Source organism: Saccharothrix sp. 6-C (assembly GCF_016695385.1).
GTDB classification, from domain to species: Bacteria; Actinomycetota; Actinomycetes; order Mycobacteriales; family Pseudonocardiaceae; genus Actinosynnema; species Actinosynnema texasense.
Window position 1 is genome coordinate 630967 of sequence record NZ_CP064192.1, and the last position, 54946, is coordinate 685912.

At 71.9% G+C, this 54946-nt stretch carries 64 protein-coding genes and 1 tRNA gene (2 of these 65 running past the window's edge); 31 read left to right on the plus strand and 34 right to left on the minus strand.

The features are described from left to right. On the minus strand, window positions 1-1262 hold the 5' portion of the coding sequence (locus IOD16_RS02890; RefSeq protein ID WP_201438779.1) for a nicotinate phosphoribosyltransferase. 13 nt of this gene lie to the left of the window's left edge; 1262 of the gene's 1275 nt are visible here — the first part of the coding sequence; its start codon is at window positions 1260-1262; its stop codon lies beyond the left edge, outside the window. 76 nt (window positions 1263-1338) lie between these two features. Between IOD16_RS02890 and clpS the strand changes: the two genes are divergently transcribed. The 7 genes from clpS (at window position 1339) to IOD16_RS02925 (ending at window position 5289) form a co-directional block, all read left to right on the plus strand. Beyond that, the gene (clpS, locus tag IOD16_RS02895; RefSeq protein ID WP_123743809.1) at window positions 1339-1638 is read left to right on the plus strand and encodes an ATP-dependent Clp protease adapter ClpS; all 300 of its coding nucleotides are present in this window, start codon (window positions 1339-1341) and stop codon (window positions 1636-1638) included. Further along, window positions 1635-2192, plus strand: a complete 558-nt coding sequence (locus tag IOD16_RS02900) for a DUF2017 domain-containing protein (protein WP_201438780.1) — start codon at window positions 1635-1637, stop codon at window positions 2190-2192. Before clpS ends, IOD16_RS02900 begins: the two co-directional genes overlap by 4 nt. Beyond that, the gene (locus IOD16_RS02905; RefSeq protein WP_236594708.1) at window positions 2192-2755 is read left to right on the plus strand and encodes a P1 family peptidase; all 564 of its coding nucleotides are present in this window, start codon (window positions 2192-2194) and stop codon (window positions 2753-2755) included. Before IOD16_RS02900 ends, IOD16_RS02905 begins: the two co-directional genes overlap by 1 nt. 159 nt (window positions 2756-2914) lie before the next feature. Beyond that, a complete protein-coding gene (locus IOD16_RS02910; protein ID WP_201438781.1) occupies window positions 2915-3451 on the plus strand; it encodes a DUF2231 domain-containing protein in 537 nt (178 codons plus the stop codon). A gap of 51 nt (window positions 3452-3502) precedes the next feature. After that, window positions 3503-3958: a Mov34/MPN/PAD-1 family protein gene (locus IOD16_RS02915; protein WP_106615252.1), complete on the plus strand. Its 456-nt coding sequence runs from the start codon at window positions 3503-3505 to the stop codon at window positions 3956-3958. Between the two features lie 71 nt (window positions 3959-4029). Beyond that, a complete protein-coding gene (locus IOD16_RS02920) occupies window positions 4030-4302 on the plus strand; it encodes a MoaD/ThiS family protein (protein WP_123743805.1) in 273 nt (90 codons plus the stop codon). Between the two features lie 36 nt (window positions 4303-4338). Next, window positions 4339-5289, plus strand: coding sequence for a PLP-dependent cysteine synthase family protein (locus IOD16_RS02925; RefSeq protein ID WP_123743804.1), 951 nt, complete (start codon window positions 4339-4341; stop codon window positions 5287-5289). Between the two features lie 53 nt (window positions 5290-5342). Here the strand turns inward: IOD16_RS02925 and IOD16_RS02930 are convergent, their stop codons facing one another. Continuing rightward, window positions 5343-6674: an extracellular catalytic domain type 1 short-chain-length polyhydroxyalkanoate depolymerase gene (locus tag IOD16_RS02930; RefSeq protein ID WP_236594709.1), complete on the minus strand. Its 1332-nt coding sequence runs from the start codon at window positions 6672-6674 to the stop codon at window positions 5343-5345. Beyond that, window positions 6671-7348, minus strand: a complete 678-nt coding sequence (locus IOD16_RS02935; protein WP_236594710.1) for a polysaccharide deacetylase family protein — start codon at window positions 7346-7348, stop codon at window positions 6671-6673. Before IOD16_RS02935 ends, IOD16_RS02930 begins: the two co-directional genes overlap by 4 nt. A 438-nt stretch (window positions 7349-7786) precedes the next feature. On the opposite strand from IOD16_RS02935, the gene IOD16_RS02940 reads away from it, so the two are divergent. Next, on the plus strand, window positions 7787-8557 hold the full coding sequence (locus IOD16_RS02940) for an MBL fold metallo-hydrolase (protein WP_201438783.1): 771 nt from the start codon (window positions 7787-7789) through the stop codon (window positions 8555-8557). Between the two features lie 13 nt (window positions 8558-8570). Here IOD16_RS02940 and IOD16_RS02945 read toward each other — a convergent pair whose 3' ends face one another. Beyond that, window positions 8571-9416, minus strand: coding sequence for an SMP-30/gluconolactonase/LRE family protein (locus IOD16_RS02945; RefSeq protein ID WP_201438784.1), 846 nt, complete (start codon window positions 9414-9416; stop codon window positions 8571-8573). A 106-nt stretch (window positions 9417-9522) separates the two neighbouring features. Between IOD16_RS02945 and IOD16_RS02950 the strand changes: the two genes are divergently transcribed. The 5 genes from IOD16_RS02950 to IOD16_RS02970 are packed head-to-tail and all read left to right on the plus strand — an operon-like array spanning window position 9523 to window position 12743. After that, complete coding sequence (locus IOD16_RS02950; RefSeq protein WP_201438785.1) at window positions 9523-10197, plus strand: rhomboid family intramembrane serine protease; 675 nt, start codon at window positions 9523-9525, stop codon at window positions 10195-10197. Beyond that, window positions 10194-10991, plus strand: a complete 798-nt coding sequence (gene murI / locus IOD16_RS02955; protein WP_201438786.1) for a glutamate racemase — start codon at window positions 10194-10196, stop codon at window positions 10989-10991. Before IOD16_RS02950 ends, murI begins: the two co-directional genes overlap by 4 nt. A 37-nt stretch (window positions 10992-11028) precedes the next feature. Continuing rightward, window positions 11029-11841, plus strand: coding sequence for an MBL fold metallo-hydrolase (locus IOD16_RS02960; RefSeq protein ID WP_201438787.1), 813 nt, complete (start codon window positions 11029-11031; stop codon window positions 11839-11841). Continuing rightward, a complete protein-coding gene (locus IOD16_RS02965) occupies window positions 11831-12334 on the plus strand; it encodes a hemerythrin domain-containing protein (RefSeq protein WP_201438788.1) in 504 nt (167 codons plus the stop codon). Before IOD16_RS02960 ends, IOD16_RS02965 begins: the two co-directional genes overlap by 11 nt. A 10-nt stretch (window positions 12335-12344) precedes the next feature. Further along, entirely contained in the window at window positions 12345-12743 is a 399-nt protein-coding gene (locus tag IOD16_RS02970; protein ID WP_236594711.1) for an OsmC family protein, read from the plus strand. A 151-nt stretch (window positions 12744-12894) separates the two neighbouring features. Here IOD16_RS02970 and IOD16_RS02975 read toward each other — a convergent pair whose 3' ends face one another. After that, window positions 12895-13413 (minus strand): DUF2231 domain-containing protein, encoded by a 519-nt coding sequence (locus tag IOD16_RS02975; RefSeq protein ID WP_201438789.1) that lies wholly within the window; start codon window positions 13411-13413, stop codon window positions 12895-12897. 54 nt (window positions 13414-13467) lie between these two features. Between IOD16_RS02975 and rph the strand changes: the two genes are divergently transcribed. Next, window positions 13468-14232 (plus strand): ribonuclease PH, encoded by a 765-nt coding sequence (gene rph / locus IOD16_RS02980; RefSeq protein WP_201438790.1) that lies wholly within the window; start codon window positions 13468-13470, stop codon window positions 14230-14232. Further along, window positions 14229-14834 (plus strand): RdgB/HAM1 family non-canonical purine NTP pyrophosphatase, encoded by a 606-nt coding sequence (gene rdgB, locus IOD16_RS02985; RefSeq protein ID WP_201438791.1) that lies wholly within the window; start codon window positions 14229-14231, stop codon window positions 14832-14834. The genes rph and rdgB overlap by 4 nt, the downstream gene beginning before the upstream one ends. Before the next feature lie 90 nt (window positions 14835-14924). On the opposite strand, the gene bcp is transcribed toward rdgB, so the two are convergent. From bcp to IOD16_RS03000, 3 genes are all read right to left on the minus strand, one after another. Next, complete coding sequence (gene bcp / locus IOD16_RS02990) at window positions 14925-15398, minus strand: thioredoxin-dependent thiol peroxidase (protein WP_201438792.1); 474 nt, start codon at window positions 15396-15398, stop codon at window positions 14925-14927. 19 nt (window positions 15399-15417) lie between these two features. Continuing rightward, window positions 15418-15948, minus strand: coding sequence for a hypothetical protein (locus IOD16_RS02995; protein WP_123743794.1), 531 nt, complete (start codon window positions 15946-15948; stop codon window positions 15418-15420). Between the two features lie 291 nt (window positions 15949-16239). Next, the gene (locus IOD16_RS03000; RefSeq protein ID WP_201438793.1) at window positions 16240-17277 is read right to left on the minus strand and encodes an LLM class flavin-dependent oxidoreductase; all 1038 of its coding nucleotides are present in this window, start codon (window positions 17275-17277) and stop codon (window positions 16240-16242) included. Between the two features lie 94 nt (window positions 17278-17371). Here IOD16_RS03000 and IOD16_RS03005 point away from each other — a divergent pair, with 94 nt between their 5' ends. Next, a complete protein-coding gene (locus IOD16_RS03005) occupies window positions 17372-18412 on the plus strand; it encodes an FAD-dependent oxidoreductase (RefSeq protein WP_201438794.1) in 1041 nt (346 codons plus the stop codon). Here IOD16_RS03005 and IOD16_RS03010 read toward each other — a convergent pair. Further along, a complete protein-coding gene (locus IOD16_RS03010) occupies window positions 18378-19709 on the minus strand; it encodes a styrene monooxygenase/indole monooxygenase family protein (RefSeq protein ID WP_201438795.1) in 1332 nt (443 codons plus the stop codon). The genes IOD16_RS03005 and IOD16_RS03010 overlap by 35 nt on opposite strands. 124 nt (window positions 19710-19833) lie before the next feature. On the opposite strand from IOD16_RS03010, the gene IOD16_RS03015 reads away from it, so the two are divergent. Together IOD16_RS03015 and IOD16_RS03020 are read left to right on the plus strand one after the other, a co-directional pair. Beyond that, window positions 19834-20850: a sensor histidine kinase gene (locus tag IOD16_RS03015; protein ID WP_236594712.1), complete on the plus strand. Its 1017-nt coding sequence runs from the start codon at window positions 19834-19836 to the stop codon at window positions 20848-20850. Beyond that, complete coding sequence (locus IOD16_RS03020; protein ID WP_201438797.1) at window positions 20841-21479, plus strand: response regulator transcription factor; 639 nt, start codon at window positions 20841-20843, stop codon at window positions 21477-21479. The genes IOD16_RS03015 and IOD16_RS03020 overlap by 10 nt, the downstream gene beginning before the upstream one ends. On the opposite strand, the gene IOD16_RS03025 is transcribed toward IOD16_RS03020, so the two are convergent. After that, window positions 21464-22084 (minus strand): DedA family protein, encoded by a 621-nt coding sequence (locus IOD16_RS03025; RefSeq protein ID WP_201438798.1) that lies wholly within the window; start codon window positions 22082-22084, stop codon window positions 21464-21466. The two genes, IOD16_RS03020 and IOD16_RS03025, sit on opposite strands and share 16 nt — an antisense overlap. 68 nt (window positions 22085-22152) lie before the next feature. Next, a complete protein-coding gene (locus IOD16_RS03030) occupies window positions 22153-22575 on the minus strand; it encodes an SRPBCC family protein (RefSeq protein WP_236594713.1) in 423 nt (140 codons plus the stop codon). Window positions 22576-22610: 35 nt separating this feature from the next. Between IOD16_RS03030 and IOD16_RS03035 the strand changes: the two genes are divergently transcribed. Both IOD16_RS03035 and IOD16_RS03040 read left to right on the plus strand, forming a co-directional pair. Beyond that, on the plus strand, window positions 22611-23162 hold the full coding sequence (locus IOD16_RS03035; RefSeq protein WP_201438800.1) for a TetR/AcrR family transcriptional regulator: 552 nt from the start codon (window positions 22611-22613) through the stop codon (window positions 23160-23162). A gap of 230 nt (window positions 23163-23392) precedes the next feature. Continuing rightward, entirely contained in the window at window positions 23393-24343 is a 951-nt protein-coding gene (locus IOD16_RS03040) for a CobW family GTP-binding protein (RefSeq protein WP_201438801.1), read from the plus strand. A gap of 19 nt (window positions 24344-24362) precedes the next feature. Here IOD16_RS03040 and IOD16_RS03045 read toward each other — a convergent pair. Then, window positions 24363-24436: transfer RNA gene (locus IOD16_RS03045), tRNA-Leu, on the minus strand. Window positions 24437-24611: 175 nt separating this feature from the next. Here IOD16_RS03045 and IOD16_RS03050 point away from each other — a divergent pair. Further along, complete coding sequence (locus IOD16_RS03050) at window positions 24612-24833, plus strand: DUF3618 domain-containing protein (protein ID WP_033438423.1); 222 nt, start codon at window positions 24612-24614, stop codon at window positions 24831-24833. Window positions 24834-24840: 7 nt separating this feature from the next. Here the strand turns inward: IOD16_RS03050 and IOD16_RS03055 are convergent, their stop codons facing one another. Continuing rightward, window positions 24841-25455 (minus strand): TetR/AcrR family transcriptional regulator, encoded by a 615-nt coding sequence (locus tag IOD16_RS03055; protein WP_201438802.1) that lies wholly within the window; start codon window positions 25453-25455, stop codon window positions 24841-24843. 94 nt (window positions 25456-25549) lie between these two features. Continuing rightward, window positions 25550-25810: a hypothetical protein gene (locus tag IOD16_RS03060; RefSeq protein WP_123743785.1), complete on the minus strand. Its 261-nt coding sequence runs from the start codon at window positions 25808-25810 to the stop codon at window positions 25550-25552. Between the two features lie 254 nt (window positions 25811-26064). Here IOD16_RS03060 and IOD16_RS03065 point away from each other — a divergent pair, with 254 nt between their 5' ends. Beyond that, window positions 26065-26583 carry an LPXTG cell wall anchor domain-containing protein gene (locus IOD16_RS03065; RefSeq protein ID WP_236594714.1) on the plus strand — a complete coding sequence of 173 codons (519 nt, stop codon included), beginning with the start codon at window positions 26065-26067 and terminating at the stop codon, window positions 26581-26583. Between the two features lie 9 nt (window positions 26584-26592). On the opposite strand, the gene IOD16_RS03070 is transcribed toward IOD16_RS03065, so the two are convergent. Then, on the minus strand, window positions 26593-27201 hold the full coding sequence (locus IOD16_RS03070; protein WP_236594715.1) for a TetR/AcrR family transcriptional regulator: 609 nt from the start codon (window positions 27199-27201) through the stop codon (window positions 26593-26595). Window positions 27202-27278: 77 nt separating this feature from the next. On the opposite strand from IOD16_RS03070, the gene IOD16_RS03075 reads away from it, so the two are divergent. Next, entirely contained in the window at window positions 27279-28766 is a 1488-nt protein-coding gene (locus IOD16_RS03075) for a flavin-containing monooxygenase (protein ID WP_201438804.1), read from the plus strand. A gap of 121 nt (window positions 28767-28887) precedes the next feature. On the opposite strand, the gene IOD16_RS03080 is transcribed toward IOD16_RS03075, so the two are convergent. The 5 genes from IOD16_RS03080 to IOD16_RS03100 form a co-directional block, all read right to left on the minus strand. Further along, entirely contained in the window at window positions 28888-29604 is a 717-nt protein-coding gene (locus tag IOD16_RS03080; protein ID WP_201438805.1) for a type 1 glutamine amidotransferase, read from the minus strand. Continuing rightward, window positions 29601-30779: a Mur ligase family protein gene (locus tag IOD16_RS03085; protein ID WP_236594716.1), complete on the minus strand. Its 1179-nt coding sequence runs from the start codon at window positions 30777-30779 to the stop codon at window positions 29601-29603. Before IOD16_RS03085 ends, IOD16_RS03080 begins: the two co-directional genes overlap by 4 nt. A gap of 114 nt (window positions 30780-30893) precedes the next feature. Further along, the gene (locus IOD16_RS03090) at window positions 30894-31376 is read right to left on the minus strand and encodes a helix-turn-helix domain-containing protein (RefSeq protein ID WP_123743780.1); all 483 of its coding nucleotides are present in this window, start codon (window positions 31374-31376) and stop codon (window positions 30894-30896) included. Between the two features lie 131 nt (window positions 31377-31507). Next, window positions 31508-32173 carry a SanA/YdcF family protein gene (locus IOD16_RS03095; protein ID WP_201438806.1) on the minus strand — a complete coding sequence of 222 codons (666 nt, stop codon included), beginning with the start codon at window positions 32171-32173 and terminating at the stop codon, window positions 31508-31510. A gap of 22 nt (window positions 32174-32195) precedes the next feature. Beyond that, complete coding sequence (locus tag IOD16_RS03100) at window positions 32196-33932, minus strand: LCP family protein (RefSeq protein ID WP_236594717.1); 1737 nt, start codon at window positions 33930-33932, stop codon at window positions 32196-32198. Window positions 33933-34348: 416 nt separating this feature from the next. On the opposite strand from IOD16_RS03100, the gene IOD16_RS03105 reads away from it, so the two are divergent. Then, window positions 34349-37324, plus strand: coding sequence for a glycine--tRNA ligase (locus IOD16_RS03105; protein WP_236595111.1), 2976 nt, complete (start codon window positions 34349-34351; stop codon window positions 37322-37324). A gap of 63 nt (window positions 37325-37387) precedes the next feature. On the opposite strand, the gene IOD16_RS03110 is transcribed toward IOD16_RS03105, so the two are convergent. Continuing rightward, a complete protein-coding gene (locus IOD16_RS03110; protein ID WP_170185113.1) occupies window positions 37388-37549 on the minus strand; it encodes a hypothetical protein in 162 nt (53 codons plus the stop codon). A 310-nt stretch (window positions 37550-37859) separates the two neighbouring features. On the opposite strand from IOD16_RS03110, the gene IOD16_RS03115 reads away from it, so the two are divergent. Beyond that, the gene (locus IOD16_RS03115) at window positions 37860-38969 is read left to right on the plus strand and encodes a sugar ABC transporter substrate-binding protein (protein ID WP_123743778.1); all 1110 of its coding nucleotides are present in this window, start codon (window positions 37860-37862) and stop codon (window positions 38967-38969) included. Here the strand turns inward: IOD16_RS03115 and IOD16_RS03120 are convergent. Then, window positions 38966-39421, minus strand: a complete 456-nt coding sequence (locus IOD16_RS03120; RefSeq protein ID WP_201438808.1) for a winged helix-turn-helix transcriptional regulator — start codon at window positions 39419-39421, stop codon at window positions 38966-38968. The genes IOD16_RS03115 and IOD16_RS03120 overlap by 4 nt on opposite strands. Window positions 39422-39506: 85 nt before the next feature. Between IOD16_RS03120 and IOD16_RS03125 the strand changes: the two genes are divergently transcribed. After that, entirely contained in the window at window positions 39507-40163 is a 657-nt protein-coding gene (locus IOD16_RS03125) for a DUF899 domain-containing protein (RefSeq protein WP_201438809.1), read from the plus strand. Window positions 40164-40168: 5 nt separating this feature from the next. Continuing rightward, a complete protein-coding gene (locus IOD16_RS03130) occupies window positions 40169-40636 on the plus strand; it encodes a pyridoxamine 5'-phosphate oxidase family protein (protein WP_201438810.1) in 468 nt (155 codons plus the stop codon). On the opposite strand, the gene IOD16_RS03135 is transcribed toward IOD16_RS03130, so the two are convergent. Together IOD16_RS03135 and IOD16_RS03140 are read right to left on the minus strand one after the other, a co-directional pair. Next, a complete protein-coding gene (locus IOD16_RS03135; RefSeq protein ID WP_236594719.1) occupies window positions 40633-41355 on the minus strand; it encodes a hypothetical protein in 723 nt (240 codons plus the stop codon). The two genes, IOD16_RS03130 and IOD16_RS03135, sit on opposite strands and share 4 nt — an antisense overlap. Before the next feature lie 23 nt (window positions 41356-41378). Beyond that, window positions 41379-41711 carry a hypothetical protein gene (locus IOD16_RS03140; protein WP_201438811.1) on the minus strand — a complete coding sequence of 111 codons (333 nt, stop codon included), beginning with the start codon at window positions 41709-41711 and terminating at the stop codon, window positions 41379-41381. A 245-nt stretch (window positions 41712-41956) separates the two neighbouring features. On the opposite strand from IOD16_RS03140, the gene cspE reads away from it, so the two are divergent. Continuing rightward, window positions 41957-42163: a transcription antiterminator/RNA stability regulator CspE gene (gene cspE, locus IOD16_RS03145; RefSeq protein WP_015098655.1), complete on the plus strand. Its 207-nt coding sequence runs from the start codon at window positions 41957-41959 to the stop codon at window positions 42161-42163. Window positions 42164-42247: 84 nt separating this feature from the next. Here the strand turns inward: cspE and IOD16_RS03150 are convergent, their stop codons facing one another. Both IOD16_RS03150 and IOD16_RS03155 read right to left on the minus strand, forming a co-directional pair. Further along, the gene (locus tag IOD16_RS03150) at window positions 42248-42667 is read right to left on the minus strand and encodes an ester cyclase (RefSeq protein ID WP_201438812.1); all 420 of its coding nucleotides are present in this window, start codon (window positions 42665-42667) and stop codon (window positions 42248-42250) included. 259 nt (window positions 42668-42926) lie between these two features. Continuing rightward, window positions 42927-44633, minus strand: coding sequence for an acyl-CoA dehydrogenase (locus IOD16_RS03155; RefSeq protein ID WP_201438813.1), 1707 nt, complete (start codon window positions 44631-44633; stop codon window positions 42927-42929). A gap of 131 nt (window positions 44634-44764) precedes the next feature. Between IOD16_RS03155 and IOD16_RS03160 the strand changes: the two genes are divergently transcribed. Beyond that, complete coding sequence (locus IOD16_RS03160) at window positions 44765-45829, plus strand: WD40/YVTN/BNR-like repeat-containing protein (protein ID WP_201438814.1); 1065 nt, start codon at window positions 44765-44767, stop codon at window positions 45827-45829. A gap of 1 nt (window position 45830) precedes the next feature. Continuing rightward, a complete protein-coding gene (locus tag IOD16_RS03165; protein ID WP_123743771.1) occupies window positions 45831-46115 on the plus strand; it encodes a MoaD/ThiS family protein in 285 nt (94 codons plus the stop codon). Here the strand turns inward: IOD16_RS03165 and IOD16_RS03170 are convergent. The 8 genes from IOD16_RS03170 to IOD16_RS03205 form a co-directional block, all read right to left on the minus strand. Further along, window positions 46112-46924: an SWIM zinc finger family protein gene (locus tag IOD16_RS03170; protein ID WP_201438815.1), complete on the minus strand. Its 813-nt coding sequence runs from the start codon at window positions 46922-46924 to the stop codon at window positions 46112-46114. The genes IOD16_RS03165 and IOD16_RS03170 overlap by 4 nt on opposite strands. Next, complete coding sequence (locus tag IOD16_RS03175; RefSeq protein WP_236594720.1) at window positions 46917-49625, minus strand: DEAD/DEAH box helicase; 2709 nt, start codon at window positions 49623-49625, stop codon at window positions 46917-46919. The genes IOD16_RS03170 and IOD16_RS03175 overlap by 8 nt, the downstream gene beginning before the upstream one ends. Before the next feature lie 412 nt (window positions 49626-50037). Continuing rightward, the gene (locus IOD16_RS03180) at window positions 50038-50307 is read right to left on the minus strand and encodes a GlsB/YeaQ/YmgE family stress response membrane protein (RefSeq protein WP_201438816.1); all 270 of its coding nucleotides are present in this window, start codon (window positions 50305-50307) and stop codon (window positions 50038-50040) included. A 39-nt stretch (window positions 50308-50346) separates the two neighbouring features. Further along, the gene (locus IOD16_RS03185) at window positions 50347-50877 is read right to left on the minus strand and encodes a hypothetical protein (protein ID WP_201438817.1); all 531 of its coding nucleotides are present in this window, start codon (window positions 50875-50877) and stop codon (window positions 50347-50349) included. 66 nt (window positions 50878-50943) lie between these two features. Then, on the minus strand, window positions 50944-52032 hold the full coding sequence (locus IOD16_RS03190; RefSeq protein ID WP_123748072.1) for a DNA cytosine methyltransferase: 1089 nt from the start codon (window positions 52030-52032) through the stop codon (window positions 50944-50946). A 13-nt stretch (window positions 52033-52045) separates the two neighbouring features. Beyond that, entirely contained in the window at window positions 52046-52489 is a 444-nt protein-coding gene (locus IOD16_RS03195; protein ID WP_123743766.1) for a very short patch repair endonuclease, read from the minus strand. A 61-nt stretch (window positions 52490-52550) separates the two neighbouring features. Further along, the gene (locus tag IOD16_RS03200; RefSeq protein ID WP_201438818.1) at window positions 52551-53267 is read right to left on the minus strand and encodes a hypothetical protein; all 717 of its coding nucleotides are present in this window, start codon (window positions 53265-53267) and stop codon (window positions 52551-52553) included. A 48-nt stretch (window positions 53268-53315) separates the two neighbouring features. Then, a complete protein-coding gene (locus IOD16_RS03205; RefSeq protein WP_201438819.1) occupies window positions 53316-54428 on the minus strand; it encodes a DUF2786 domain-containing protein in 1113 nt (370 codons plus the stop codon). Between the two features lie 89 nt (window positions 54429-54517). Here IOD16_RS03205 and IOD16_RS03210 point away from each other — a divergent pair, with 89 nt between their 5' ends. After that, window positions 54518-54946, plus strand: the 5' portion of a protein-coding gene (locus IOD16_RS03210) for a hypothetical protein (protein ID WP_236594721.1). 243 nt of this gene lie beyond the right edge of the window; 429 of the gene's 672 nt are visible here — the first part of the coding sequence; it begins with the start codon at window positions 54518-54520; its stop codon lies beyond the right edge, outside the window.

The following is a 54946-nucleotide window of genomic DNA, read 5'->3' on the forward strand; positions in this document are numbered from 1 at the left end:
GTCGGGATCGCGGGCTCGCCGCGGGACAGCTTCAGACCTTCCCACGGCACGGTCACGAGGGCAGCGCGCAGCCGTTCCCGGCTCTCCGCCAACGTGTCCAGGCCGTCCACCCGGCGACCGCCGCGGACCAGCGGCACGGCGAGCAGCCGGTCGTGCGCTTCCGCGGCCGGCTCGGCGTCGTGCGGGAACACGACCTCCTCCAGCGCCGTCCCGGTCTCCTTGTGCCGCCGCAGCGCGCTCTTGCGCCCGCCGCGCGACTCCTTGTGCGAGCTGCGCTTGGCCACCGGCCGCCCGGCCACCTCGACCAGCTTGTAGACCATGCCCGCGGTCGGCGCGCCGGACCCCGTGACCAGGGACGTGCCCACGCCGTAGGCGTCCACCGGCTCCGCGCGCAGCATCGCGATGGCGTACTCGTCCAGGTCGCCCGACACCACGATGCGGGTGTTGCGCGCGCCCAGGGAGTCCAGCTGGTCACGCGCCTGCCGCGCCAGCACGCCCAGGTCGCCCGAGTCGATCCGCACCGCGCCCAGCTCCGGCCCCGCCACCTCGACGGCGGTCTTGATGCCGTTGGTGATGTCGTAGGTGTCCACCAGGAGCGTCGTGTCCACGCCCAACGCCTCGACCTGCGCCCGGAACGCCTCCTCCTCGCTGTCGTGCAGCAGGGTGAACGCGTGCGCGCACGTGCCGGCGGTCGGGATGCCGTGCCGGCGGGCCGCCTCCAGGTTCGACGTCGCGGTGAACCCGGCCAGGTACGCGGCGCGGGCCGCCGCCACGGCCGCCTCCTCGTGCGTGCGGCGCGACCCCATCTCGATCATCCGCCGGCCGTTGGCCGCGCCCACCATCCGCGCCGCCGCCGAGGCGATGGCGCTGTCGTGGTTGAGGATCGACAGCGCCAGGGTCTCCAGCACCACGCCGACGCCGAACGGCGCCCGCACGGACAGGATCGGCGAGCCCGGGAAGTACAGCTCGCCCTCCGGGTAGCCGTCCACGTCCCCGGTGAACGAGTAGTCCGCCAGCCACGACAGGGTGGCCGCGTCGACCACGTCCGTGCGTTCCAGCAGCTCAAGGTCACGATCGGTGAACGTGAACTCGGTGATCGCGTCCAGCAGCCTCCCGGTGCCCGCGACCACCCCGTACCGCCTGCCCTCCGGCAGCCGCCGGGCGAAGACCTCGAAGACGCACGGTCGGTCGGCGGTGCCGTCGCGCAGCGCCGCGGCGAGCATCGTCAACTCGTAGTGGTCGGTGAACAGCGACGTCGACATGCGGGGAAGCCTAAGCGGTCGGCCAGGGTGCCCCTGAGGGCTCCACCGCGAAGCGGAACATGACACCATTGGCGGTATGACCACGCCCGTCGAGCATGAGCGGACGCAGGTTGACCCGGCCGGCGAGGAGGTCCGCAGCGAGGACCGCCCTTGGCAGACCCTGGTCTGGAACGACCCGGTGAACCTGATGTCCTACGTGACGTACGTGTTCCAGAAGCTGTTCGGCTACAGCCGTGACCACGCGACCAAGCTGATGCTGGACGTGCACCACAAGGGCAGGGCGATCGTGTCGTCGGGGACCAAGGACAAGGTGGAGGCCGACGTGGCCAAGCTGCACGCGGCCGGGCTCTGGGCGACCATGCAGCGTTCGTCGTGAAGAAGTGGACACGCACCGGCGACGAGGTGCTCGGCCGGTTCGACCGGCAGGAAGCCGCCGTGGTGCGCGGCCTGGTGAGCCAGATCCAGGACATGCTGATGGCACGCGCCGAAGAGGCGCCGCAGGACGAGCTGGCGGAGCTGACCGGCATCCGCACCGGCCCGTCCACCCCGCCGGACGACCCGATCCTGGGGCGGCTGCTGCCCGACTTCCACCGGCTCGACCCGGACGCGCCCGATCCGGCCGAGGTCGACTCGGCCAACGCGCTGCGGTCGCTGCACGAGCCCGAGCTGCTGGACCTGAAGACCGGCGTGGCGGCGGTGGTGCTGCGGACGTGCCCGCCCGACGGCGGTGAGGTGCGGCTGGCGCTGGACCAGGCCGAGGCGTGGCTGTCGGCGTTGAACGACGTGCGGCTGGCGCTGGGCACGGCGCTGGACGTGCAGGAGGACATGCCGGACGAGCTGCCGCCGGACGACCCGCGGTCGCCGCACCTGGGCGTGTACCACTGGCTGACGTGGGTGCAGGAGACGCTGATCGAAGCGGTCATGGCCTGATGCTGGTCGGGCGCGCGCCGGGGGTGGCGGTGCTGCTGGCGCCCGCCGGCGCGGTGGCCGGGGTCGACGTCCGGGGCGCGCCGGTCGGCACGCGCGAGCTGGACCTGCTCGACCCGTCGACGTTGGTGCGGCGGGTGCACGCCGTGGTGCTGGGCGGGCCCGCGGCGGTCGACGGGGTGGTGCGGTGGCTGGCCGGGCGCGGTCACGGCTTCCCGGTCGGGCCGCGGCCGTTCGAGGTGGTCCCGATCGTGCCCGCCGCCGAGGCGCTGGGCCTGCCCGCGGCCGACGGTCACGCGGTCTGCGAGTCGGCCGTGCCCCTGGACGTGCCCGCGCTGGCCCTCGTCGGCGGCACGGCGGTCGGCCTCGTGGTGGTGGACGCCGACCTGGAGCCGGCGGAATGCCGAAGGGTCGCGATGTCCGCGCACGACGCCTTCGCCCGCGCCGGCGTGACCGTGCCCGCCACCGTCTTCGCGGTCGCCACCGGCGCCCCGACCGGCACCCCGCTCAACGACCTCTGCACCACCGCCACCACCGCCCTCGAACGCGCCGTCGCCACGTCCTGAACGTCCGACCCGCCTGTTCGGGACGCACGACACGCGCCACCCGAACGCAGGACTCTCGCGAGAGTCCAACGCCCGAGCCGCGAGAGTCCGACCTCCGGGCGCCCCGAATTCAACGCTCGGACGTGTGCGTGAGCGGTGGTGGGTGGGTACCCGGACGGCATGGCGGCTGTGCAGAGGGCGTTGAAGTGGGTGCGGACCAGTCCGGCGGTGGGCAAGGCGGCCGGGGCGTTGGCGGAGGCGGTGCCCGCCACGCTGCGCCGGCGCGAGGTGACCGGGGTGCTGCGCGCGCGAGCGCTGGGCCGGCCGGTGCACCCGGCGGTCGTGGCGCTGCCCATCGGGCTGTACGCGGCGTCGGCGGCGCTCGACCTGATGCCCGGCGCGAGCAAGGCGGCCCGGGCGTTCATCGGGGCCGGGCTGGCGGTCGCGCCCGCCGCGCTGGCCACGGAGCTGGCCGAGTACGGCACGCTGCCCGACAACCAGCGGCGCACGGCGTTCGTGCAGCTCACGGCCAACGCGGCCGCGACCGTGTGCTACCTCACGTCCTTCCGGCTCCGCGGTCACGGGTTCGGCCTGCTGGCCAGGGGCGCCTCGGCGCTGGGGCTGGCGGCGCTGGGCGCGGGCGGCCTGCTGGGCGTGCACCCGACCGACCCGAAGGTCCAGCGAGCGGTCTTCGAGGGCACCCGCGAACCGGCGTAGTGCGAGTTCTCACACGGCGGGACACCTTCCCCCACCACGTAGGATGGTGACGTGCTGGTGATTCGCCGTGACCTCGTGGACGCGATGGTGGCGCATGCCCGTCGCGACCACCCGGACGAGGCATGCGGGATCATCGCGGGCCCGGAGGGCTCCGACCGCCCGGAGCGGTTCGTCGCGATGGACAACGCCGAGCGCTCGCCGACGTTCTACCGCTTCGACTCGATGGAGCAGCTGCGCGTCCACCGCGAGATGAGCGCCAACGACGAGGAGACGATCGTCGTCTACCACTCGCACACCGCGACGGAGGCGTACCCGTCCCGCACGGACATCTCCTACGCGAGCGAGCCCCAGGCGCACTACGTGCTCATCTCCACCCGTGACCCGGAGCAGCACGAGCTGCGCTCCTACCGGATCGTGGACGGCGTGGTGACCGAAGAGCCGGTCGAGGTCGTGGAGTCGTACATGTTCGCCCACACCGGCGCCGACGACACGCCCGACTGTCCCTGAGCCCTCCAGGTGCGCCCGCGCACCACTCGTGGCACCACCTTCACCAAACCCGGCTCCTCGGAGGTACCAGCATGGCCGTCACCGTCTCCATCCCCACGATCCTGCGCACCCACACCGGTGGGCAGAAGTCCGTCGAGGCCGCGGGCGCGACGCTCGCGGAGGTCATCGACGACCTGGAGACCAACCACGGTGGCCTGAAGCAGCGCCTGGTCAAGGAAGGCGCGCTCCACCGGTTCGTCAACGTCTACGTCAACGACGAGGACGTGCGGTTCGCGGGCGGCCTCGGCGCCGAGGTCAAGGACGGCGACACCGTGACGATCCTCCCGGCCGTCGCGGGCGGCTGACCCACACCAGAAGGACTCACCCCGGAGGAAGCGATCGTGGCCCGGTACGAGTCACTGCTCGACGCGGTCGGCGGCACGCCCCTGGTGGGCCTGCCCCGGCTGTCGCCGTCGAACGACGTGCGGCTGTGGGCGAAGCTGGAGGACCGCAACCCGACCGGCTCGATCAAGGACCGGCCGGTCCTGATGATGATCGAGGAGGCCGAGCGGTCCGGGGTGCTCACGCCGGGCTGCACGATCCTCGAACCGACGTCGGGCAACACCGGCATCGCCCTCGCCATGGCCGCCAAGCTCAAGGGCTACGGCCTGGTGTGCGTGATGCCGGAGAACACCTCCACCGAGCGCAAGCAGCTGCTCCAGGCCTACGGCGCGCGGATCGTGTTCTCGCCGGCGGCGGGCGGCTCGAACCAGGCCGTGGCGACGGCCAAGGAACTGGCGCGGCAGAACCCCGAGTGGGTGATGCTCTACCAGTACGGCAACCCGGCGAACCCCGGCGCGCACTACCACGGCACCGGGCCGGAGATCCTCAAGGACCTGCCGACGATCACGCACTTCGTCGCGGGCCTGGGCACCACGGGCACGCTGGTCGGCGTCGGCCGGTACCTGCGCGAGCACAAGCCGGACGTGCAGGTCATCGCCGCCGAGCCGCGCTACGGCGAGCTGGTGTACGGCCTGCGCAACCTCGACGAGGGCTTCGTGCCCGAGCTGTACGACGCCGAGGTGCTGACGGGCCGCTACTCGGTCGGCTCGTACGACGCGCTGCGCCGCACCCGGCAGCTGCTCGAGGTGGAGGGCATCTTCGCGGGCATCTCGACCGGCGCGATCCTGCACGCGGCGCTGGCCGCGGCGGAGAAGGCGGCGGCGCGCGGCGAGTCGGCGGACGTGGCGTTCGTGGTCGCGGACGCGGGGTGGAAGTATCTGTCCACCGGCGCGTACGCGGGCACGTTGGACGAGGCCGCGGAACGGCTGGACGGCCACCTCTGGGCCTGAGGCCAGAGAGCCGGAGAAGGGCCCCGCGGGGCATGTGCGGGGCCCTTCTCACCTCAGCCGATCGTGCACGCGACGCCGTTGAGCGTGAACGAGGTCGGCTTGTCCGTGTTGCCGCTGTGGGTGGCCTGGAACCCGATGCCGACCGACGCGGACGGGTTGAGCGCGGCGTTGTAGGACGCGTTGCGCGCCGTGACCGCGCCGCTGGTGGGCGAGTAGGTGGCGTTCCACCCGCTGCTGATGGTCTGCCCGCCGGGCAGGGTGAACGCGAGCTGCCAGCCGTTGATCGCGCTGGTGGACGTGTTGGCGATGGTGATGCTCGCGGTCAGGCCGGTGTTCCAGCTGTTGACGGTGTAGGTGACCCGGCAGCCGCCGGTCGGCGGGTTGCTCGTGGTCGTCGTGGTGGTGGTGCTGGTAGTGGTCGTGGTGCTGGTGGTCGTGCTCGTCGACGTGGTGGTGGACGTGGACGTGGTGGTGTCGCCGGGCTTGTCCAACCCGAAGAACTGGATGGCGCGCAACGCCATGCCCGCGCCCATCAGGTTGTGGCCGGTGCCCTGCATGGAGATCGCCTCGACCTTGTCGCCGTAGCGGGTGCGCGTCCACCCGGACTGCGGGCTGTCGCTGGACGTCGGCGTGGTGGACAGGCCGTGCACGTTGGTCCACTGGTCGATCGTCTCGCCGAAGTTCGGGTACCGCAGCGTGTCGTCCGCGGTGCCGTGCCAGATCTGCACGCGCGGCCGGGCGCCGCTGTAGCCGGGGTGCATACCGCGGGCGAGGTTGCCCCACTCCTGCGGCGTGCGCAGCACCTGGCCGTTGGCGCAGGCGCTGTTCCAGCCGGAGCCGTCGGTGGTGGCGAAGCAGCCCGCCGGCACGCCCGCGAACGCCGCGCCGGCGGCGAACACGTCCGGGTAGTCGGCCAGCATGACGTTCGTGGTCATCGCGCCGGACGAGACACCGGTGACGAACACGCGGCTCGTGTCGCCGTTGTAGCGCTGGAGCACGTACCGGACCATCGACATCAGGCCGACCGGGTCGCTGCCGCCGTCACGCCGCAGCGCCTGCGCGCTCGACACGTCGAAGCACTGCCCGCTGCGGGTCGCCGACGGGTAGATCACGATGAAGCCGTACTGGTCGGCCAGCCGGGCGAAGTCCGTGCCCGAGTAGAACGCCGGGCCGGTGCCCGTGCAGTAGTGCACGGCCAGCAGCACGCCCGGCCTGGCCTGGGTGCGGTCCGGCACGTACAGGTGCATGCGCAGGTTGCTGGGGTTGGCGCCGAAGCCGGTGACCTCGGTGAGCGTGGCGGCCGACGCCTGCGGCGCGGCGACGAGGGCCAGCACGAAGGCCGCGGCGGCGGCCAGGGACGTCACGATCGCGCCGAGGACCTTCACGGGGCCACCACCCGTCCGGTGTTGTCGATGCGGCCGGGGCAGAGGTTCTTGGCCGCCAGGCCCTGCACGATGCGCGGCACGGCGTTGACCGTGTTCTGGTAGCTCGCGTGCATGAGCACGATGCCGCCGGCGTTCGCGCCGGTCGCCGCGCGCACGATGGCGTCGGTGGACGCGCCGTTCCAGTCCTGCGAGTCGACCGACCAGATCACCTGGGTCAGGCCGAGCTTGCGCGCCTCGGTCTGCACGGTCGCGTTCGTCGCGCCGTAGGGCGGGCGGAACAGCGTCGGCGCCTGGCCGGTGGCGTTGCGGATCGCGTTCTGGGTGTCGCCGAGCTCCTTGGCCACGGCGGCGGCGCTCAGGTTCGTCAGGTACGGGTGCGACCACGAGTGGTTGCCGACCCACATGCCGGCCTGCACGACCTCGCGGGTCAGCTGCGGCTGCTGCTGCACGCGTGAACCGAGGTCGAAGAACGTGGCGCGGGCGCCCGCCGAGCGCAGCGCGCTCACCAGCGGGCGGGTGAACTGCGCGTTCGGCCCGTCGTCGTAGGTCAGCGCGACGTACCCGTTGCAGGCGAGCGCCACCGGTCCGGTTTCCCGGGCGGGCGCGGCGCCCGCGGTGGTCGCGGACAGCAGTGGCGCGGCCAACAGCAGCACCACGGCCAGAAGGGTCCTCATGACCATTCCCTCCTCCTTGAGGATCACGGCGTGAGTTGTCGTCACTATGTGTCGCCGAGCGGTCGCGGACAACGAGTTTCGTCAAAGTTGCGAGTCTCAAATGGCACGGTGAGCTGCGGCAACGCCCGGTGCACCCGTTTGGGGGCGTCGGCTGTGCCCGAAAACTTTCGGTCAGTCGCGCCGCCGTCGGCCGTAATCCGCTGCGCGACCGCGCGCAATAATTTGCAAAACGAGGTCCGGTGGTCCGCACCCGTCATCCGGATGAATTGCAGTGTTACCGGATGCGCTTCGGCAACCCGCACCCCCAGGTGGTCCCGGACAGGCTCCCGACCTCGGTTGATGCATTCGAGTGAACCCTGCGCGCGAGCCGAATTGAATAGCCGTCGCGGACCGCGTTCCGGCATTTTCGCCGACGTCGGTCCTGCTATCGTTTCGGCCATGCAATTGACGGTGCTCGGGTGTTCGGGCAGTGCGCCGGGGCCCGATCTGCCGACCTCCGGGTACCTGGTGGAGGCGGGCGGCGTCCGGATCGTGATGGAGCTGGGCAGCGGGGTGTTCGCCCCGCTCACCCGGCTCTGCGACCCGTTCGACCTCGACGCCGTGCTGCTGTCGCACCTGCACCTCGACCACTGCGCCGACTTCGGCTCGCTCACCGTCTACCGGCGCGACCACCCGGCGCCGCCCTACGACGTCCGCGAACGCCGGTTGCCGGTGTTCGCGCCCTCGCACGCGCCGTCCCGCCTGGCCAACGCGCACGCCGCCGACCGGGCCGCGCTGGCGACCACGGACCTGACCGACACGTTCGACTTCGTCCCGCTCGCGCCCGGCCGGTACGCGGTCGGACCCGTGGAGGTCGAAGTGGCCGCCATGCGGCACATCTGCGAGGCCTACGGGTTCCGCATCTCCTACGGCGGCGTGTCGCTGGTGTTCTCCGGCGACACCGTGCCGTGCCCGGAGCTGGTGCGGCTGGCCGCCGGCGCCGACCTGCTGCTGGCCGACTCGGCGTGGCGCGAGCAGGCGGGCCGCGCGAACTACCTGCACATGAGCGGGCAGGAGGCGGGCGAGGTCGCCAAGGCCGCCGGCGTCGGCCGCCTGGTGCTGACCCACGTCCTGCCGTGGTCGGACCGTGACGGCGTCCTGGACGACGCCGCCGACGCCTTCCCCGGCCCGGTCTCGCTGGCCACCCCCGGCGCCACCTACACGCTCTAGCTGCGGGGTGCGCCTAACCCGCGAACGCGGTCGACGGCAGGCCCTCGCCGATGCCCGGCAGCACCAGGACCGACCCGGCCAACTCGCTCAACGCGTCCCCGCTCAACCCGACGCGCGCGGTCGTCACGTACAGGTCGGTGAAGTCCGCGCCGCCGAAGGCGCACGCCGTCGGCTGCCCCACCGGCAGCTCGACCTCCCGGTCCAGCGCGCCGTCCGGCGTGTACCGGTGCAACGCCGCGCCGCCCCACAGCGCGACCCAGATCGCGCCGGACGCGTCCACGGTGAGGCCGTCGGGCAGCCCGCGCGACACCTCGGCCAGCGGTCGGCGGTTCGTCGCCTCGCCGGTCTCGCGGTCGTAGTCGAGGACGTCGACCCGCCGCTCCGCCGAGTCGATGTAGTACATGAGCGTGCCGTCGGGGCTCCAGCCGATGCCGTTGCTGACGCCCAGCTTGTCCAGCACGACCTTCGCGTCGCCGCTGGGCTCCACGCGGGCCAGCCAGCCGCCAGGGTCCTCGTCGTACCGCATCGTGCCCGCCCACAGCCGGCCCGCCGGGTCGACCGCGGCGTCGTTGCCCCGCACGCCGTCGCGCGCCCAGTAGACGAGCCAGGTCTTGACGCCGTCCCGGTCGATCAGCGCCACGCCGTCACGCAGGTTCAGCACCAGGCCGCCGCGGGTCCGGGGCTTCGCCGCGCCGACGTGCTGCGGCACTTCGAGGACGGCGTCGTCGTCGCGCGACGGGCTGTACCGGTGCACCTCGCTGCCGAGCACGTCCACCCAGAGCAGCGTTCCGCTGGCGTGGTCCCACGTGGGGCCCTCACCCAGTTCCGCTTCGGCCCGCACCGCCACTTCGATCGACACCGGGACAGCCTACGGTCACGCCCCGACCCCACACGGGTGAAGACGGAGAAGTCACGGCCCGACCGAAGTCACCCGGGATCGGGGTCCCCGCGCGTAGCCTGGTGAGGTGGATCCCACCGGCCCGTACCCGCCGCCGACGCCCGAGCCGGTGGTCGCCGCGCCCAAGCCCGCCAAGCAGGCCAAGCCGTTGGCCAAGCGCGTCGTGCCGCCGAGGCCCGTGCTGTCGGCCGCGGTGGTGCTCGGCTTCGTCGGCCTGCTCTACGTCGTCGAGGCGATCGACACGGTGCTCGGCGGCCGGCTCGACGACGACGGCGTGATCCCGCGTGACTTCAGCCAGTGGGACAACATCCTGTGGTACCCGCTGCTGCACGGCGACTGGACCCACCTGACCGGCAACGCGGTGCCGCTGCTCGTGCTCGGCTACCTGGCGACCTCCGCCGGGATCAAGCAGTTCTTCCAGGTCACCGCGGTCATCTGGTTGACCAGCGGTCTCGGCGTGTGGCTCTTCGGCTCCTACGGCAGCCACATCGGCGCGTCCGGCCTCGTGTTCGGCTTCCTGGTGTTCCTGCTGGTGCGCGGCATCTTCGCGCGCAGCGTGCTGCAGATCGCGCTGGCCGTGGTGGTCTTCGCGATCTACGGCGCGGCGCTGTGGGGCGTGCTGCCGGGCCGGCCGGGCATCTCCTGGGAAGGCCACCTGTTCGGCGCGCTCGGCGGCGTCCTCGCGGCGTGGGGCGTCGCCCGGGATGCCAGGAAGGGCGCGCGGACTACGCTCGACGCGTGAGCGTCACCGCCGATTCGCCCATCGCGATCTTCGACTCCGGCGTCGGCGGGCTGACCGTCGCGCGGGCGGTCATGGACCAGCTGCCGGCCGAGCGCATCCGCTACGTGGGCGACACGGTCAACTGCCCGTACGGCCCGCTGCCGATCGCGCAGGCGCGCCGGTACGCCCTCGAAGTGATGGACCGCTTGGTCGCCGACGGCGCGAAGCTGCTGGTCATCGCCTGCAACACGGCGTCCGCCGCCTGCCTGCGCGACGCGCGCGAGCGTTACGACATCCCGGTGATCGAGGTCGTGCTGCCCGCCGTGCGCCGCGCCGTCGCCACCACCCGCACGGGCCGGGTCGGCGTCATCGGCACGGTGGGCACGGTCGCGTCCGGTGCCTACCAGGACGCGTTCGCCGCGGCCCGGGACATCGAGGTCACGGCCGTCGCGTGCCCCAGGTTCGTGGACTTCGTGGAACGCGGCACCACCTCCGGCCGCCAGGTGCTCGGCATGGCGCAGGCCTACCTGGAACCGTTGCAGCGGGCGGAGGTCGACACGCTCGTCCTCGGCTGCACCCACTACCCGCTGCTCACCGGTGTGTTGCAGATCGTGATGGGTGACGGCGTGACGCTCGTCTCCAGCGCCGAGGAAACGGTGAAGGACGTCGTGCGGGTGCTCACCGAGCGCGACTTGTTCCGCTCCGGCGACCCCGACCAGCGGTTCAGCTGCACCGGCCCGGTCGAGCCGTTCACCAGGCTGGCCCGCCGATTCCTGCCCGGGTTGGAAAAGGCGACCTTCCAAGCCCACGGTTGACCTTCCAAGGCCACCGTTGACCTGGCACGCTCCACGGGTGCTGTTGACCATCCTCGGCTGCTCGGGCAGCCTGCCGGGCCCCCACGGACCCGCATCCGGCTACCTCGTCGAGGCGGATGGCTGCCGACTCGCGATCGAACTGGGCAGCGGAGTCCTGGCGTCGCTGCAGTCGCGTCACGACGTGTTCTCGTTGGACGCGCTGCTCTTCTCCCACCTGCACCCGGACCACTGCGCCGACTTCACCACCCTGGCCGTCATCCGCCGCTACCACACCCACCCGCCGCACGACACGCGCGAACACCGGCTGCCCGTGCACGGGCCGGCCGAGACCGCGGACCGGTTCGCCCGCGCCTACGCGGAGACAGCCGACGAACTGCTCACCACGGACCTCGGCGACGTGTTCGAGTTCCGCACGTTCACCGACCGCGCGGTGACCCGCATCGGGCCGTTCGAGATCACCGCCGTCCGGGTGGACCACCCGACCGAGACCTACGGCCTCCGCATCGCCACCAAGACGGCGACCTTGGCCTACACCGGCGACACCGGGCCGTGCGAGGCGTTGAGCGACTTGGCGCGTGACGTGGACGTGCTGCTGTCCGAGGCGACGTGGACCCACTCCGACGACCGGCCGCCCGGCACGCACCTGTCGGGCGTGCAGGCGGGCGAGCTGGCGGCGCGGGCCGGTGCCGGGCGGCTGCTGCTCACGCACATCGCGCCGTGGACCGACCGGGACGCCGTGCTGGCCGAGGCGCGCAGCCGCTTCACCGGACCGGTCGACGTGGTCAACCAGGGCGACACCTACGCGGTTGACCGGTCGGAGGTGCGGGTAATCGGCGGCCATGGCAACTGATGTCGTCGAGCTGATCCTGGCCGACCACCGCAAGTTCGAGGAGCTGTTCCGCGCGCTGCGCGACCGGAACACCGACCGTTCGACGGTCCTGGGCGAGCTGGCCGCGCTGCTCGTGGCGCACGCCGAGGCCGAGGAGTCCGAGGTGTACCCGGCGCTCAAGCGGTACAAGGAGGTCGACAACGAAGAGGTCGACCACGGTGCCGAGGAGCACGCCGAGGGCCACCAGGCGTTGCTGGCGTTGATGGAGGTCGAGGACACGAGCTCCGACGAGTGGGAGAGCAAGCTGGAGGAGCTGGTCCAGGCGCTCAACCACCACGTGGACGAGGAGGAGCGGACGATCCTCAACGACGCGCGGGAGGAGGTGTCCGACGACCGGCGCGACGAGCTGGGCCGGTTGTTCGTGGAGATCCGGCAGAGCCGGTTGGACGACGACTGCGGTGACATCGACTACGTGCGCAAGATCGCGGCAGCCACGGAGGACCGGATCGACTAGCGTCGACGGCGTGTCGAACGTCGAGGTGCGTCGGGTGGGTCAGCACGACTTCGTGGCCACGAACGACCGTGGCGCGTCGGTCCGCGTCGGCCGCAAGGGGGCCGAGGGGGCGTTCACGCCGGTGGAGCTGCTGCTCGCGGCGGCGGCGGGCTGTGCGGCGGTGACGGCGGAGACGCTGGTGACCCGCCGCGTGGAGGGCGACCTGGTGGCCCGCGCGGACGACGTGCGCTCACCGGACGGCCACTCGCTGGCCAGCGTCCCGGTCGCGTTGGACTACGACATCTCCGGCTTGGACGACGCCCAGCGCGCCGCCCTGGAGACCGCCGTCCTGCGCGCGATCGACCAGCTGTGCACCGTCACCCGCACCTTGAAGTCCGCCCCACCAACCCCTCTCACCCTCCCCACCTAACCCCCGCGCGTGTCCTACGTTCAGAACACCCGTGTCCTACGTTCAGGACACCCGAGTTGAACGTTCAGAACACGATCGGCCTGTCCTGAGTGTTCAACTCGGGGTACCGGAACGTAGGACACGCGCGTTCGGAAGGTAGGACACGCGGGGGTCAGAGGGTTTGGACGAAGTCGTAGACGGCGGTCGAGCCGCTGTGGCCGATGCGGACGGTCTGGATCGTGGCGGCGGCGCCGGCGGCGACGACCAGGACGGAGACCACGACGGCGATCCGGCGCCACGTCTTCGGCACGGCCGAGTCCTCGACGGCGGCGGCGCGCTCGCGGTCGGCCAGCCGGCCCGAGACGAGCAGCGCCACGACCACCACCCCGAAGCCCAGCGCGAACGGCAGCAGGTCGTTGCCCAGGTCGGCGTGCCGCTGGATCAGCGGGTTGCCCAGCGCGGCCATCTTCGCGTACAGCTGCTCACCGGCCCACTGCGCCAACGGCACCGAGCCGACGGCCAGCAGCGTCACGCCCAGCAGCGGCCACGCGTACCGCTGCCGCCACCGCGGCACGACGGCCAGCGCGGCGGCGCCCGCGGCGGCCAGCGGGAGCAGCACCACCACCGCGTGGACCAGCAGCGGGTGCGCGGGGAGATCGAAGATCGTCACCAGGTCGTCTGCGCGTGCCATGTCTCTCCCTACGCCGGTGGGTCGCCCCCGGGTTCAGCGACATAGGGTAGTGCCGTGCTGAGGACCGATGGCAGGAACGACGACGTACTGCGCGACATCCGGATCACCCGCGGCTTCCAGCAGTGGCCCGCCGGGTCGGTGCTGATCGAGTTCGGCAACACGCGGGTGCTGTGCGCGGCCAGCGTGACCGAGGGCGTGCCGCGGTGGCGGTCCGGCTCGGGTCTCGGCTGGGTGACCGCCGAGTACGCGATGTTGCCCTCCGCCACGCACACCCGCAGTGACCGCGAGTCGGTGAAGGGCCGGGTCGGCGGCCGAACCCACGAGATCAGCCGCCTGATCGGGCGATCTCTGCGGGCGTGCATCGACCTGGCCGCGCTCGGCGAGAACACGATCGTGATCGACTGCGACGTGATCCAGGCCGACGGCGGCACCCGGACCGCCGCCATCACCGGCGCGTACGTGGCCCTGGCCGACGCCGTCACCTACCTGGGCGCCGCCGGTCGCCTGGCCGACCCCCAGCCGCTCTCGTGCGCCGTGTCGGCGGTGTCGGTCGGCGTGGTGGACGGACGGGTGCGCCTGGACCTGCCGTACGAGGAGGACTCGCGCGCCGAGGTCGACATGAACGTCGTCGCCACGGACGCGGGCACGTTGATCGAGGTCCAGGGCACCGGCGAGGGCGCGACGTTCGCCCGGTCGACGTTGGACAAGATGCTCGACCTGGCCCTGGCCGGCTGCGCCGAGCTCAACCGCATCCAGGCGGAGGCGCTGGCCCTGCCGTACCCCGGCGTCCTGCCCGAGCCGAAGGCGAAGAAGAAGTGAAGCTGCTCCTGGCCTCGCGGAACAAGAAGAAGCTCGGCGAGCTGCGCCGCATCCTGCTGGCCGAGGGGCTGGCGGGGATCGAGGTCGTCGGCCTGGACGACGTGCCGGAGTTCCCGGAGGCCCCGGAGACCGATCCGACCTTCGAGGGCAACGCCCTGGCCAAGGCCCGTGACGCGTTCAACGCCACCGGCCTGCCGTCCGTCGCGGACGACTCGGGCATCGCGATCGACGCGCTCAACGGGATGCCGGGTGTCCTGTCGGCACGGTGGTCCGGCCGGCACGGCGACGACCAGGCGAACCTGGACCTGGTCCTCGGTCAACTGCGCGACGTCCCGGACGAGCGCAGGGGAGCGGCTTTCGTCTGCACGGCGGCGTTCGTCGCCGGCCCTGACGCGGAGACCGTGGTGCGCGGCGAGTGGCGCGGCGCGATCACCCGCGAGCCGGCCGGCGAGAACGGCTTCGGCTACGACCCGATCTTCCGCCCGGAGGGCCACGAGGTCACCTCGGCCGAGTTGACGCCGGAGCAGAAGGACGAGATCTCCCACCGGGGTCGCGCCCTGCGCCTCCTGCTCCCGCACCTGCGCGAGCTGGCCCGGTCGTAACCGACCCCCGGGCCGACCACATCGGACCGATCACGCCGGGCCGCCACCTCGAACGGGTGGCGTCGCCCGGCGTTCCAGTCGTGCGGGTGATCAGACGGGCAGTTCGCGCAGCAGCTTGGCCACGTGGCCGGTCGCGCGGACGTTGTACAGGGCCTTCTTGATCTTCCCCTCGGGGTCGACCAGGAACGTCGAGCGGATCACGCCCATGACGGTCTTGCCGTAGTTCTGCTTCTCCCCGAACGCGGCCCACTCGGTCAGCACCTTGCGGTCGACGTCGGACAGAAGCGGGAAGTTCAGCCCCTCCGCGGCGGCGAACTTGGCCAGCTTCTCCGGCTTGTCCGGCGAGATGCCCACGACCTCGTACCCGGACGACGCGAGGTCGCCGATGCTGTCGCGGAAGTCGCACGCCTGCTTGGTGCACCCCGGCGTGCCCGCGGCCGGGTAGAAGTAGACGACCACGGAACGGCCGGCGTAGTCGGAAAGCGAGACGGGCTTGCCCTCGCTGTCGGGCAGCGTGAACGCCGGGGCCTGGTCGCCCGGGGACAGGCGCTTCTGCTCGGTCATGGCCCCAGACGCTACAAGGTCAGGCGACGCCCTCGAACGTCGCGCTCGGGTCCTGGTTGGCGCCGTTCGGCTCGACCACGAGCCGCAGCCGCACCGGGTCCGCGGGCACGGCGAACGCCACCGTCAGCACGGTCTCCGCGCCGGCCGCCACCTCGTTGACCGCCGCACCGACGCCGTTGAGCCCCTGCACGGAGTCGCGCACCTCGGCCACCGGCTGGCCGTCGACCGTCGCGCGCAGCGACAGCTGGCTGGTGCGGTAGGCGGTCTTGGTGCCGTTGACCACGGTCAACGTGAACACGGCGGTGCGCGGCGACTGCGGGAACGACGTGTCGCTCGGTCTCAGCGACGTGGGCGGGGACACGGTGACAGCCATGCCGTTGGCCCACACGCGCTGCGTGCCGAACGTCGTGGCCGAGGCGGAGGACAGCTCTTCACCGCGTTGCTCGGCCACCGCGGACGGACCGGGGGGCGTGGAAATGTCGGAGGGGTCCGCACATCCCGCCAGTGCCAGGCCCAGGCACACGCCTGCGGCCAGTTTGGCGAACTTCACGAACCTCCCCTTCCCGCCCCGGCGGTGGGCTTGACTGCGACTGCCACCACCATGACGGTGTCGGGGGGTGCTCGGTGACCGAACCGGGGCCTTGATTCGCACCTGGTGCATGCCTGTGGCCAAGCCGTGATGACGCACGGCTGCCCGCGTGGGCGGCGCCACACCTGGCGGCGACCACGCGGGTCGGCGGCGGCCGAGCTGTCGGACCCGTGGGTCCGGAAGTTGGGGAGCGCGTCGGGGGGCGTGCGCGCTCCACTACGATCATCGCGCGCGGTGGCCGAACCGCTACACCTATACTTCGGTCTTCACCCGTTCGGACGAACCCTGAACGGTCGAACGTCCCGCGAGTTCCGCCAGTAGTTCGTAAGACCTCAGGCGGGCCGACTGCTCGGCGACCATCGTCGTCACCATCAGCTCATCCGCTCGGGTGTCCTCCAGCAGGCGTTCGAGCTGCGCCTCGACCGTCTTCGGCGAGCCGATGATCTGCGACGCGATCCGGTCCTCGTAGATCAGCCGCTCGACGTCGGTGTACGGGTAGTCGGCGGCCTCCTGGTCGGTGGCCAGCGGACCGGGCCGCCCGCTGCGCAGCTTCACCCACGCGAGCGCGCCGGGACCGGCGATCCGGCGGGCCTGCTCGTCGGTGTCCGCCACCACGACCGAGGCGCAGACCAGCGCGTACGGCTCCGCGAGCCGCTCGGAGGGTCGGAACCGCTCGCGGTAGAGGGCCAGCGCGGGCAGCGTGTTCTCCGCGCTGAAGTGGTGCGCGAACGCGAACGGCAGCCCGAGCAGGCCCGCGACCTGCGCGCTGTAGCCGCTCGACCCGAGCAGGAACACGTCCGGCTTGTTGCCCTCGGCGGGCATCGCGTTGAGCTCTTCGGTGCCGTCGAAGTAGCCGGTCAGCTCGCTGAGCTGCTGCGGGAAGTCGTCCACCGACAGCGGGCCGGCGGTGCGGCGCAACGCCTGCGCGGTGCGCTGGTCGGTGCCGGGCGCGCGGCCGATGCCCAGGTCGATGCGGCCGGGGTGCAGGGCGGACAGCGTGCCGAACTGCTCGGCCACGACCAGCGGCGGGTGGTTGGGCAGCATCACGCCGCCGGAGCCGACCCGCAGCGTGGTGGTGGCGTCGGCGACGTGGCCGATCAGGATCGCGGGGGAGGAGCTGGCGATGCCGGGCATGTTGTGGTGCTCGGCCAGCCAGAACCGGGTGAAGCCGAACCGCTCGACGTGCTGGGCGAGCTCGCGCGTCTGCTGGAGTGCCACGCGCGCGTTCGTCGCCGTCGTGACGGTGGCGAGGTCGAGCGCGGACAAGGGCACGTCACGAAGTCGGCTCATGACATCGACCAACGCCAGAGCCCCCGAATGCCTTCCGCATGTGACGGTAACGACACCGGGAAGTGGCCGGCCCGCCGCCGGCGTTGACCAAGACATGGACGTGGTGGTCATCGGTGCAGGCCAGGCGGGACTGTCGGCGGCCTACTTCCTCCGGCGCGCGAACCTCGACCACGTCGTGCTGGACGCGGACGCCGGTCCGGGCGGCGCGTGGCGGCACCGCTGGCCGACGCTGCGGATGGCGACCGTGCACGGCATCCACGACCTGCCGGGCATGCCGTTCGCCGAGCCGGACCCCACCGCGCCCGCCAACGAGGTGCTGCCCGCCTACTTCGCCGACTTCGAGCGCCGCAACGGCATCGAGGTGCGGCGGCCGGTGCGCGTGCACGCCGTGCGCGACCACGGCGGCCTGCTGCGCGTCGAGACCGACCGCGGCGTCTGGGAGGCCGAGGCGCTGGTCAACGCCACCGGCACGTGGACCCGCCCGTTCTGGCCCCGCTACCCCGGCCAGGAGCTGTTCGCGGGCAGGCAGCTGCACTCCTCGCAGTACCGGGGTCCGGCGGAGTTCGCCGGGCAGCACGTGGTCGTGGTCGGCGGCGGCACGTCGGCCGTGCAGCAGCTGCTGGAGATCGACCGGCACGCCGCCCGCACCACCTGGGCGACGCGGCGTGAGCCGGAGTTCTTCGACGAGCCGTTCACGCCGGAGCTCGGCCGCGCCGTGGTCGCGAAGGTGGAGGACCGCGTCCGCCGGGGCCTGCCGCCCCGCAGCGTGGTCGGCGTGACCGGCCTGAACCTCACCCCGGCCGTCCGCGACGCCCTCGCGACCGGCGTGCTGGCCCGGCGGCCGGTGTTCGACCGGATCACCGAGGACGGCGTGGTCTGGCCGGACGGCACGCACGAGCGGGTCGACGCGATCCTGTGGGCGACCGGGTTCCGCGCCGCCCTCGACCACCTCGCCCCGCTGCGCCTGCGCGGACCCGGCGGCGGCATCCGGCTCGACGGCACGAAGGTCGTCGCGGACCCGCGCGTGCACCTCGTCGGCTACGGCCCGTCGGCCAGCACGGTCGGCGCCACCAGGGCGGGCCGTGCGGCGGCGAAGGAGATCAAGGCGTCGCTGTCCCGCCGACAGGCCGCTTGACCAGCCGCGACACCTTCTGCCCGAGCAGGTTGGCCCCGACGCCCAGCTTGTAGCGCAGCAGGTCCAACCGGCCCACGTGGCGCCGCGCCAGGAAATCCCGGGTGGCCGCCGCGTCGAAGAACCACGGGAACAGCGACGACGGGTCGTTGAACCCCTCCCACAGCTGCTCGCCGATGTCCTCCCGGCGTGACGCGGCGAGCATCACGGCCTTCTGCTCGTCGTTGAGCGGCTCGAGCAGCCCGTTGGAGAAGTCGCTGGCGTAGCACCCGCGCTCCCACCACTCGTCGAACCTCTCGGTCAGCCACGACGCGGTGAACGGGCCGCCGTGCGCGGTCAGCTCCTCGGCGAAGAACCGGGCCATCCGGGTGGCGTTGTTCGCGCCCTGGCCGGCCAGCGGGTCGTTGAGCACGACGGCGTCGCCGAGGCCGAGCACGTGCCGCCCGGACGGCAGCACGGCGACCGGTTTGCGCACCACCGGCACGACCTGGCCCTTGATCCAGGTCACCGGGCTGGTCGCGCGCGCGGGCCGCAGGAACGCCGACTCGTGCGGGAACAGGTCGTCCACCACGGTCTTGAGCACGGCCAGGCCCTCGTCGGCCGAGGTCACGTCGCCGAACAGGTCGGCGCGGCCACCCGGCGCCGCCTCGACCACGATGCTGCGCGACTCGCCGACGTCCTTGTCGTAGAACGGGATCCAGAAGATCTCCAGCGTGCCCGGCAGGAACGAGAACACGCCTTCCCGGTGCTCGGGCCGGGCGGCCAGGTCGTAGCCGTGGATGTTGACCATGAACAGGCTGCGCTGCGGCTCCGAGTGCACCGACCGGGCCGGGTCGCGCTCGAACAGGCCGGTCAGCGACTTGTGCCCGGCCGTGACGACCACCAGGTCGTGCGACGCGGCCAGCCGGTCCAGGTCGTCGACGCCGACCGTGCCGATCACCACCGCCACGCCGCGCGACTCCAGCTCCTTGAGGCCGGTGGAGAACTTCAACCGCTGGTCGACCGCCAGCGCGGGCTTGCGCAGCGGCGCGTCGACCGAGAACGCGAGCGAGCGGTCGTCCGTGAACAGGTCCAGGTGGATGCGGCGCATCCGGGACGCCTCGGGCCAGAAGTCCAGGCCCAGCTCGGCCTCGTACTCGACCTGGTCGCCGAACAGGCAGGCGGTCGGCCGGCCGCGGTCACCGAGGTGGTCCTCCGCCGTCCGATCGGAGTAGAGCGTGACCCGCCAACCGGCGCGCGCGAGCGCCGCAGATAACACCAGACCCGCTTGACCTGCGCCGATGACCGCGATTGTGCTCACGCTACAGATCCTTGGCAGGGATGCGGGAAGCGCCAATAGCACGATCGGGTCGACTAACCTCGACCAGGTGCACAGGGGGTGGCGCGCTGTTGCCGGATTGTTGCTCGGCTTCGCTTCCGCGCTGGTGGATCTGTTCGTCGTGGCGTTCGCCCGGAAGTGGGTCGTCGCCCTCGCCGGGTGGGAACGGCGGCGGCTGCGGTCGTTCCTCGGGATCGACAGCGCCGAGCCGACGCGGGAGCAGGCGGCGCGCTACCTCGCCGTGCGCGCGCCGGTCGGCCTGTTCGGCGGGTTCGTGCTGGCCTGGCTGTTCTACGGCTTGGCGATGGCCGCGATCGTGCTGTACCGGCTGGTCGCGGGCGGTCCGGAGAGCGGCCTCGACCGCTCCGACGACTGGACCGCGTTCCTGTGGACGGGGCTGATCGGCCTGGTCCTGCTCTACATCGAGGTCCAGGGCATCATCGGCGTGATCGCGCTGGAGGGGAAGGTCGCCCGCCGCTGGCTCGGCCCGAGCGAGGCCGAGCTGCTGCGCCTGCGCATCGACGAGCTGGCCGAGAGCCGGGCGGGCATCGTGGCGGCCGTCGACGCCGAGCGCAGGCGCATCGAGCGCGACCTGCACGACGGCGTGCAGCAGCGGCTGGTCGCGCTGGGCATGCTCCTCGGCCGCGCCCGCCGCAACCCCGACCACACCGCCGAGCTGCTGGCGCAGGCGCACGAGGAGTCCCGGCACGTCCTGGAGGACCTGCGGGAGGTGGCCTGGCGGGTCTACCCGGCGGCGCTGGACTCGTCGGGCCTGGTCGAGGCGCTGGAGGCGGTGGCGGACCGGTCCTCGATCCCGGTGCGCATCCGGTGCGCGCCCCTGGCCGCGCCGCCGCGGGTGGAGACCGCGGTGTACTTCGTGGTCTGCGAGGCGGTGACCAACGCGGCCAAGCACTCGGGTGCGACCATGATCGTCGTGGACATCACCGAGGAGGCGGGGGCGGTGCGCGTGCGGGTCGTGGACGACGGCGTCGGGGGAGCGGACCCGGCCGGCGGCGGGCTGGCCGGCCTGTCCCGGCGGGTGCTCGCGCTGGACGGCGCGTTCGACGTGACGAGCCCGGCCGGCGGTCCCACGGTGATCACCGCGGACGTGCCGTGCGGGTGATCCTGGCCGAGGACTCGACGTTGCTGCGCGAAGGCCTGGTGCGGCTCCTGGTCGAGGAGGGCCACGACGTGCTCGCCGCCGTGGGCGACGCGGAAGCCCTGCTCGGCGCGGTCGCGGCGCACCTGCCGGACGTGGTGGTGACCGACGTGCGGATGCCGCCCACGAACTCCGACGAGGGCCTCAAGGCGGCGTTGGAGATCCGCAGGCGGTTCCCCGGCGTCGGCGTGCTGGTGCTGTCGCAGTACGTCGAGCAGCGTTACGCCGTCGACCTGCTCACCGAGCACGCCGACGGCGTGGGCTACCTGCTCAAGGACCGCGTGGTCCAGGTGGAGGAGTTCCTGGACGCGCTGCGCCGGGTCGGCGCGGGCGACGTGGCGTTCGACCCGGAGGTGGTGCGGCGGCTGCTGGCCCGCACGACCCACCCGCTGGGCGTGCTGACCGAGCGGGAGCGCCAGGTGCTGGCGCACATGGCCGAGGGGCACACGAACAACGCCATCGCGGCCCGGCTGCACGTGTCGCGCAGCGCGGTGGAGAAGCACATCAACTCGATCTTCGACAAGCTGGGCCTGTCCGACGTGGACGGCTACAGCAGGCGCGTGCTGGCGATCCTGCGCTACTTGCGGGCCTGATCCTTCTTCCTGTTCCTGCTCACGCGCGACACCACGAACCAGCCGACGGCCAGCACGACCACGCCGATCACGATCTTCGACACGACACCCGTGTACTGGTCGACGAGGTGGTAGTTCGCGCCCAGCGCGTACCCGGCGAGGATGAGCGCGGAGTTCCAGATCAGGCTGCCGGCCGCGGTCAGCAGCAGGAAACCGGGCAGCGGCATGCGCTCCACGCCCGCCGGGATGGAGATGAGGCTGCGGAAGATCGGGACCATCCGGCCGAAGAACACCGTCGCCTTGCCGTGCCGGGCGAACCACTCCTCGGTCCGGTCCACATCGGACACGTCGACCAGCGGCAGCCGTCGCGCGATGGCCCTGATCCGGTCACGGCCCAGCGCCGCGCCGAGGTAGTACAGCGCGAGCGCGCCGGCGACCGACCCGGTGGTGGTCCACAGGATCGCGGCGAACAAGCTCATCTTGCCCTGGCTCGCGGTGAACCCCGCCAACGGCAGGAACAGCTCGCTCGGCAGGGGCGGGAAGAGGTTCTCCAGCGCGATCGCGATCCCGGCGCCGGGCGCGCCGAGCGTTTCCATCAGGTCGGTGACCCACGAGACGACATCCATGATCCCAAGTTACGAACGCGCCGCGGCCCTCGCCATGATGCCGACCGCACACCGGGGTGCGGAAAACCTCAGTTACCGGTTGCGGCGTGCGCGGCGAGCCCTCTGGCGTACCGCGCGATCACAGCTCGGAGCACCAGGCGGTAGAGCCACCCCGTCCCGCGCCTGCCCGGCTCGAACGACGAGTGCCAGTGGATCGCCGTCCCGTCGCCGTCCGGCGCGAGGTCGATGAACGCCTGGTAGTCGCGAATGGAGAGACCGGACAACAGGACGTAGCCCACCCGCCGGTTCGGCGTCAGTTCGACGACCTCCTCCCTCGTGAGCGCCTTGCGGCCTTTGTTCTCGAATACCCGCACTTCGCCCACGCCACTCGCGTTCCCGGCGCGTTCCCGTTCGTAGCGCACCGCGGGCGACCAGTCGGGCCACGTCGAGCTGTCCGCGGCCAGGCGGTAGACCCGGTCCGGCGGGGCTTCGCTGCGCACGCGGACGTCCACTCTTTGTACCATGCGGTACATGTACCATCTGGTACATGTCGGAACAAGGGCCTGCCCGCGAACGCCTGCTCACCGCCGTCGTCGACCACCTGGCCGAGCGGGGCCTGGGCGACCTGAGCCTGCGCCGGCTGGCCGAGGGGGTCGGCACGAGCCACCGGATGCTGATCTACCACTTCGGCTCGATGGAGGGCCTGCTGGTGGAGGTCGTGCGGCTGGTGGAGGCCCGTCAGCGCGCGCTGCTGGCCTCCCTGCCGCTGGACGACCCGGCCGAGGCCGCCCGCGCGTTCTGGCGCACGCTCACCGACCCGTCCCTGCGCGCCCACGAACGGCTGTTCTTCGAGCTCTACGCCCAAGCCGCCCAGGGGCGTCCCGGCACCACCCCGCTGCTGGACGGCATCGTCACCGACTGGCTGGCGCCGGTGGCCGCCATCCAGCGCTCCCTCGGCCACCCGCCCGACGTCGCCGAGGCCCGCGCCCGCCTGGGCCTCGCCGTCGCCCGCGGCCTCCTCCTGGACCTGATCGCCACCGGCGACCTGCCCGCCGTGAACGCCGCCATGGACCAGTTCATCGCCCTGACCACCACCTGACCCCGAGAGTCGTCCCCCCACCCCGCGCGAGTCCTACGTTCGGAACGCGCGTGTCCTACGTTCGCGCACCCCGAGTTGAACACTCAGCGCAAGATCAACAGTGCTGAGTGTTCAACTCGGGTGTTCTGAACGTAGGACACGCGCGACGCGAACGTAGGACACGCGCGGGGTGGAGGTTGGACTCTCGGCGGGTGGGGGTTGGACTCTCGGGGGACGTAGGATCGGTCGGCGTGAAGCGGATCCCGGTGATCGTGGTGGCGGGGTTCCTCGGCTCCGGCAAGACGACGTTGCTCAACCACCTGCTCGGCGGCAGTCGCGGCACGCGGGTCGGGGTGGTGGTCAACGACTTCGGCGCCATCGGCATCGACGCGATGAGCGTGGCCGGCCAGGTCGACTCCACCGTCTCCCTCAGCAACGGGTGCCTGTGCTGCGCGGTGGACGTCAGCGAGCTCGACGGGATGCTGGCCAAGCTCGCCCCGCTGGTCGACGTGATCGTCATCGAGGCGAGCGGCCTGGCCGAACCGCAGGCCATGGCACGGATGGTGCTCGCCGGCGAGAACCCGCGCCTGTCCTACGGCGGCCTGGTGCTGCTGGTCGACGCGGCGGAGTTCCCCGACGACCTGGCACGCCACGTGCGCGTGGCCGACCTGGTGGTGCTGAACAAGGTCGACCGCGTCACGGACCCCTCGGCGCTCGCGGCCGAGATCGACCGGCTCAAGCCCGGCGTGCCCGTGGTCCGGTCGTCGTTCGGCCGCGTCGACCCGGCCCTGCTGTTCGACCCGCGCCCGCGGGAGCGGGTCGGCCAGCTGTCGTTCGAAGACCTGCTGGACGAAGAGCACGACCACGTGCGCTACGACAGCGTGGAGTTCACCGGCGGCGCGATGAACCCGTTGCGGCTCATGGCCTTCCTCGACGCGCGACCCAAGGGCCTGTACCGGATCAAGGGCTTCGTGCGGTTCGACGTGCCCGGTCACCGGCAGCGGTTCGGCCTGCACACCGTGGGCGCGTTCCTGCGGTTCGAGCGCTCGGCGTGGCCGGGGCCGCGGCGCACCGAGCTCGTGCTGATCGGCACGGGCCTGGACGTCGCCGCGATCCGCGCCGACCTGGCCGCCTGCGAGGAACCGGACCCGGCCGCGGTGGACCCGCAGTCGATGCTGGAGGTCCTGCGCTACACGGCGTGACCCGGAGGGGACGGGTGAGTGGGCTCGGAGAGACTCGAACTCTCACTGGCACGGACCTAAACCGTGTGCCTCTGCCAATTGGGCTACGAGCCCGTCGCGGCAAGCTTATCGGCAGGCCCCGACCACCCGACCCCGAGGGACGTCACGTCCGCCGCCAACCGCGCACTTGGTCTAAAACAGTGTTATAAAAGCGCTCCCGGGGCGGTCAGGTCAACGTGGCCGCCGCGTCTCAACTACGGTTGTGACCAAGGAGCAGGTAGGAGGAGATGTGGCCCGCGATCCCGACACCATCCAGCGCGAGATCGAGCAGGCTCGTGACGCGCTGGCCGTGACCCTCGACGAACTGGGGACGAGGGCGAATCCCCAGCGCTTCGTCGAGTCCGGCAAGGAGAGCGTGCGCGCGAAGCTCGACGAACCCAAGATCCGGTACTCGCTGATCGCGGTGGCCGTGCTCGTCGGGTTCGCCTTGCTGCGCAAGCTGTTCCGCTGAAGGTGCGCTACTGCCCCTTGGCGACGAGGGGCACCAGCACCTGTTCCACCACGCGGTCGACGAAGGGCAGGTCCAGCGGGTCTCCGGTGAGCATCAACCGGTAGATCAGGGCCGCGCCCGCGATCTCGACCGCCATGCCGCGCGGCGCGTCCTGGCGGAGTTCACCGCGCTCCTCGGCGCGGTCCAGGATGCGCCGCAGCACGTCCCGCTGCGCGGTCAGGAACGTCTCGCGGAACGCCGTGGCGAGCTCGGGCTCGTGCGGCAGCTCGCCGACGAGGGCCTGCGCCGCCTTGCCGCTCGGGCCGGACAGGAACGCGGCGAACGAGCTCAGGAACTCGCGCAGGTCGCCGGCGAGCGAGCCGTTGTCCGGCTCGGCCAGGTTGCGCTGCGCCAACTGCGTGCACGTGTCGATCACCAGGTCGAGCTTCGACTCCCACCGCCGGTAGATGGTCGCCTTGCCCGCACGGGCGCGCGCCGCGACGGCGTCCATCGTCAGCGCGCGGTACCCGACTTCGGCCATCACCTCCAGCGCGGCCTGGCGCAACGCGTCGTCCCGGCTGGCGTCTCTCGGTCTGCCTCGCTGCGGGGTCCGAGTCGCCCCGCTGTACACCGGTGTGGCCATTTCGCGCTCCTGTCGCCTTTGGCCGGACATCCTAGGCCTGGTGAACCCGGAATCAGCCCCAGGCCATCTCCTCGGCCGCCGCGCCGCTTCGGGTTCACCCCGTCGGTGGTGGAACCAGACCCGCTCGGGTGTGCAGGTACGCCACCGAGAACGCGAGCGCGTCGCCCTCCAGCAAGTGCACCACGGCACGGGGGGAGCGCCCGGTCGCGATCTCCTCCACCAGTTGGTCGGCGGCCAGCCTGGCGGCGATAAGGCCTGGTGCGGTGGCATCAAGCTCCTTGCCGGCCGCGCGCACGGTGACCGCCCAGTCGTCGCCGTCGCGGCGGTAGTTGGCGGTGATGGGGAGTGTGGTCATGCCTTGCCTTCCGTGGTCGTTGTGCATATCTGACCGGCGTTCGGGAGTTGGTGCGGCGTCATTCCTTCGATCGTGTGAGTGCCCGGCGGAAAGCACCGGAACCCCGGTTTCGTCACCCGTTCGTGTATTCGAATACGGTGCACGCACCGTGCCTGATCGGTAACGCGCGGCGACCGGCCGTCGATAGGCCATTTGGAGCAACGTCCCGCGTTTGAGAGGTCATGATGAGCCGTCGAGTGCTGGTTGTGGTGTGCGTGGCTGTGGGGTTGGCGATCGCGCCGGGGGTGGCCTCGGCCGACCCGCCGCGGCAGGCGCCGGACGGGTGGGCGGACCAGGTCCGGGGTGACGTCTGCCGGCACCGCGGTGATCCGCCGTGCCACACGCCGACCACGCCGACCACGACCACGACGACGACCCCGTGCACGACGACGCCGTCGACCGGCGGGACGTCGACCAGCACGTCCACGGGGGCGACCACGACGACGACCGACGTGTCCGGCACGTCCGCGACCTCCGTGACCACCACGGACGTCGCCGGCACCACGACCGCGTCGACCACCTCGACGGCGGTCGCCCAGACCACCACCGGCGCGACGACCACGACCGGTGCGGTCGTCGCCGTGCACGTCGCCGCGCCGCCGCCTCCCCGCCGGGTCGCCGACCACGCGTTGGCGCAAACGGGCGCCGCACCGCTGTGGACGGCCGTCGGCGGCCTGACCGCGCTGCTCGGGGGCGCGGTGCTGCTGCTGGTCAGCCGCCGTCGACGCGCCTGACCGCGCCGGTCACGTCGTCAGTCGGCTCGCCACGCCCCGCCACACGACGTCCATGACGTAAGCCGTCGCGAGCGCGGGCCCCACCTCGGGCCTGCGCTCGCACCACAGCGCGAGCCGTTCGGTCGAGCCGACCACGATCTCGGCGAACGCCTCGGCCTCCACCGCGTCCACGTCGGAGTCGAAGCTGCCGATCACGGCGGCGATCAGGTCGGTCTGCTGGCGGCGGATGCCCTCGACCTCCTCGACCGCGGACGGCACGGTGATCGCCGCTTCCTGCCGCAGCAGCGACCACGACTGCTTGTGCTCGGCGATGAACTCGAAGAACGCCATCAGGCCGCGCCGCAGGACCTCCTCGGGCCCGTCCGCGCCGGTGATCGCCCGCTGCGTGCGGTCGAGCAGCTCCGTGCGCGCCCGGTGGATGCAGCCGATGAGCAGCCCCTCCTTGGAGCCGAAGTACTCGTAGAGCATCGGCTTGGACACCCCGACCCGTTCGGCGATCTCGTCCATCGACGCCGCCAGGTAACCGCGCTCGGCGAAGACGCCCTCGGCGATGTCGAGCATCTGCGCCTTGCGCTCGGCCTTGGGCATCCGCCGGCGGCGCGGCTCGGTGGTGGTCACGAAGTCGAGACTACCGGAGGTAACTTACTTCGAGTAACCTACTGGGGAGTACGTAGGTGGACTTGGAGGAGACGGGCATGCACCGAGAGGTCAAAGTCCTGATCGTCGGCACGGGCTTCTCCGGCCTGGGCATGGCGATCGAGCTGAAGCGGGCCGGGGAGCGCGACTTCGTCGTGCTGGAGAAGGCGGGCGACCTCGGCGGCACCTGGCGGGACAACTCCTACCCCGGCTGCGCGTGCGACGTCCCGTCCCACATGTACTCGTTCTCGTTCGAGCTGAACCCGCGCTGGTCGCGCATGTTCGCCCGGCAGCCGGAGATCTGGGACTACCTCAAGCGGGTGGCCGAGAAGTACCGGCTGCGCGAGCACATCCGGTTCAACAGCAAGGTCGGCGGCGCGCGGTGGGACGCCGACGACAAGGTCTGGCACGTCACCACCGAGAACGGCGACACCTACACCGCGAAGTCCGTGGTGGCGGGCGTCGGCGCGCTGCACATCCCGAACATCCCGACCCTGCCGGGCATCGAGGCGTTCCAGGGCAGGACTTTTCACTCGGCCGAGTGGGACCACGACTACGACCTGCGCGGCAAGAGGGTCGCCGTGGTCGGCACGGGCGCGTCCGCGATCCAGTTCGTGCCGCGGATCGCCGACGAGGTCGGCCGGCTGACGCTGTTCCAGCGCACCCCGCCGTGGGTCATGCCCAAGGCCGACCGGAACATCAACACGTGGGAGCAGAAGCTGTTCCGCGCGCTGCCGTTCACCCAGCGCCTGTACCGCGACTTCGTCTACTGGACGCGGGAGTCGACCGCGCTCGGCTTCGCCGTGAACCCGAAGATCATGGAGTTCGCGCAGAACATCGCCAAGCGGCACATGCGCTCCCAGGTGCCCGACGAGGCGTTGCGGGCGAAGCTGACGCCCGACTACACGATGGGCTGCAAGCGGGTGCTGATCAGCAACGACTACTACCCGGCGCTGGGCAAGCCGAACGTGGACCTGGTGACCGACGGCATCGCCGAGGTGCGGGCGAACAGCGTGGTCGACCGCGCGGGCGTCGAGCACGAGGTCGACGTGATCATCTACGGCACGGGGTTCCACGTGGTCGACTCGTTCGACTACCTCGACGTCATCGGCAAGGGCGGCGTCGACCTGGCCAAGCAGTGGCGCGAGAAGGGCATCGAGACCTACTACGGCATCACCGTGTCGGGGTTCCCGAACTTCTTCTTCCTGCTCGGCCCGAACACCGGCCTGGGGCACAACTCGGTCGTGTTCATGATCGAGTCGCAGATCCGGTACGTCCGGCAGTGCCTCGAGCTGCTGGACCGCCACCAGGCCGACGAGCTGGACGTGCGGCCGGAGGTGCAGGCGCGGTTCAACCGGCAGTTGCAGCGCAAGCTGTCCAAGGGCGTGTGGACCGAGGGCGGCTGCAAGAGCTGGTACCTCGACGCGCAGGGCGTCAACCGGACGGTCTGGCCGGGCTTCACGTGGCGCTACTGGATGCGCACCAAGACCGTGCGCGCCGAGGACTACACCCTGACCCGGGCCCGCCGCACCCGCGTCCCGGCCTGACCCGAGCGTTCAACTCGGGTGTTCCGAACGTAGGAGACACGCGTTCTGAACGTAGGACACACGCGTGCTGGGGGTAGGACTCTCGCGAGGTGGAGGTAGGACTCTCGCGAGAGCCCTGCGGTCAGGCGGTGACGCCGGCGGCCTTGGTGCGCTCGGCGCGCAGGCGGGTCACGTCGGGCAGGTCGAGCGGGCTCAGCTTGGCGCCCGTGGCCCACTCGATCAGCAGGTCGGCGATCTGCGGGTTGCGCGGCAGCACCGGACCGTGCAGGTACGTGCACAGGATCCGGCCCTGGACCGCGCCCTCCACCCGGCCGTCGTTGCCGGTGCCCACCTTGACGTGCGCCAGCGGACGGGCGGACGGCCCGAGGACGGTGCGGCCCTGGTGGTTCTCGAACCCGGTCAGCACGCCCTCGAACAGGCCGTCGGCCGGGGTCGCGATCACCTCGCCGATGGCCCGGCTGCCGCCCGCGTGCGACGTCGAGTCGATCAACCCGAGGCCACCGTGCGTCACCTGGTCGGCCCGGGTGAACGACTCGCCGAAGATCTGGATGCCCGCGCACACGCCGAGGACCACCGCGCCGCGGGACGCCGCGCGCTGCATCCCGGGGTGCTCGCGCAGGTGCCGCACGGCCAGCGTCTGCGCCGTGTCCTCACCGCCGCCGACCACGTAGATGTCGCACGACTCCGGCACGGGCTCGCCGAACCGGATGTTCACGATCTCGGCGGAGATGCCCCGCCACGTCATCCGCTTCTCCAGCACGACCGCGTTGCCGAAGTCACCGTACGTGCCGAGCAGGTCGGGCAGCACGAGTGCGATCTGGACCTTGCTGGTGCTCACTGGGCGGCCCTCGCGTTCAGGTCGCGGAATGCGGTGTAGTTGGCGATCACCTCGACCGGACCGGGCGGCATGGCGTCGATCGCCAGCAGCGGGTCCGGCACGATCGTGTGCTCGACCTCGGCGTAGGTCAGCCGCACGGCCAGGTCCGTGGCCCGCTCGCCGGAGGCGATCACCTGCCGGCCGCGCAGCCGCTCGAACGGCACGTCCCACAGCCACGACAGGTCGCGCCCGTCGGCCTCGTGGGCGTTGATCACGAGCACGGCGGGGTGGTCGGCCTCGCGCACCACGGTCAACGTCTCGCTCCACCCGGCCGGGTTCTTCGACAGCAGCAGCCGGGCGCGGTGCCCGGAGCGCTGGATGGTCCGGTACCGGCCGGCCACGTTGGACACCGCGCGCAACCGCTGCACGGCCTCCTCCACAGGCACGCCCAGCGCGGCGGCGGCGGCCGTCGCCATCACCGCGTTGGCCTGGTTGAACTTGCCGGGCAGCCGCAGCGCCAGCTCCACCTTCACGCCGTTGGGCGTGACCAGGTACCCGTCGCCGGTCACCCACTGGGGTCGCGGCCGGGCCAGGTCGCAGCCGGTGCAGTGCCAGTGCTCGCCCTCCCAGCGGATCGGGTCGCCGCAGCGCGGGCACGAGGCGGCGTCGTTGTGCCAGCCCGTCCCGGTGGCGACCCACACCACGTTCGCCGAGTCACGGGCCGCGGACGTCACCATGATGTCGTCGCAGTTGGCCACCACGACCCCGGTGACCGACGCCAGCGCCGTGCGCAGCGACTTCTCGATGGTGCGCACCTCGCCGACCCGGTCGAGCTGGTCGCGGCTGAGGTTGAGCAGCACGGCCACCTCGGGCGACGCGGCCCGCACGACCTCGGGGAAGTACCCCTCGTCGACCTCCAGCACCGCGAACGGCGCGTCGGGCTGCTTGGACAGCGCGGTCACGTGCCCGTCGGGCATGTTCGCGCCGCCGTGGTTGGTGGCGACCTCGCCCAGGAACGACACGGCGCGGCTGAGCATCATCGTGCTGGTCGTCTTGCCGTTGGTGCCGGTCACCAGCGCGACCGAGCGGCCGGAGGTCAAGTGCGCCAGCGCCTGCGGGTCGAGCTTCAGCGCGACCCGGCCGCCGATCATGCCGCCCGCGCCCAGGCCCATCTTCTGCGACAGCTTGGAACTCATGTTGCCCAGTCGCACGGCCGCCGCGGTGCGCAGCGGCAGGCGGGCTGGGTCTGCACCTGGAGTGTTCGGCAAACCGACTTCCCGGATCTGTCAGGGGAGGGAGATCCCCCGATGCTACCGGTGCCGCTGGTGGTCCAGTTCCCGCAGGGTCCGGATCAGGTCCACCGTGCTGAGCTGGCACAACTGGGCCATGTACTCCAGCGCGGGCAGGTCGAGGTGCACCTCGGGCGGCTGGCCGGGCACCAGGTGCGCGAGCCTGCCCTGCGCCCAGCGGCGCAGCGGCATCAGCTGCGGCCGCGGATCGGCGACGACGGTGGCCAGGTCGACCGAGAGGTGGCCGGCGGGCGCGTCACCGAACACGCGTTCGTGCACCCGCGCGAGCACCTGGTGCGCGGGCACGCCCAGCGCGGCGCAGATCTCCGCCAACCGGACCACCGAGCACTGGCGGGTGCCCAGTTCGTAGGTGGCCAGCGTTTGCAGCGAGATGTCGCTCTGCAGCCGGCGGTTGAGCTCCTTGCGGGTCCATCCGCGCTGCTTGCGAAGGCTGCGGAGCTCATCACCGAGCACGCGCTGGTACGCCGCTGTGTCGATCTGCACCGTCGATCCTCCAGTCCGCCGGGGCCCCGACAGACCCCACGCAGATGGAAAGCGCGACAGGACGATTGCTTACGCGGGTTGTCCGATTTATCGCCCGATCGGGCGAACGCAGTGGTACCGAAAGTAGCGTTTCAACGCTGTAACGCGCTGGTGACGCCCGTCTCACGTGGCCCCAGGAACTGTGGATCCGGCTTCGTCACGACGCCGTCCCACATCGCCTTGCCCGCCGCGAACACCTCCCGGAAGTGCCCGTAGGCGGTGGTCGCCACCCGGTCGGACGTGTCGTGGCCCACACCGAACGCCTCGAGGCCCGCCGAGCGGCACAGCGCCACCGCGCGGGGCAGGTGGAACTCCTGGGTCACGACGGTCAGCCGCTCGACGCCGAAGATCCGCTTCGCCCGCGTGCACGAGTCCCACGTGTCCAGGCCCGCGTAGTCGGCCACCACGACGTCCGCCGGCACGCCTCGCCCGATCAGGTAGGTGCGCATGGCGGTCGGCTCGTCGTACCCCGTCCGGCTGTTGTCGCCGCTGACCAGCAGCACCTCGACCTTGCCGCGCCGGTACAGGTCGGCCGCCACGTCCAGCCGGCCCGCCAGGAACGCCGTCGGCGTGCCCGCCCTGGTCAGGCCCGCGCCGAGGACCAGCGCCACGGGCGCGTCCGGCACGTCGGCGGCGTCGTGCAGGTAGGCGGCGCTGCTGGTCCGCACCCACACCCACGGCGTGGCCGCGAGCACGGCCAGCAGGCCGAGCGCGACCAGCACCCGCTTCCAGCGCACCCGTCCGATGAAGCTCCCCACGACCACACCCCCCGGTGAACGATCAGTTGACGCAGCGCACCCCGTCCGCCGTGATGGGCGCCTCGGTGGTCGTGCTCGTGTCCGGCTGCTGCCGCCGCGCGCCGTCCAACCCGACCAGCGGGTCGCCGGCGAGCGTCTGCGTGCCCGGCCCGGAGTAGTCCGAGCCGACGAACACGCGGACGTGACCGGCCGGGATGTCGTCGTCCTGCTCGATGTCGAGCCCGCCGAGGGAGTCGGCGACGGCCTCCGCGCCCGCCTCGCCGCCGACGCCGTAGCGGACCACGGACGTGGTCATGGGCGTGGCGTTGTCGGCGCCGCCGTCGGTGAACCGCTCGGCCACGAGCTCCTGGAGCACCCGACCGGCCAGCCCGGGCGTGCCGGAGGCGTTGCGGACCTCGACGGTGACCGACGCGTTGTCGACGGTCGGCACGTTGGCGGCGGTGGCGTTCGGGTCGGCGTTGAGGTTCTTGAAGAACTTCTTCACCTCGCGCTCGTTGATCTCGACCGCCAGGCCGTCCTCGGGCGTCTGCAGCTCCGGGGAGCCCGTCGGGATCGTCTCGAACTTGAGGTTGCCGCCGGTCAGGTCCTTCATCTGGGTGGCGAACCGCAGCACGTTCCAGTCCTTGTCCAGCACGATGGACTTGGTGAGCGCGTCGATCAGGGAGCTGAGCTTGCCCGGGTCGGACAGCGTGCCCGCGGACAGGATCTGCTTGGCCAGGCCCGCCATGAACACCTGCTGGCGCACGATCCGGTCGAGGTCGCCGCGCAGCAGCCCGTACCGCTGCCGGACGAACGCCAGCGCCTCGCGCCCCTGGATCTTCTGCGGGCCGGCGGCGAAGTTCGCGCCGGACATGTCGTCGCGGGTGGCCTGGTTCAGGCACACGTCCACGCCGCCGACGGCCTTGGTGATCTCGTAGAACCCGACCAGGTTGATCTCGGCATAGCGGTCGATGGTCACGCCGGTGAGGCTCTCGATGGTCCCGATGAGGTTCTTCGCGCCCGCCTGCCGCGACCGGACCTCCAGCTGGGCCGGGTCGGAGACGCCCTCGCGCTCCAGCTTCGCGATCGCGTCGCTCTTGCCGTAGCCGTACGCGGAGTTGATCTTGTGTCGGCCGTAGCCGCCCGCGATCTGCACGTAGGAGTCGCGCGGGAACGACACCGCGACCGCCTTGCCGCCGTCGTTCGGCACGTGCATCAGGATCAGCGTGTCGGTGTTCAGGCCGCCGTCGTTCTCGTTGCCCGCGTGCAGCTCGTCGAGGATCTCCTGGGGCAGCGGGTTGCCCTTGGCGTCGGTGCGGCTGTCCATGCCGACCATGAGGATGTCGACCGAGCCGTCGGCGGGCTTCTCGCCGCCGCCCTCGTCGCTGATGACGTCCGTCGTGGAGATGTCGCTGAGCAGCGTGTTCAGGTTCGCCCACGCGTAGCCGGTGCCCAGCAGCACGGCGACCGAGAACAGCGCGAGCAGCGACCGGCCGAAGATCGCGCCACCGGTCGTGCGGCGCTCGGGCGGGCGGCGGCGCGGCGGACCGGTGCGGCCGGTGGACGGGCGCGGGCGTTGGCCGGCGGGTCGTCGGGCCGGCGCGATGCGCCGGGGCTCGGCCGGGCGCCTGCCGTCGGCGTCGTGCTCGGCGGGTCGGCGGCCGGCGGGCGGTCGGGGGCGCTCGGCGCCGGACCGGGGACGGCCGGGCTCGCTGCCGGCCCGCGCGCGCTCGTCCCCGGGCACGTTCGGCCGGGGCCGTTCGCCCGAGGGATCGGTCACCGGGCGTTTCGGCCGCTCACCGGGCACGCGCCCGCGTTCGCCGGCCGGGCGCTCGGGCCGGCCGGGCACGCGTCGTTCACCGGTCGGCCGCTCGGGGCCGCGCCGCGGCGGCGGGTCGAACCGCCCCCCTGGCTCGGCCCGCGGCGGTTGACCTGCGGAAGGACTCCGAGGGGGAACAGGTCGCCGGCGGAACCCATCGGGTTCGCCTGGCCTCGGCGGCCGGTTGTCCACTCCCACTCCTCCCAAGTACCCGGGTACTCGCCAATGGACGCATGGCGGGCCGCCCGGGTTGCCACCAGCCTCGCACAGCGGGTTCGCCGGACGTGGTGATACCGGTCCGCGGGCCTGCTGACCAGGTCGGTTACCCGATTGTGAGGTGCGCGGTCCCGCGTTCGTAGACTGCCACCGTGCTGACCATGCAGGATGCGCTGCTCGCGCTGACCAGGTACTGGACCGAACGGGGCTGCGTCGTCGTGCAGCCGTACAACACCGAAGTCGGCGCCGGCACGTTGAACCCGGCCACCGTGCTGCGGGTGCTGGGTCCGGAGCCCTGGCGCGTGTCCTACGTCGAACCGAGCGTCCGGCCCGACGACGCGCGGTACGGCGAGAACCCGAACCGGTTGCAGACCCACACCCAGTTCCAGGTGATCCTCAAGCCCGACCCGGGCGACCCGCAGGAGCTGTACCTGGGCAGCCTCGAAGCGCTGGGCATCGACGTCCGGGCGCACGACGTGCGGTTCGTGGAGGACAACTGGGCCTCGCCGGCGCTGGGCGCCTGGGGTCTGGGCTGGGAGGTGTGGCTGGACGGGCTGGAGATCACCCAGTTCACCTACTTCCAGCAGGCGGGCGGCATGTCGCTCGACCCGGTGTCGGTGGAGATCACCTACGGCATCGAGCGCATCATGATGGCTTTGCAGGGTGTCGACCACTTCAAGGACATCGCCTACGCGCCCGGCATCTCCTACGGCGAGGCGTTCGGCCAGGCCGAGTACGAGATGAGCCGCTACTACCTCGACGACGCCGACGTGGAGGCGAACAAGCGGCTGTTCGAGGAGTACGCCGCCGAGGCGCGCCGGATGCTCGACGCGCGGCTGCCCGTGCCCGCGCACAACAACGTGCTCAAGTGCTCGCACGCGTTCAACGTGCTCGACGCGCGCGGCGCGATCAGCACCACCGAGCGGGCCCGCGCGTTCGGGCGGATGCGCGGCCTGGCCCGGGAGGTCGCCGGGCTGTGGGCGGCCCGCCGGGAGGAGCTGGGCCACCCGCTCGGGCTGGCCGAGGCGCCCGCGCCGGCCACCGTGCCGGACACGTTCGCCGAGGTCACGGCCCCCGGCACGCTGCTGTTCGAGATCGGGACGGAGGAGCTGCCGCCCGCCGAGGTGACCCGCACCGTCGAGGCGGTCGGCAAGGCCGTGGCGGACAAGCTCGGCGCGACCAGGCTGGCGCACGGCGCGGTCGAGGTGCACGGCACGCCGCGCCGGGTCGTGGTGCTGGTGCCCGACGTGGCGCCGCGCGAGCCGGACGCGGAGAAGACCGTGCGCGGTCCCCGCGTGTCCGCCGCGTTCGACGCCGACGGCAACCCGACCAAGGCCGTGCAGGGCTTCGCCCGCGGCCAGGGCGTGGCCGTGGACACGCTCGGCCGCGTCACCGAGAACGGCGTCGAGCACGTCGCCCTCGTGCGCACGGACCCCGGTCGCGGCGCGGTGGAGGTGCTCAGCGGGCTGCTCGGCGAGGTGGTGGCCGAGCTGCGCGCCGAGAAGAACATGAAGTGGAACGACCCGAAGCTGTCGTTCACCCGGCCGATCCGCTGGCTGCTGGCCCTGCTGGGCGCCACGCCGGTGCCGGTCGCGGTGTCGTCGCTGGCCGCCGAGCCGAAGACCCGCGTGCACCGCACCGCCGCCGCGCCCGTGGTCGAGGTGCCGTCGGCGGACGGTTACCTGGAGTTCCTGGCCGGGCACGGCATCGACGCCTCGGCGCGACAGCGGCGGGACGCCATCGTGGCCCGCGCGCGGGAGCTGGCCGCGTCCGTGGGCGGGGTCGTGGACTTCGAGGGCGTGCTGGACGAGGTGACGAACCTGGTCGAGCGGCCCACGCCGATCCTCGGTTCGTTCGAGGAGCGCTACCTGGAGCTGCCCGCCCAGATCCTCACCACGGTGATGCGCAAGCACCAGCGGTACCTGCCGGTGCGCGCCCAGGACGGCTCGCTGCTGCCGCACTTCGTGGCCGTGGCGAACGGCGAGGTGGACGTCGACGTGGTCCGCGCGGGCAACGAGGCCGTGCTGCGCGCCCGGTACGAGGACGCGGCGTTCTTCTGGCGCGCCGACCTGCGCACGCCGCTGGAGGACATGAAGGCCGGGCTGGACAAGCTCACGTTCGCCGACAAGCTCGGCTCGATGGCCGACCGGGCGGCCCGGATCGCGGCGCTCGCGCGGCGGCTCGCCGGGGAAGTGGGCACGGGGGAGCTCGGACCCGGAGAGGGGAGCACCGCCGACGAGACCCTGGCGCGCGCGGGCGAGCTGGCCAAGTTCGACCTCGGCTCGCAGATGGTGATCGAGCTGTCGAGCCTGGCCGGCGTGATGGCCCGCGAGTACGCCGAGCGGGCGGGGGAGACCCCGGAGGTCGCGCGGGCGCTGTGGGAGATGGAGCTGCCGCGCTCGGCGGGTGACGCGATGCCGTCGTCCACGCCCGGCGCGCTGCTGTCCCTGGCCGACCGGTTCGACCTGCTGGCCGGGCTGTTCGGCATCGGGGCGAACCCGACCGGCAGCTCCGACCCGTTCGGGCTGCGGCGGGCGGCGCTGGGCGCGGTGAGCGTGCTGCGGGCGTTCCCGGACCTGAAGGACATCACGCTGACCAAGGCCTTGGCGCTGGCCGCCCAGGAGCTGGAGGTGTCCGCGGAGGCGTTGGACGCGGCCCGCGAGTTCACCGTGCGGCGGTACGAGCAGCAGTTGCTCGACGCGGGGCACGACCACCGGTTCGTCAACGCCGTGCTGCCGCTGGCCGACGCGCCCGCGGTGGCCGACGCGACGCTGGCCGAGCTGACCGCGCTGGCCGGCGACCCGGACTTCGCCGCGCTGGCCGCCGCGTTGCAGCGGGTGCGGCGGATCGTGCCGGCGGACGCGGTGGGCGGGTACGACGCGCGGTCGCTCGTGGAGCCCGCCGAGGTGGCGTTGCACGAGGCGCTGGCCGGGGTGCCCGCGGGCGTGACCGGGCTGGCCGCGTTCGTCGCCGCCGCGAAGGGGCTCACCGGGCCGGTGAACACGTTCTTCGACGAGGTGCTCGTGATGGCCGAGGACGCCGACGTGCGGCGGGCCAGGCTGGGGCTGCTGGCCGCGATCCGCGACCTGGCCGCGCCGGTGCTGGACTGGCAGGCCCTGGGCACCGCGCTGGGCTGACCGGCCCGCAGACGACGATCCCCGCCCACCGGCGAACCGGTGGGCGGGGATCGTCGTCTGTCGCTACATGTCGCGGTTGTCTTCGCTCGTCTGGAACTGGGCCGGCGACGGCGAACTGGCGACGGCGAGGTCCGGCGTGACCTGTTCGGCGGCGGCCGGCCCGGCGCCCAAGGCGAGCAGTGCCGCGGCGATCGCGGCCACCAGCGCTGCGGGGACGATTCTCACGCTGTTCTCCTCACACACCCGGCCAGGGTTCGGCACGCGACACCATCGCACAAAAATCGTCGGAACGGGAGTCCCCCTAACGTACTTGCCGGCTCCGTGACCAATCGGGTGCGGAGCGTGATAAGTACGCACTGTAACGGTCTTACCTGCGGTTTCGATGTTCCTGGAAGGTCAACTGTCCGAATGGGGCAGCCCATTCGGAGCTGCGGGGTTGCTACGTCTTGACGAACCCGCACCCGGAGGGATGGAATTCCGCCACATTCCGTATTTCCCGGGTCGACGACGATGTGCCCTGGCAAGGGGTTGGCGAATGCGTAGGCTAGTCAGAGCGGTGTCCTGTGGTCTCGTCGTGCTGCTCGCCGCCGGGTGCGGCGCGGAGGTCGACCCACTCGCGCCCCCCACGGGCAGTCGGGCTCCGAGGCCGGTGGTCGGCGTGATCCTCCCCGACCGCTCGTCGTCGGACCGCTGGGAGGACCAGGACCGGCCGCTGCTGCTCCAGGCGCTGAACTTCGCGGGCATCGAGGGCCTGATCGAGAACGCGGACGGTGACGAGGCGAAGTTCGCCAGCATCGCCGACGAGATGATCGGGCGCGGCGTCAAGGTGCTGATGACGACCCCGCTGAGCCCCGAGGGCGGCGCGGAGGTCGAGCGCAAGGCGCGGCAGGCGGGCATCCCGGTCATCAACTACGACCGGATCAGCCTGGGCGGCCAGGCCGACTACTACGTCTCGTTCGACAACCTCAACGTCGGCGAGCTGCAGGCCGAGGGCCTGCTCAAGTGCCTGGGCGACAAGCAGGGCGCGCGGATCATCGAGCTGCAGGGCGCGCCGACGGACAACAACGCCACCCTGTTCTTCGACGGCCAGCGCCGCAAGCTCGGCCCCAAGTACGACACCGGCGCGCTGAAGCTGGTCGACAGCAAGGCCGTCGACAAGTGGGACCCGGTGCTGGGCAAGGCCGCGTTCGAGCAGATGCTGTCGGCCAACAACGGCGCGGTGGACGGCGTGGTCGCGGCCAACGACGGGCTGGCCGGCGCGGCGATCGAGGTGCTCAAGGCCAAGGGCCTGGCCGGGCAGGTGCCGGTGACCGGTCAGGACGCCACGCTGGAGGGCCTGCGGGCGATCCTGCGCGGCGAGCAGTGCATGACGGTCTACAAGCCGATCCGGGACGAGGCCGAGGCGGCGGCGCGGCTGGCCATCGCGGTGGCCCGCGGCGACCTGAGCGGCGCGGACGACCTGGCCACCGGCAACACCCGCGACCTGGTGGCGAAGCGGGACGTGAAGTCGGTGCTGCTGGGCGCGGACCTGATCACCCGGGACAACGTGCGCGCGCTGGTGGCCGAGAGCGTGGTCAAGCACGCGGACCTGTGCGCGGGCGACACCGCGGACGACTGCGCCGAGCTGGGCATCCTGACCGGTTAGGCGGCGGCCCCGGGGCCGGGCAGCACGTCGATGTCGGCCGGCCCCATCGGCTCGCCGCACTCCGAGCAGTGCGGCTCGACGTGCGCGGTCCGACCGCACGCGTGGTGGCGGTAGAGCACGGGCGGGCCGGCCTCGCCCGCCGTCCAGCGGTCGCCCCAGCGCACCATCACCATCAGCAGCTCGACCAGTTCGAGCCCTTTCGGCGTGAGCGCGTACTCGTGGCGCGGCGGCTTGGCCGAGTACTCGCGCCGTTCCAGCACGCCCTGCTCCAGCAGCCACCTGAGCCGTTCGGCGAGCACCTTGCGCGAGATGCCGAGGTTCTCCTGGAGCTGGTCGAAGCGACCGATGCCCACGAAGACGTCGCGCAGGATCAGCGGTGACCACGGTTCGCCGATGACGTCCATGGTGCGCGCGATCGAGCAGGCCATGTCGCCGAACCGGGTCCGCTGCACGGGACCGAGTCTAACCGAAAGGGTTCCCTCAAGGAACTTCCTTCGCTAGGGTCAGTTCCCTCAGGGAACTTTGGAGGTGTGAGTGATGGCCCGACCGACCGTTGTCTCGCCGCAGGAGTGGCAGGCCGCCCGCGACGACCTGCTGGTCAAGGAGAAGGAGCTGACCCGCGCGCTGGACGCCCTGGCCGCCGAACGGCGCCGGCTGCCCATGGTGCGGCTCGGCGTCGACCACCGGTTCACCGCGCCCGACGGCGCCGTGGTCGGTCTCGCCGAGCTGTTCGCGGGCCGCCGGCAGCTCGTCACCTACCACCACATGCTCGCGCCGGGCCAGGACTGGCTGTGCTCGGGCTGCGCCTCGTTCACCGACAACCTGGCCGACCAGGTCCACCTCAACGCCCGCGACACCACGTTGATCCTGCTGTCACGCGCGCCGCAGGACGAGATCGCGGCCGTGCGCGAGCGGATGGGCTGGACGGCGCCGTGGTACTCGGCCGGCCAGGCGTTCCACGACGAGCTGGGCCTCGGCGACGGCTTCGGGCTGAGCGTGTTCCTGCGCGACGGCGACGAGGTGTTCCGCACGTACTACACCACCGCGCGCGGTGTCGACCGGCTGCGGCTGGACTTCAGCCTGCTCGACCTGACCCCCTACGGCCGTCAGGAGGAGTGGGAGGACTCGCCGGCCGGCTGGCCGCAGACACCCACCATGGCGTGGCTGCGCCTGCGCGACGAGTACGAGGCCTGAGCGCCGTGCCCAGGACCATGACCGACGCCGAGCGCGACGAGTTCCTCGGCCTGCCGCACGTCGCCGTGCTCAGCGTCGCCGCCGACGACCGCCCGCCGCTGACCGTGCCGGTGTTCTACGCCCACCGGGACGGCCTGCTCACGTTCTTCACCGGCACGCAGGGCCGCACGGCCCGCAAGACCCGGCTGCTGGAGCGGGCGGGCGCGTTCAGCCTGTGCGTGCAGCAGCCGACCTACCCGTACAAGTACGTGACCGCCGAGTGCGTCGTGCACCGCGCGGACCGGGCGCCGTCGACCGACGACGTGCACGCCGTGACGAGCCGGTACCTGCCGCAGGAGGCCGCGCGGGCGTTCGCGGAGGCGGAGACCGCCGCGCCGTCGGAGACGTTCGTGCTGTTCACCGGACGTCCCGTGCGGTGGCTGACCAGCGACTTCGGCGAGCCGGACGGGCCCGGCGACCAGGGCCGGGGCTAGTCCTCCTCGTCGTGCCGCCCGGAGATGAACTCCTGCACCCGGATCTTCACCTGGATCAGCGGCCGGCGGATGCGGGCCTCCCGGCGGTACGCGCGGCGCAGCTTGCGCGAGCCCTCGGTGTAGCGCCAGCGGGCCCACGGCGAGCCGGGGCGGGCCAGTCGCAGCGCGCCGATCTCCGGCAGGACGGGCACCAGCAGCCCGATCAGCCCGGTCCACACCTTGCCCTTGAGCAGCGCCACGATGGCGAAGGCGAGGTTGACCAGGATGATCAGCACGCGCACGGCCAGGCCCTCGCCGTAGAACTCCTCGTAGCCCAGCGGGTGGGCGCCGAGCAGCAGCAGGCCGGTCATCCCGATGGCCAGGAACACCGCGTCCACCGACAGCCGGCCGTCCTTCGTCCAGTACACGTCGCGCAGGTGCAGGAGCAGCGCGAACTCGTCGAGCACGAGGGCCGCGCCGACGCCGAGCAGCGTCGCTGCGGCAACCCGCACCCCGTGCTGGTCGTCCGGCACGGCCAACCCGATCATGCCGCCGAGCAGCATGAAGACCGCGCCGAACACGACGTGGTGGATGTGCGTGCCGCCGGGGGTGAAGTTGCCCGGCCACCAGCGCACCTTCGCCCGGATCAGGCGGACGCTGATCCGGATGAAGACGAAGGTGACCACCAGGCCGAGGAAGAAGAACAGCAGCCGGGACTGGGGCAGGTGGAGCGCGTACACCACTCCATCTTCACCCGACGGGGCTACTTGAACCTGATGCCGCCCTGGATGTCGCCCGCCTGCACGACGTTGCCGTGCACCGTGCCGGAGATCTGGTTGGTCACCCGGCCGGTCTGCGTGACGGCGTGGTGGGCCCGCAGTTCGGCCCCGAAGCCCGGGTCGGCCGCGACGGTCCGCTCCAGCGTCTCGCTCAGCTCCTTGACCTGGGGCGAGTCCGCGGGCGCGCCCTCGGCGGCGGTGAGCGCCGCGGCGGCCACGGGATCGTCCGCGAACTTGGCGCGGACCAGCTCGTACAGGCCGGCGACGGCCCGCGAGGCGAGCGACGCGGCGATGGTGACCAGCATCGGTTCAGGCATCGGAGACCCCCTGTGATCGCGGCCTTGCCCACGGTAGCAGTGCGACTCGCCGCATTCTTCCGCTCGACTGCCGGCGGGATCTCATGGTTGACTGTCTTCGGTCGTACCTTTCTGTGTTCGTGTTCCACCACGCTCGCGGAACGGAGTTGCGGGCGCCGAACTTTCCTCGCCAGGAGGGGCCGGGGCCCTAGCTGACCCGGTGGTCGCAAGCGCGATCCGGCACCTGTTAGAGGAGAAGTAGCAAGATGGCAGTTCAGGGCACCGTCAAGTGGTTCAACGCGGAGAAGGGCTTCGGCTTCATCTCCCCGGACAACGGTGGCGCCGACGTGTTCGTGCACTACTCGGAGATCCAGAGCAACGGCTACCGCACCCTGGAAGAGAACCAGCGGGTGGAGTTCGAGATCGGCCAGGGCCAGAAGGGCCCGCAGGCACAGGCGGTTCGACCGCTCTGACCTAATCCGGGTCACCACCAGGACCTGGATCTTTTCGGGCCGCCACTCCTCGCAGCAGCGGGGGGTGGCGGCCCGAATCGTTGTTCAGGCCCTCAGCCCGGTCGCCAGGTCGACCTGCCCGCCGTGGACCCGCTTGCCGATCAGCCGGGCGTCGTCGAACACGAAGAACACCGTCTCGCGCACCCGGTAGGCCCGCCCCGCGGGCTCCTCGCCGCGAAGACCGCCCTGGTGGGTGCCCCGCAGCTCCAGTTCCACGACTACCGCGTCTTCGGCGTGGCGCAGCTCGACCAGCGTGCTGCGCCGGTCCGGGAACGCGTCGTGGACGCGCGCGTAGTAGGCGGCCACCTCGGCCCGGCCGTCGAACACCTGACCGGTCGCCACGATCTCGCACCGGGGGTGGTCGAAGGCGCCGACGGCGGTGTCGAACTCGTGCTCGTTCTCCGACTCCAGGTGCTCCAGCACGATCGCCTCCCGCAGGGCCCGCAGTGCCTTGGACGCGGTCATGCGCGCGATTCCCTCCGGTTCGTCGGTAGCTGACGACGAAACACGCAGCGCACCCACCAGTCAAGACGGCATCCGCGTCGAGAGCGGCGCGAACGGACGCGCGTTCACCCGTCGAGCGGTGCGCGCGACCGTCCGGTCGGAGTGGTCGTGATTGGTGCGATTGCCGGTGGGGCCGACCGGCGACCGGGTGTGCTTAATCGTTTACCCGGGGCTTCGCCGGTAAGGCGGCGGGTGTTCGCCGCCGCCTTGCCGTGATCGCTCAGGGACGCATTCCGTATGCGCCGGACAGCGCCGCGACCTTGCTCCAGACGCGTTCGAAGCGGGCCTGGTCGACAACGGGCTTGCGGACCTGCCCGACCGCCCAGCCCTGCTGCGCCTCGGTGGACGACGCCTTGCCGTGCAGCGCGACCGCGTAGGCCGAGAAGTCGCGCACCAGGACGTCGAACACCTGGTCGAGCACGTCGGTGTCCAGGTCGGTGAGCCGGGCCTGCTCCAGCGCCAGCTGGCCGTAGACGACCAGGGTGAACAGGTGGCCGAGGTTGAGCAGGAAGTCCAGGTCTTGCTGCTGCTCCTCGTCGGGCGCGGCGGTGGTCAGCAGGGTGCGCAGCGCCGCGGCCTGCTCGTGGAAGCGGGCCACGTTGGGCACGTGCGCGTGCTCGCGGTAGGCCGTCTCCCAGTCGTGGAACCGGATCCGCCCCAGGCCGCGAGCCGGTCCCTGGTGCCAGAAGAAGTCGTCGTCGGCCGGGTCGTGCCTGGTCGGGACGTCGTCGTACGCGGTGGGCCGGAACAGGTAGTTCGGCATGAACTTGAGCACGAGGGCCAGGTTGACGTGGACCGTGCCCTCCAGCTTCGGCAGCGCGCGGATGTCGCGGGCGGCCATGGCGAAGTAGGTGTCCTTCTCGAAGCCCTTGGCCGCGATCACGTCCCAGAGCAGGTCGACGACCCGTTCGCCCTCGCTGGTGACCTTCATCTTGGTGATCGGGTTGAACAGCAGGTAGCGGCGGTCCTCGGGGGAGGCGCTGCGGAAGTAGTCCGCGGCCCGGTCGGCGAACAGCTTCATGGCGGTGAGCCGGGCGTAGGCGTCCACGAAGTTCTGCCGCACGTGCGGGAAGTCGGTGACCCGCTTGCCGTACAGGACCCGGTTGTGGGCGTGCGTGACGGCCTCGTAGAACGCGTGCTCGTCGATGCCGATCGACGCCGTGCACAGGTTGAACTTGCCCACGTTGACCGTGTTGAGGGCGGCGCTGAACGCGTCCGGGCCGGTGTGCAGGACGTCGTCCGGGGTGACCGGGTAGTCGTCCAGGTGGAACTCGCTGACGTACATCTGCGAGTCGACCACGTTCTTGACCAGCGTGAACTTCTCGTGCTGGGAGTCGACGGCGAAGAACACGTAGCCGTCCGGCCCTTCGACGTCCGCGCGGCGGCCGAAGACCGACACCATGCCGGCCACGTTGCCGTTGCCGATGTAGTACTTGCCGCCGGTCGCGGTGAAGCCGGTGGCGGTGGGCGTCAGAACCATGTCGGTGGAGTAGACGTCCGCGCCGTGCTCCTTCTCGGACAGCCCGAACGCGAACACCGAGCCCCGGTCGAGCAGCTCGGCGGCCTTCTTGCGGGCCACCGCGTTGTCGCTCATCCAGATCGGGCCCAGGCCCAGCACGGTGACCTGCCAGGCGTACCAGTACTGGAGGCCGTAGAAGGCGAGGACCTCGCTCAACGCGGCGTTGCGGGCGGCGTCCCAGCGCTTGTCGGGGTCGCCGCCGGCCTCGGCCGCGGGGGTGCAGAAGGTCGCGAACAGCTTCTCGCGCGCGACGAAGTCGAGGAACTCGGTGTACCAGACCTTGGCCTGGTCGTCGGCGATCAGGCGGCGCTTGCCGCGCTCCTCGAACCAGTCGACGGTCGCGCGCAGCAGGCGGCGGCTCTCGGCGTCCAGGTGTCCGAAGTCGTGGGTGTTCGGGTGGAACAGCACCGGGGTTCTCCCTTCGTCGCCGCCGCACGCTACCAGTCGGTAACTTGTCCGGCTCGTGCCGTCCGCGTCACCGCCTGCGGAGCGGCGGCCGGGGAGTTACTGTGCTGCGCGTCACAAACCGAGGAGACGCCATGCACCTGCTCGCCATCGGCACCCGCAAGGGCCTGTGGCTCGCGACCAGTGAAGACCGCGCGTCGTGGAGCCTCAGCGGACCGCACCACCCGATGACCGAGGTCTACGCGGTCGCGATCGAGCACCGCCGCGACCGGCCGCGGCTCCTGGTCGGCACGAGCAGCCCGCACTTCGGCCCGACCGTCGTGACCAGCGACGACCTCGGCGCGACCTGGGACGAACCGGACCACGCGCCGATCGCCTTCCCCGAGGAGGCCGCGCTGGAACGGGTGTGGCAGTTGGCGCTCACCCCCGACCCGGAGGTCGTGTACGCGGGCACGCAGCCCTCGGCGTTGTTCCGCTCCGAAGACGGCGGTCGGACGTATGCGCTGGTGGAAGGCTTGTGGAAGCACCCGCACCGCGAGCGGTGGGGCGCGGGGTTCGGCGGGCAGGCGATCCACACCGTGCTGCCGGACCCGGTCGACCCGTTGCGGCTGGTCGTGGCCATGTCCACCGGCGGCGTGTACCGGACGTTCGACGGCGGGTCGTCCTGGGAGCCGGGCAACACCGGCATCAAGGCCTACTTCCTGCCCGACCCGTACCCCGAGTTCGGCCAGTGCGTGCACAAGGTGAGCCGGCACCCGTCGCGGCCCGAGCGGCTGTTCCTGCAGAACCACCACGGCGTGTACCGGTCGGACGACGGGGGCGCGACGTGGGCGTCGATCGCGGCCGGCCTGCCCGCCGACTTCGGGTTCACCGTGGTCAGTCACCCGCACGACCCCGACGTCGTCTACACCTTCCCGCTGACCGCGGACGGCGACCGGTTCCCGCCCGGCGGCGAGTGCGCGGTGTACCGGTCCGCGGACGCCGGGTCGTCGTGGGAGGCGCTGCGCACCGGGCTGCCGGACGGCTTCTGGACCGCCGTGATGCGCGACGCGATGTGCACCGACGCGGCGAGCCCGGCCGGCGTCTACTTCGGGTCCCGGTCGGGCGAGGTGTACGCCGGCGCGGACGAGGGGGAGAGCTGGCGGCGGATCGCCGAGCACCTGCCCGACGTGGTGTGCGTGCGGGCGGCGGAGGTGTGACGTGCGGGTGCTCGTGCTGATCCCCGGCCCGCTGCGGCAGACGGCGGGCGACCAGGCGAAGCTGGAGGTCGACCTGCCCGAGCCCGCCACGCTCGGCGCGCTGCTCGACCACCTGGCCGCGCGGTACCCGTTGCTGGACCGCCGGTTGCGCGACGAGCGGGCCGGGCTGCGCCGCCACGTGAACTTCTACGTGGACGGCGAGGAGTGCCGCCGGCTGTCCGGGCCCGACACCTCGTTGGGCCCGGACGCGGAGGTGCGGATCCTGCCGTCGGTGGCGGGCGGCTAGGGCTTCGCGATCCGCCGGTACAGGGGACGCAGGGCGTCGGTCACCGACCGGCCGTCCACGACGAGCGGCCCGAGCTGGTCGAGCAGCGCGTCCGGGCGGCTCGTGGACGGCTCGACGAGGTCCGGCACGACCTCGGCGACCTTCGGGCGTGCCCAGAAGTCCGCGAAGGAGTCCTCCGGCTCCGGCGCCGCCTCGGTCGGCTCGGGCGGGACGGGCGCGCGCAGGTCGCGCAGCCGGTCCAGCAGGTCCTCGCGCGAGCGCCCGCGCCAGGCCAGGATCTCGAACGGGTCGGTGTCGAACGACTCGGCGAGCAGGTAGCAGGTGGCGGCGAGGTGCTTGCACGGCACTTCCCAGTCCGGGCACGTGCAGTCCATGTGCAGCTCCCGCATCGTGCTCGGGAACAGGGTGAGGCCCAGGTCGGCGAACACGTCCTCGATCTCCGGCGGCATCTCGCCCGCCAGCAGCTTGGCCGCGAAGATCGCCCGGTCGGCCAGCGCGTGCTCGATGCGCCGCCAGTCGTCGTCGGTGAACTTCCGCACCCCGATCCGCGCCCGGTACGGCTCGGGGCGCGTCCCGGTCACCAGCGCCACCACCAGGCTCGACGACAGGGACAGGCTCATCACCTGGCCGGTGCGCGCGTACGCGCGACCGCGGTCGAGGCGGCCGGCCATGCCGAACGACTCCAGGACCTCGAGGAACCGCCGCGACCACCACGTCTGCGCGACGTCGCCCCGCTTGCTGCGCAGCGTGAGGCCGCCCTCGACCCGGATCGGCCGCGACGGCGGGTGGTACCCGTGCCAGTCAGTCACCGACGGCCTCCCCGGACAGGGCGAACAGCTCCCGCAGCTCACCGGTCGACATCTCGGTCAGCCAGTCCTCGCCGGCGCCGACCACCAGCTGCGCCAACCCGCGCTTCTCCTCGATCATGCGGTCGATCCGCTCCTCCAAGGTGCCGACGCAGACGAACTTGCGCACCTGCACGTGGTTGCGCTGGCCGATCCGGAACGCCCGGTCGGTGGCCTGGTCCTCGACGGCCGGGTTCCACCAGCGGTCGAGGTGGATGACGTGGTTGGCGGCGGTCAGGTTCAGCCCCGTGCCGCCCGCCTTGAGCGACAGCACGAAGATCGACGGGCCGTCCTCGGCCTGGAACCGCCGCACCATCTCGTCGCGCTGCCGCTTCGTCGTGCCGCCGTGCAGGTAGAGGACCTCGGTGTCGAACCGCGCGGCCAGGTGGGGCACCACCAGCGAGCCGAAGGCGGTGAACTGGGTGAAGCACAACGCCTTGTCGCCGTCGGCCAGCGCCTCGTCCAGGACCTCCTCCAACCGGGCGAGCTTGCCGGAGCGGCCGGCGACGCGCGAGCCGTCGCCGAGGAGCTGCGCCGGGTGGTTGCAGACCTGCTTGAGGCGCGACATCGTGGCCAGGACCAGGCCCTTGCGCTTGACGCCCTCCGCCTCGGCGATCTTGGCCAGCATGTCGTCCACCACGGCCTGGTAGAGCGTGGCCTGCTCGGGGGTCAGCGTGCACAGCTGCTTGACCTCGATCTTGTCCGGCAGGTCGGTGATGATCCGCGGGTCGGTCTTGAGGCGGCGCAGCACGAACGGGCCGGTGATCCGGCGCAGGCGGACGGCGGCGTCCTCGTCGTGGTGGCGTTCGACGGGCACGGCGAAGCGGGCGCGGAACGTGTTGACCGTGCCCAGGACGCCGGGGTTGACGAAGTCCATGATCGACCACAGCTCGGCCAGCCGGTTCTCCACCGGCGTGCCGGTCAGCGCCACGCGGTGCCGGGCGGGCAGCGCGCGCACCACCTTCGACTGCCGGGTGGAGCTGTTCTTGATGTTCTGCGCCTCGTCCAGCACGACTCGGTCCCAGCTCACGTCGGCGAGCTTCCCCGCGTCGCGCGCGACGACCGCGTAGGTGGTGATGACGATGTCGCAGTCGGTGTCGAGCGCGCGCTCCGCGCCGTGGTAGACGCGCACCTCCAGCCCGGGTGTGAAGCGGGCGGCCTCGCGTTGCCAGTTGCCGACCACGGACATCGGGCAGACCAGCAACGTCGGCAGGCGCTTGCCGTGCGCGCGGTTGTGCGCTTCGAGTGCCAGGAGTTGCACGGTCTTGCCGAGGCCCATGTCGTCGGCCAGGCACGCGCCCAGGCCCAGCCGGTCGAGGAACGCGAGCCAGGCCAGTCCCCGTGCCTGGTAGGGCCGCAGCTCGGCGACCAGCCCCTTCGGCCGCGCGACCGGCTCCAGGTGGTGCTCGACCTCGCCGGAGAGCAGGTCGCCGAGCCAGCCGGTGGCGCTGACCCCGTTCAGCGGGAGGGGCAGGTCGGCGTCCTCGGGGTGCAGGCCGGAGTGCAGCAGGACCTGCGCGGCGGTCATCTGCCCGCCGCCCCGCTTGAGGAAGGCGAGGCCGGCGGCGAGGCGCTTCGGGTCGACGTGCACCCACTGGCCGCGGACCCGGACCAGCGGCACCTTGGCCTCGGCGAGGGACTGGAGCTCGGCCTCGGTCAGCCGCTCGTCGCCGACCGCCAGCTCCCACTTGTAGTCGACCAGGACCTTCAGCCCCAGCTCGCTCTCCTTCGCGACCTGACCCGCCGTGCCGCGGCTGGTGGCCGTGAGCCGGAGCCCGAGCCGGTGGGGTTGGCGCCACCACGAGGGCAGCATCACGCCGAACCCGGCCTCCGCCAGCACCGCCGCGTGCTGGAGGAAGTCGTACGCGCCTTCCACGTCCAGTTCCAGCTCCACCGGCCGGCGGGCGGAGAGCGCCCGGTCCAGCGCCGGGTAGAGCCGCCCGGCCCGGCCGAGGTCGCCGAGCAGCACGTCCTCGGGCCGGCCGACCCACCGCCGCAGGACGGCGTCCTGCTTGTGCCACAACTGTTCCGCGGTCACCACGACACTCGGTTCGTCCACGGCCTGGAGCAGGAACTCGACCCGCCACCCGTCCTTCGCCATGCCGCCCTGGTCGGGTGAGCTGAGCCGGAAGCAGGTCCGAACCGGACTCTGCTGCAACCCGTTGGCCCGCCAAGCCGCCACCTTGGCCCGCAGCGCGCCCACTTCGCCGACCACGCGCGGTTCGTCCACCAACGCGTCCAACCACTGCCCGACGACCCCGTCACCACCCGGCCGGGCGCCCCGCAGCGCGGCCCTGACCTCACGGTCGACCGCGCGATCCAGCACTTCCTGGACCAGCTCGCCAGGCCCGTCGGAGGCCCGGAACGACGGCGGCGCACTCGCCCGCAGCGCGGCGAACCGCAACGAGTCCACCCCGGACAACGCGGCCCGCCACCTCGCGAACCCGTCCCCGTCCAACGACGGCAGCACCCGGCCGCGCCGAACCAGCTCCCGCCCGAACCCGAGGACGTCGTCCAGGAACTTCCACGAAGCCCCAGCCCGGCAGTCCGGCGGCAATGCGCCGCCCACCCCGTCCACCCACACGACGGGAACCACCCACTCCCGCCACCGCAGAGCGCCCCGCCGGCCGCCGGAGGTCTCCCGGACCAACTCCGGCGACCCCACCGGCCCACCCGCGTGGGAAGGGAGTCGAAGGGCAACCTCCCCGACCACCCCACCGACCAACCGGACAAGCCCTTCCCCGCCGACCGCGAACGGATGCCCGACCGCCCGCCGGGGCAACCTCCCGCCGACCCGCTCCGGCGAGAGCGAATCCTCCGCCCAAACCCCGACCCGCCCACTGCCCACGCCCAACGCATGCAACACCAGCACGGACAGCACTATGCGCCCAACCCGGCCGCATCCCCAACTCACCCCACCGACCCCGCGCCACCTGCCCGCCCGCGTCGACCTGATCTCGGCAACATCGGCTGTGACCTTCACCGGCGACCAGCCGACGAGGGTCGCGGGACAGCTCCGGGGCACCGGTGGCAGGCCGAGCGAGGTGGGCCGACCGGCCCGCCCTGCGGTGCGGTGGTCACTGGGTCCGGAGGGACCTCCGGCGGGCCAGGGTGGTGACGCCGACGGCGGCCAGGCCGACCTGCAGGGCCAGCTCGATCCAGTCGATGCCCGGGGTGTCCGAGACGCCCAGGACCGAAGCCGCGAACGTGCCCACCAGGGCCGCCGCGACACCGACCAGGAGCGTCAGCAGCATCGAGATCTTCTGCCTGCCCGGCACGACCAACCGCCCAAGGCCACCGACGAGCACGCCGATGAACAGCGCCGAGATGAGCCCGGTGATCTCCACGAGAGGTCCTTTCCTCGCCCTACGCGTCCACCACGAGCATCACTCGACACCGTCCCCTCCCGAATCGGGTTTGCCCCTGACCCGCCCCTGACCCCGACCCTGAACCCGGAACACCGACGCGCCCTCGGCGGACAGCTCCCGGCCGGGCACGTCCGGGTCGCAGCCCACCCTGGCCAACCGCGACCTGATCGAGGTGGGGGAGCGCTCCAGCCGCTTGGCGATCGAACGGATCAGCTCCGTGGTCGGGGTCTCGGCGGTGGCGGCCAGCCAATCGGCGCGCAGACCGTCGTCGAGGTCCTGCGTCCACGGTTGGTTGGCGTTGGCCGGCCGGTCGCGGGCCGCCGGCGAGGACGGCGCGCTCAGCCGCCCCAAGGCCTCCAGCACCTGCGCCAGCAGCTTGCCGATCTTCGCGCCGGCGTCCGCGGGCAGGCGGAGGGTGCCCTCGGCCACCAGCACGCCCGACGAGTCGACACCGGCCAGGTCGACGGACAGGTCAGGGTCGGTGGTGGCCACCACCTGGTAGGTCGTGGAGCCGATGCGGACCGCGTTCTCGTACGTGGTTGTCGTCATGGTGATGACGCTAGCGGAGGGGTCTGACAATCCTGGTGCGGGCGGAGAGCCGGCGGACCCGGCGGACTAGCGGCAGAGCGGGCAGGTCGGCGCGGTCGGCTCGGCGCCCGTCAGGTACGGCTTGAGGTGCTCGGCGATGGCCCTCGCCAAGGACGGCGGCACGGCGTTGCCGATCTGCCTCGCCACCTCGATCTTCGTGCCGCACCACTCGAACGAGTCCGGGAACGACTGCAGCCGCGCCGCCTCCAGGTGCGTGATCGGGCGGTCGACCCGGTGGCCGCCGTCGCCCGGCTCCCACTGCGGGTGCAGGTAGCGGCCCTTCTCCGGCTTGTAGAACTCCGTGCGGATGGTCACCGACGGCTCGTCCCACCGCAGCCGGCCCATCACGTCCGTGGTGCCGGTCTTCTTCTCCCGCCAGCACCGCGGCAACAGCTCCGTCGGCAGGTCGAACCGACCGCCGCCCGGCGGGATGTGCCGGTACCGCTCCAGCGACAACGGCGTGGGGTTGCGGCCGATGTGCAGGTCCGGGCTCTTGAACGGCCCCGGCAGCTCCCGGCCGAAGAACTCCACCACCGACTTCGGCAACGCGGTCGTCACCGGCCGTTCCGGCAGCCCGCGCAGCACGTCGCCCACCGTGTGCCAACGCCCCCGGGGGTGCGTCGCGACCGGCAGCGGGATGCGCCCGATCCGCGAGCCGATCACGATCGTGCGCCGACGCCGTTGCGGCACGCCGAAATCCGACGCCAGCAGGATGCCGAAGCTCAGCTCGTAGCCCTCGGTCTCGGCCTGGAGCAGCGCGAACTCCGTCGACGCCAGGAACCGGTCCACGTTCTCGATCACGAACACCGACGGCCGCGCCTTGCGCACGAACCGCAGGTACTCGCGCCACAACGAGTTGCGCGGGTCGTTGACGTCCTTCGAGCCGAGGTTCGAGAACCCCTGGCACGGCGGGCCGCCCACGATCACGTCGACCTCGGGGATCGCGCTGTCCGGCACGGCCGCGATGTCCGACCAGCGGATGTGGTCCTCGCCGAAGTTCGCCGCGTACGTCGCCGCCGCCTGCAGGTCCCACTCGACCGCCATGACCGGCCGGTAGCCGCCCGCCGCGGCGAACCCGGAGGTCATGCCGCCACAGCCGGCGAACAGGTCGATCATGGACAGCACGAACTCAGGCTAGCCGACCGCGCCGCCCCAGCACCGTGGCCCGCACCCGACTCGCCGCGACGGACGGGTCCTCGTGCTCCCACACCCGCACCGCGAGCCAGCCCGCGTCCGCCAGCACCTGGTCGGTGTTCGCGTCCCGCGCCCGGTTCGTCTCGATCTTGGTCCGCCAGAACTCGCCGTTGCGCTTGGGCCACGTGCCGTGCTCCGGGCAGCCGTGCCAGAAGCACCCGTCCACGAACACCGCCACCTTGGCGGGCCCGAACACCACGTCCGCCTCACGCCGCACCGCGCGCACGGGCCGCTGGTGCACCCGGTACCGCAGCCCCAGCCGGTGCAGCTCGCGCCGCAACGCCACCTCGATGCCCGTGTCCCGGGAACGCTGCTTGCTCATCCGGGCGCGGACGTCGTCCGTCGTCTCCAGGTTCGGCACCCCGCCATGATGGCTCATGCGCGCGCCTCGCCGACGTGCGCCACGGCAAGATCGCCGAGCACTGCCACGGAGGACTCCCTCATGCCGGGCGCAGCACCCCCAGCAGCCTCCGCGCCGCCCGGTCCAGGTGCGCCCGCGACGGCAGCAGCGCCGCGCCGACCTGCGTGAACTCGGTGACCCCGAGGTCGGTGAAGAAGAACGGCGGCATCGCGTGCACCAGCAGGTCCTCCGACCGCTGCCCGCCGCCGCGCGGGTTGAGGATCAACCGCCCCACCCACGCGTCCACCTTGAACACGGTGTCCGCCAGCGGGTGCACCCGCACGTCCAGCCCGTGCCCGCGCAGCACCGCGAGCACGTGCACGTCACGCAGGAACCCCAGGAAGTCCGACACCACGCGGTTGCGCAGCGCGGCCCGCCCCCGCGGCCCCACCTCGGCGCTCACCTCGCGAGCGGGCGTCCACAGCATGTCCCGCGCCCGCTCGTCGGCCGCGCAGAACTCCCGGAACTCCGGCCAGCCGGGTAATCGGCCGAGCGTCTCGACCACGTGGTGCGCCACGTGCGTGAAGGCGTGGTCGGGCCGCCAGTCCCGGATATCCGGCACGTCCGTCGGCCCGGGCCGCGGCGCGCTCCGGCACGCGGCTTCCACCTCGTCCGGGGTGATCCGGTGCACGGCGACGGACTCGTGCGCCATCACCTGCGCCACGACGTGCTTGCGCCCGCTGAACCAGTGGTTGAAGTGGAACCGGGTCTCCTGCGTGACGTTGAACAGCCTGCGCACTTCCAGGGCGGTGGTCATGACGCGGAGAGTACGGACGAGCACCGACAGTTCCGGCGAACCCGCAGGTCAGGTGATCGACAGGTGCGCCCGGTCGGCCGCCGTGCGGCCCGCGTCCCACCCCGCCGCGCTGCGCACCGGCGTCGACTTGGCGACGATCCGGGTGAACATCGCGCCGAAGTACTCCTCCACCGCCTTCTTGCGCTCGGCCAGCACGGGCAGCAGCCGGTCGTCGTCCGGCACCTCGTTCGCCGCCCGCAGCCGCTCACCGACCCGGTGCGCGTAGGACAGCAGGAACGACTTGCGGAACGCCGCCGACCGCGCCTCGTCGCCCTTGCGCGCCTTGTCGCCCGCCGCGACCATCGCCCGCGTCGCCTGGACCAGCAACGACGCCGACAGCAGCTCCACGATCTCCAGGTCGAGCTCCTCGCCGACCAGCGCCACGAACCCCAGGTCGTAGACCACGGCACGGCAGCGGTTCGCCGTCGCGACCACGTGCACGACCTGCGCCTTGCCGTCGAAGTACCGCTTGTCCAGCCACAACCGGCGGGACGTGGTCGTCGGCGCGTCGAGGGGCATCCGCTCCAACGCGTGCCGCGTCACCAGCTCCTGCGCCTTGGCCGACAGCGCCTCCGCCTCGTCCGGGAACGCGGTCGACTCCGCCTTGGCCAGCAGCCCGCGCACCCGGTTGAGGATCTTCGGGTCCACGTGGTGGTGGTCGACCGCGGCCAGCGGCGTGCCCGGCTTCGGCACGATCACCGGCAGGCCCGGCAACGTCACCAGCACCGCCAGCACCGCCACCGCGGCGGCCACGGCGTCGTCACGCGTCTCGATGTGCCTGGACGCCCACTGGTCGACGTGCGGCTGGGCGGTGTCCCACCACACCGTCGCCTCGATCTCCTCCAGCTGCTCCCGCCAGCGCGGGTGCAACACCGGGTAGCGGGACGCCTCGACGGCCAGCGAGTCGACCAGGAACGACAGCGCGCGCTCGTCCTCGTTGCGCCGGACGACCTCGTACACGTCGTAGGGCAGCCAGCCGTGCTCCCAGAGGTGCTCGAAGGCACGCCTCAGCACCGCCTGGACCGCTTCGTCCACTTCGGCCGGTGGGAGGGAGGAGGTGCGGGGCAGCTTGGCCCGGCGGTTCGCCGCGGCCCGCCACAACACCTCGCGCAGGGAGTCCACGACTGCCGATTGTCCCCTTTCGGGTGCGGTGTCGCCGCACCCGGTGCGCGTTGCGGCCTCGCGGACGCCCGACGTGCCAGCCTCGCGCGGTGAGCCGGAAGACGCAGGTGCCGAGGCGGCGGCCGATCGTGGTGGTGAACCGTCCGCAGGGGACGCCGCTGACCACGGCGCAACGACAGGTCGTCCACCGCTGCCGTGCCCTGCCGCAACTCCTCGACCCGCTGGAGGCGGAGCTGACGGTCAGCAGCGCGGTCGCCGACCTCCGGCCCGACGAGGAGTTCTGGGCCGGCCTGATCGAGCACGCCGTGTCGCTGTCCAGCCGGCGCAACCACGCCCTGCTGCGCGTCCTGGCCGCCGTGCTCACCGGCCGGCCGCGCGAGTGGGCGGCGAGCGCCGTCACCCCCGCCGGACCCGCCCTGACCGTCGGCGGGGCCTGGATCTGCGACCGTTCCATCGACGCCGGCTACCTGGCCCTGATCTGCACGTACAGGTTCGCCTGGGCCGAGCACGCGATGGTG

Coding starts and splice junctions, on each gene's coding strand:
- clpS (WP_123743809.1), top strand. CDS start 1,339: ATGACCACGCCCGTCGAGCATGAGCGGACGCAGGTTGACCCGGCCGGC.
- IOD16_RS02905 (WP_236594708.1), top strand. CDS start 2,192: ATGCTGGTCGGGCGCGCGCCGGGGGTGGCGGTGCTGCTGGCGCCCGCC.
- IOD16_RS02910 (WP_201438781.1), top strand. CDS start 2,915: ATGGCGGCTGTGCAGAGGGCGTTGAAGTGGGTGCGGACCAGTCCGGCG.
- IOD16_RS02920 (WP_123743805.1), top strand. CDS start 4,030: ATGGCCGTCACCGTCTCCATCCCCACGATCCTGCGCACCCACACCGGT.
- IOD16_RS02935 (WP_236594710.1), bottom strand. CDS start 7,348: ATGAGGACCCTTCTGGCCGTGGTGCTGCTGTTGGCCGCGCCACTGCTG.
- IOD16_RS02940 (WP_201438783.1), top strand. CDS start 7,787: ATGCAATTGACGGTGCTCGGGTGTTCGGGCAGTGCGCCGGGGCCCGAT.
- IOD16_RS02965 (WP_201438788.1), top strand. CDS start 11,831: ATGGCAACTGATGTCGTCGAGCTGATCCTGGCCGACCACCGCAAGTTC.
- IOD16_RS02975 (WP_201438789.1), bottom strand. CDS start 13,413: ATGGCACGCGCAGACGACCTGGTGACGATCTTCGATCTCCCCGCGCAC.
- bcp (WP_201438792.1), bottom strand. CDS start 15,398: ATGACCGAGCAGAAGCGCCTGTCCCCGGGCGACCAGGCCCCGGCGTTC.
- IOD16_RS03000 (WP_201438793.1), bottom strand. CDS start 17,277: ATGAGCCGACTTCGTGACGTGCCCTTGTCCGCGCTCGACCTCGCCACC.
- IOD16_RS03005 (WP_201438794.1), top strand. CDS start 17,372: ATGGACGTGGTGGTCATCGGTGCAGGCCAGGCGGGACTGTCGGCGGCC.
- IOD16_RS03025 (WP_201438798.1), bottom strand. CDS start 22,084: ATGGATGTCGTCTCGTGGGTCACCGACCTGATGGAAACGCTCGGCGCG.
- IOD16_RS03035 (WP_201438800.1), top strand. CDS start 22,611: ATGTCGGAACAAGGGCCTGCCCGCGAACGCCTGCTCACCGCCGTCGTC.
- IOD16_RS03055 (WP_201438802.1), bottom strand. CDS start 25,455: ATGGCCACACCGGTGTACAGCGGGGCGACTCGGACCCCGCAGCGAGGC.
- IOD16_RS03060 (WP_123743785.1), bottom strand. CDS start 25,810: ATGACCACACTCCCCATCACCGCCAACTACCGCCGCGACGGCGACGAC.
- IOD16_RS03075 (WP_201438804.1), top strand. CDS start 27,279: ATGCACCGAGAGGTCAAAGTCCTGATCGTCGGCACGGGCTTCTCCGGC.
- IOD16_RS03085 (WP_236594716.1), bottom strand. CDS start 30,779: ATGAGTTCCAAGCTGTCGCAGAAGATGGGCCTGGGCGCGGGCGGCATG.
- IOD16_RS03105 (WP_236595111.1), top strand. CDS start 34,349: ATGCAGGATGCGCTGCTCGCGCTGACCAGGTACTGGACCGAACGGGGC.
- IOD16_RS03115 (WP_123743778.1), top strand. CDS start 37,860: ATGCGTAGGCTAGTCAGAGCGGTGTCCTGTGGTCTCGTCGTGCTGCTC.
- IOD16_RS03125 (WP_201438809.1), top strand. CDS start 39,507: ATGGCCCGACCGACCGTTGTCTCGCCGCAGGAGTGGCAGGCCGCCCGC.
- IOD16_RS03140 (WP_201438811.1), bottom strand. CDS start 41,711: ATGCCTGAACCGATGCTGGTCACCATCGCCGCGTCGCTCGCCTCGCGG.
- cspE (WP_015098655.1), top strand. CDS start 41,957: ATGGCAGTTCAGGGCACCGTCAAGTGGTTCAACGCGGAGAAGGGCTTC.
- IOD16_RS03150 (WP_201438812.1), bottom strand. CDS start 42,667: ATGACCGCGTCCAAGGCACTGCGGGCCCTGCGGGAGGCGATCGTGCTG.
- IOD16_RS03160 (WP_201438814.1), top strand. CDS start 44,765: ATGCACCTGCTCGCCATCGGCACCCGCAAGGGCCTGTGGCTCGCGACC.
- IOD16_RS03185 (WP_201438817.1), bottom strand. CDS start 50,877: ATGACGACAACCACGTACGAGAACGCGGTCCGCATCGGCTCCACGACC.
- IOD16_RS03190 (WP_123748072.1), bottom strand. CDS start 52,032: ATGATCGACCTGTTCGCCGGCTGTGGCGGCATGACCTCCGGGTTCGCC.
- IOD16_RS03195 (WP_123743766.1), bottom strand. CDS start 52,489: ATGAGCCATCATGGCGGGGTGCCGAACCTGGAGACGACGGACGACGTC.
- IOD16_RS03200 (WP_201438818.1), bottom strand. CDS start 53,267: ATGACCACCGCCCTGGAAGTGCGCAGGCTGTTCAACGTCACGCAGGAG.